The sequence below is a fragment of the Pseudoalteromonas sp. 1181_04 genome (assembly GCF_052850545.1).
The window spans coordinates 1-57,671 of sequence record NZ_VXCS01000008.1; the positions used below are offsets into that span (position 1 = coordinate 1).

Genomic DNA, 57,671 nt, shown 5'->3' on the forward strand with positions numbered 1-57,671 from the left:
GTTTTAAGCGGCAAATTGCTGTTGGCTAAAATAAGTGAGGCACGAACAAATAGCCAACTGTAATTTGTCCGACTTGAAAACCCTTGTTAGGCTTCTTTACTCTCAAATATGCTATCAAAAGCTACATTCATTCTTTGAATATTATCATTTAACGCATCAACAAATGTTTGAGAATTTTGATCATTTTCCAGCTCGCCACGAAGAGCAATTGTCATTGGTGGTAGTAATGATAAAAGGCGACTATGCTCACTCAGGCATTTTTTTGCGAAAGTCATATATAAAGGCTGTAATATAGACTTTTGTTCTTCTAAGCTCACAGTACTTCGATTAATAATACCTTCTTGGATTTCGTAGCTTTTATTTAAATAGTCAAAAGTTGCTTGGTTATTGTGTCCTTGAAGATTTAACTCTTTCATCATTGAAATGATTCTATCTTTTTCTTTTTTAGCTGAATCTATAGTTGCTTGATATATTTCAATAGCTTTTTTGTGATCTAAAGCTACAGCTCTTTCTTGCATTAATTTAATAAAAACTTCGGCCGTTTCAGCTGAATAATTCAAAATAGCCGCAACTGATTCTTCTTTTGCTGCAAGGTAGGATTTGGCAACAATTCCACTATGATCTGACATTTGAATTTCTATTTCTTTTTGTGTGAAATCTAAATTCATTAATTTAGGAATTATTCCTAATACATCAGCAAATGACCTAGCTACGTTTAAAAACACTTCTTTCTTTAAGGCTAACTTTTGCTCTGATTGATACTTTTGCTTTTCGTGCTCAAGTAACGCTGTTTGTCGTTTTTCATTACCTTTATTTGTCCACAAAACACCTATGAACGTAAGTAAGGACGCAATGACTGCACTCCAAATCACATTAGGCACTTTTGAAATTAACTCGATAAAAGATTCCATGCACTGCATCCTTGAGAAGCCTAACAGCTTATTGAACACCACTTTGGGGGTTTATAACACCCCAAAACGGCGTGTATTACATTGCTTAATAATTCCACTAAATAACCTTAATGTAAACAAGTAATTACGTAGGCTGTAAAACACCCCTTGTTAAAATACATCAAAACGACTTTTAATAATATTATTGGACAAAACACCATCACTGTATAAATAAACAGCATCGCTAAATGCGCCATTTTTTGCTTATAAAACACTCAGCTCACTGGCTAGTAATTTAGCTAAGTGGTTTTAATTTTTGCTGCTGTTTATTATGATGAGCGTACTCCCTGCCTTTTTAAATCCATTAAGGTTTTTTCAGTCATTTTATTAAGGATTATCTCATGTCTAGCTATAACGAATCTCCAGAGCAAATTGCACAGGCCACTGAGGGCTTTGTGATGCAGCAAACCATGTTGCGTATTATAGATCCAAAACCGTCGCTGGCATTTTATGAAAACGTATTGGGCATGAAGCTGTTAGGTAAGTACGACTTTCCTGGCATGGAGTTTACCTTGTACTTTTTAGGCTACGAACAAGACATGCCAAAGGGTGATGATAAACAAAAAACACAATGGGTGTTTCGCCGCCCTGCACTGATTGAGCTTACCCATAACTGGGGCACTGAAAACGACGACAGCTTTACCGGTTATCACAGTGGTAATGAAGAACCAAAAGGGTTTGGCCATATTGGTATTAGCGTACCGGATGTATACGCTGCCTGTGAGCGCTTTGCTAAATACGATGTGGAGTTTGTAAAACAGCCAGACGGTGGCTCAATGAAAGGCCTTGCCTTTATTAAAGACCCTGATGGTTACTGGATTGAAATACTCTCGCCAGAGGGCATTACAGATATTATTCAATCGCAATAAAAACCATTAAGCATAAAAAAGCCTGCAAATGCAGGCTTTTTGTTACAAGTACTGTGAAAAACTTGATTTTTTTAACGACGTAGTGCGTCAATACGTGCATCCAGCGGTGGGTGAGATGAAAACAACTCAGCCATGCCTTTACCACTGGCAATACCAAAGGCCATCATTGAGCCTTCTAATTGCGATGGGTGGTTTTGCTTTAATCGCTCAAGGGCTGAACGCATTTTGTCTGCGCCAACCAACTGAGCTGCGCCGTTATCGGCTGCAAATTCACGTTTACGGCTGTAATGGGCAACCACTATGCTCGCCAATACACCAAATAATACTTGGAATAACATATCGAATAAGAAGTAAGTCCAGCTACTGCCGCCCTCTTCTTCATCGCTATTGATAAAGTTGTCAACAATGCCAGCCAGCACTTTCGCGGCAAAAATAACAAAGGTATTAACCACACCTTGAATAAGCGTGAGCGTTACCATGTCGCCATTAGCAACATGCGATACTTCGTGCGCCAATACGGCTTCGGCTTGATCTTGGCTCATGTTATGTAATAAACCCGTACTTACCGCCACCAGCGAATTATTTTTACTCGGGCCCGTTGCAAACGCGTTCATTTCTGGGCTGTCGTAAATAGCCACTTCTGGCATGTTAATACCGGCTTTTTTAGCTTGAGCAGCCACAGTGTTTACCAGCCATTGTTCGGTTTCGGTACGAGGTTGGGTGATCACTTGCGCACCGGTTGATTTTTTGGCGATCCATTTCGACATAAATAACGAAATAAACGATCCACCAAAACCAAATACAGTCGCAATTAGTAAAATTCCGCCAAGGCTACGATGGCTTAAGCCCAGCGCACTCATTATTATTGAAAGCACCACACCTAATACCAACATAACCGCGAGGTTAGTTAATAAAAACAAAAATACACGTTTCATACGAGTTCTCCAAAAATAACATTTATTGCTGAGCGATTTACTATGTTTGTTCGGCTTTGAGCAATCACTGCGTTATGACACACTATGTCATAACGTCAGCGCTATTCTGTGACAAACTATGTCACAACACAAGGGTTATTTATGGATTTATCGATAATTTTTCAAGCAGAGTTTTATAAATTTGTAATTTAGGGGTTTGCTCTGTGTATGGGCTAATGGCAAGCAGTGGAAATGGTAAACGTGTTTTAAGTGAATCTAGGTTTGCTTGGTATTCATCCATAGTGGCATCAACTTGGTTAGCAATCCACCCTACACAATTAATCCCTAAGCTTTGCATGTGTGCAGCAGTGAGTAATGCATGATTTATACAGCCTAGTTTCATCCCTACCACTAATATTACTGGCAGTTGCTCTGCTTTTACCCAGTCGTATAAATACTCGTTATTATTAATTGGTAATGCCCAGCCGCCTGCACCTTCTGTTAACAGATAATCTGCGCCTTGTTGCTTAACATGTTGATAAGCCGAGCTTAGCTTTTCTACTGTTATGTTTAGTCCCGCTTGCTCTGCAGCAATGTGCGGAGCTATTGGCGGCGCAAATGCAAATGGGTTAATTATGTCGTATTTAGCACTGACTGTGGCACTTTCCATTAGCATTAGCGCATCTGCGTTTACGAGCTGCTCAAACGCCATTTCACACCCAGAGGCAATCGGCTTAAAACCTATTGCGCGCTTTTTATGTTGCGCGAGTAACTTTAACAGCAAACTGGTTACATGAGTTTTACCGGCATCGGTATCGGTACCGGTAATAAAAAACTGGTTCATGGCATGGCCTTATTATTTTTACTGGGCTTTTTCTAATGATAACAATACTACATGGTAAGATACATTGGCTTTATTGTTTATAAGCGGATAGGCATCACAGACTTTTTTTAGTGCTGATTTAGTTAATAAACCACGACGACTTGTTGCATGATTTTGTGTGGTGGCACCAATGGCTTTAATCGATTTTATAGCCGCTAATGCACTGCTGTGTTGATCGGTATAAATGACTTTTTTTGAGGTATTGATCTTAAACCCTGCCTTTTCGACCGATTGGTTTATATTATTATGGCTTGCAAACTGATTAATATGATTATGTGAATCAAGCGCTGCAAAGGCGGTTTTTATCTCGTTTAATGACCCTGCAACAACCGTACTAATGTAAGCTTGCCCGCCTGGTTTTAATGCTTGGTAAAGCGAGTGCATTAAGGTTTCAAAATTAGCAGACCACTGCAGCGCAAAATTACTAAATAGCACATCAATACTATTAGCTTGCAGCGGTAAGTTATCCATATCGGCGCACAGTTTAGGGGTGTTTAAGGCACTGCTTTTTAGCATGTTAAAACTTAAATCTATGGCAACAACTTGGCCAAATAATGCCCTTAAAGTCTGAGTATTAACAAGCGGCCCTGCGCCTAGGTCAACACAGAGCTTTTTAGGGTTTGCACTAATGAGTTTAAATAAATCATTCGCCGCTTGTTTTTGCACATTAGCATGCAGGCTGTAACTGTTTGCTGCTTTTGAAAAGTTATGTGCTGTGGTTTTTTTTAAAGCCTGAGTAGCTAAATACACTGTAGTGGGGCTAAGTGGCTTAGTTTTAATTGCCTGCGGGCTTATCATGAAATGACCTTTTGTAAACTACCAACGAGTTGTTTTATATCCTCATGGGTGTGGGCTGCACTTAAGGTAATACGCAAACGCGAGGTATTGTGTAAAACAGTTGGCGGGCGAATAGCCGTTAGCCAAATGCCCTGCTGCTTTAGTTGCTCACTGGCTTTTAACGTTTGCTCAGCGCAGCCTAAAACAATCGGTTGAATCGCGGTGTTTGATTCCATTAACGCAATGTGCTGCTCTTTAGCTAGGCGTTTAAACAGCGCAATATTAGCATTTAATTTGGCTCGCCTGTCGTTGGCGTCTCTTATGCTTTTAATACGTGCCAAAGTATGAGCGGCAATAAACGGTGACATAGCGGTTGAGTAGGTATAATCACGGTTAAACTGAAGCATGTAATCTATAAAATGCTGCGAACCTAATACGCACGCCCCACTACTCGCAACCGCTTTACCAAAGGTGATCACTAAAATATCGGGCATGGTGTCGGCTGCAATTAAGGCTTCACAACTGCCAAGCCCCGATTTTCCTAAAACACCAAAACCATGGGCGTCGTCTATCATTAACCAGGCGTCATGCTGCTTTGCTAAGGTAAATAGCGCTTTAATTGGCGCGGTATCACCATCCATTGAGAACACACCTTCAGACACGATGAGCTTATTGCGCGCTTTTGATTTTTCTAGCCGTGAGCGTAAATGGTTTATATCGTTATGGTTAAAGCGTACTAACGCGGCGTTAGCGTGTAATGCGCCATCAATTAAACTGGCATGATTGAGTTTATCTTGGAAAATCGCACTGTGTTGCGCTGTCGCTTTATCTTGAAACAAGGCTTTAATAACACTGCTATTTGCGCTAAAGCCCGAATTAAACAACATGCCAGCCTCATAACCCAAAGCACTACATAAAGCTTGCTCAAGCGCTTGCTGTGGTTGTTGATAACCCGTTACTAATGCTGAGCTGTGGCTACCTAGTAATGGCGCGCTGGTTAACTCCACCGGCGAATCGCCAAACCCTAAATAATCGTTACTCGCAAAGTTAAGGTAGGTTTTATCATTAACCGTAATAGTACGCGCCGTTGCGCTTTGTACTACATAGCGTTTACGCAAGAGCTGCTGCGCTTTGCGTTCATCTAAATGGGTGTTTATAAATTCAAATGACATAAATGCTTTAACCTTCAACGCGATACTTTAAATCATTACCATAGTACTGAGCACTTTACGCTTCGTAAAACAATTCTGCGGTTGCTTTATCGGCCACTTGCGATGACAAAGACGCAGCAACGGCTTCATCTGAATAATCGTGGCGTGTTTCTGGGTTCATCCCGAGCTTTTTAATTAATTGCATGTCGGCATCGGCTTCTGGGTTTTCGGTAGTAAGAAGTTTATCACCATAAAATATAGAGTTTGCACCGGCAAAAAAGCACATTGACTGCATTTGCTCGTTCATTGCAGTGCGCCCTGCTGATAAACGTACGTAACTATGCGGCATCATAATACGTGCTGTGGCAATGGTACGAATAAACTCAAACTGATCTAAGTCATCAACATTTTCAAGCGGTGTCCCTTTTACCTTTACTAGCATATTAATTGGCACGCTTTCTGGCTGCTGGGGTAAATTAGCTAACTGCATTAATAAGCCATAACGATCGCTTGCTTGCTCCCCCATACCCACAATACCGCCGGAGCAGACTTTCATACCAGCGTCTCGTACATTACCTATAGTATCAAGACGGTCTTGAAAGGTGCGAGTTGATATAATTTGCTCATAGTACTCAGGTGAGGTGTCGAGGTTGTGGTTATAGTAATCAAGCCCTGCACTGCGCAGTTCATGGGCTTTTTCGTTATTTAACATGCCTAAAGTCATACAGGTTTCAAGGCCAAGGGCTTTTACTTCTTTTACCATTTGCGAAATGTATGGCATGTCTCTGTCTTTTGGATCTGACCATGCGGCCCCCATACAAAAACGAGTGGCGCCTTTTTGTTTTGCTAACCGCGCTTGCTCTACCACTTTTTCTACTTCTATTAGGCGCTCGCGTTCTAAATCAGTTTTGTAATGACCCGATTGCGGGCAATATTTACAGTCTTCTGGGCAGGCACCGGTTTTAATAGATAACAACGTAGAAATTTGTACTTCGTTTGGATTAAAATTAGTGCGATGCACAGAGGCGGCTTTAAATAATAAATCGTTAAATGGCATTTCAAATAAGGCTTTCACCTCACTATGGGTCCAATCGTGGCGAACAGTTGCAAGCTCCATAACTCTCTCTTTTTATTTTTCATAACGGTGATATTGGCTTAGTCTACGACTTGACGTAACATTGTCAACGAAGCCCACTTAGTTAAAGTTTACATATGAACACAAAACAAACGATAGACCTTGATTTTGATCGTCAGCACATTTGGCACCCCTACACATCAATGACTCAACCTATTCCGGTTTACCCCGTAACGCATGCAAATCACAACCTTATTCACTTAGAAACGGGCGAACAACTTATTGACGGTATGGCCTCTTGGTGGAGTGCTATTCATGGTTATGGTCATCCAGTATTGAAAAATGCAGTGATTGAGCAAGTAGATAAAATGAGCCATGTAATGTTTGGTGGCATAACCCACCAGCCAGCAGTAGAGCTTTGTAAAAAGCTGGTTGCAATAACCCCGAGTAAGTTGCAAAAAGTATTTTTAGCCGACAGCGGCTCGGTAAGTGTTGAAGTGGCGATAAAAATGGCTTTGCAATATTGGCTTAGTCAAGGAGTAACCAGCAAACAAAAACTGATGACGCCGCTAAAGGGTTACCATGGCGATACCTTTGCAGCAATGAGCGTATGTGATCCTATTAATTCAATGCACTCTTTATACCAAGGCTTTTTACCTGAGCATGTATTTGTGCCTGCACCAAAGACTCAGTTTGGACAACAGTTCGATAAACTAGAAGCACACCACCTTGCACAGTATTTCGAAGAACATCATCAGCATGTTGCAGCTTTTATCATCGAGCCAATTGTACAAAATGCAGGGGGAATGAACTTCTATCATCCTGAGTATTTAAGAACCGTGCGTGAACTATGCGATCGTTACGGCGTATTATTAATTTGTGATGAAATAGCCACAGGGTTTGGCCGCACAGGTAAGTTATTTGCCGTAGAACATGCTGATATTGAGCCAGATATTTTATGCATAGGCAAGGCACTCACAGGTGGCATGATGACGTTATCTGCCACATTAACCACAGATAAAATTGCCATTGGTATCAGCGAAGGTGAAGCTGGGGTGTTAATGCATGGCCCAACATTTATGGGCAATCCATTGGCCTGCGCTGTGGCTTGTGCGAGTATTGATTTATTACTTGAGCAAGACTGGCAACAACGAATAAGCCAAATATACATTCAACTGCAACAACTTAATGAGTGCAGTGAACTAGATGCTGTTGCCAATGTACGTACCTTAGGCGCAATAGGTGTTGTTGAACTAAACGATGCTGCAGGCAATGTCGATGTTGCTAAAATTCAGGCTTATTTTGTAGAGCAAGGCGTATGGATCCGCCCTTTTGGTAAACTAATTTACCTTATGCCACCGTATATAAGTGACGATACCAGTATAAAAAAACTGTGTGATACCATTTATAATGCCATTAAAGGCAAGTATTACGCTTAATAACCGGTCTCAATACAAATTATAATGCTAGGTATAAGTAACTTACCGATACATTTAGTGTTTTTATCTATTAAGCGAGTTTGTGATTATTGTTATCGTTAATCACAAACTATATGACAATAGCAGCGTAGGATCTTTCCGTTAGGGGGGGCTCATTGTCATTCCCTCTATCTCGTATGCTAGCCGCTGATATAGCAAACCCAGTTTGATTTACCAAAGCTTAAAAGCGAGTTAACTGTTTATTTAGGCAACTGCTTTTTAACATAAAGGCACTTTTAAAAACCTCTCTTACCGTTAAACTTCTAATAATCGTTACCAACTGTGTAATGCTGTAGGTTGGAACTGATTGCACTAAAAATGAATATAACCTTTATCCGTCGCAACTGCTAAAATTTGATTTCGTAGCGCTTTTCTATTTCAGCACAAATTTTTGTGATTGCCCTAGCAACTCTCACATCAAGAATCTCTTCTATATTTTGCAGGAAAAACTCAGTGATAAAGTAAAACTGTCACATTGTGGCTTTTGTGTATAAATTCACTCATTACTCAATACTACGCAGCAAGCTGCGGGCAATAATCCAGAGGAAATTTAAACACGTTCCCCGTTAAAGCCTGCCCTATTGCGCTTAAAACGAATACTTTTTTCTTTTAAAGCTCCCACGATGTCCGACGGCTAATAATATATTCGCGTTAAACAATGAACTTCTTGCTATTAATGAATTGTTGCTGTTTACTAAACGTATATTAATATTGAGATAGTCCCACTCTAATATCGCTTATCCAGTTACGCTTTTTATATTAGTTAGTACAACATAGTACAAATTAAAACACATTATTAATGTATTGTTTTAGTGTATTTAGTATAAAAACTATATACACAGCGTTGCAGAACCTAAATTTTAAAGTTTATGAAATAGTTCCGCCCTTAATGGTACAAAGGATCTAGATAGTGAATAAAATAAGTACCAAGAAAGAACTATTAGAATACTCCGAAAGTATTGTAAATACGGTTCGAGAACCACTGATTGTTTTAGACCAGCACTTAAGAGTAGTAACAGCGAGCCGCTCATTTTATGAGTTTTTTCGCGAAAATCACAAAGACACAGTTGGGAAGCTGATATACAACCTTGGTAATAATCAATGGAACATTCCCAAACTACGTGAATTATTAGAAACTATATTACCTCAAAAAACGAGCTTTGATGATTACAAAGTTGAGCATAACTTTAAAACAATTGGCTGGCGCACAATGTTGCTCAACGCAAGGCAAATTAAACGTACTCAATCAGAAGATCGTATAATTTTATTGTCTATCGAAGACATTACCGAACGTAATGCCATTCAAGAAGGGCTAGTAAAAGCGAACAAAGAGCTGGAAGTGCTAACTAATGACTTAGAAAGTGCTGCTCGAGTTAAGTCAGAGTTTCTAGCAAATATGTCGCATGAACTAAGAACCCCACTTAATTCTATTAATGGTTTTTCTGAAGTGCTCTACGATGAAACTTTTGGCACTTTAAACGACAAACAAAAACAGTATGTTAAAAATGTATTGGTGAGCGGCAAACATTTACTGTTACTTATTAACGAAATACTGGATATGGCAAAGATTGAAGCAGGCAAAATGAGTCTAACAATCTCTTATTTGCCGATACGTCAAGTATTGCACGAGATTACAGGGCTTACAGCTGATACAGCTAATCAGAAAAAATTGAATATGTGTCTTGATATTGCTGATGACTTGCCACCAATTGAAGCTGACTCTCTTAAGGTTAAACAGATACTTTATAATTTGCTTTCAAATGCAGTGAAATTCACACCAGATGAGGGGCAAATTGGTGTCAAAACACGACATACTGAGACAGAAATAGAAATAATAATTTGGGATACGGGTATAGGTATTGCTGCTGAAAATATGGAAAAAATATTTGAAGGCTTTTTCCGTATAGAAACCCCCTATTCTAGATTAACCGAAGGTACAGGGCTTGGACTCCCTATTGCAAAAAGTCTAGTTAAGTTGCATGGAGGCGAGTTTGTTATTGAATCTGAAGGTGTTAATAAAGGCACATCAGTTCGTATCACTTTGCCAATTAAACAAAAGTCTGTGGCCAAGCATAATGAAAACCAAAATAGTTGTAGTTGATGATAATGCGAATAATCTATTGCTAGAGGAAGATCTTTTACTCATGGCAAATTTTGAAGTATTTACTGCTATGAACGCAACAGATGCGCTTTTGATTATAAAGCGTGAGACTCCAAAAATTATTATATTAGATGTCCAACTCCCAGATATATCTGGAGCAGAAGTTGCAAAAATTTTGCGTCATGAAAAAGAAACGGCAGATATTCCTATTGTTTTTGTTACGGCTTCTGTTTTACCCGCTGATATAGACCAACTACTGTGCATACCTAATTGTGGGTATATTTCTAAGCCTATTGATACACGTACGTTCGCTCAACAAATAAGTTTACATATAAAATAATGACTATAATTATTTAAACCTTGATACACAGGAAAAGCTAATGAAAGATAGCACTTTAATTTTGGTTGTAGATGACAACCTTCAAAATATTGAACTTATGCAAGCTTATCTTGAACCCAAGGGATATAAAACAGTAACAGCGACTGGTGGGCAAGAAGCATTAAATATTTTAGCACAACAACCCGTCGATCTTATTTTACTTGATATAATGATGCCTGATATGAACGGCTTTGAAGTAACGCGTCGAGTTAGAGAAGACGCTCTATTAAAGCTATTACCTATCATCCTTATTACTGCCTTAAGAGAGACAAAAGAGCGAGTTAAAGGGATTGATGCTGGTTGTGATGATTTTATTACAAAACCTGTAGATAAAAACGAGCTATTATCGCGTGTTAAGTCCCTTCTTAAGATTAAAGACTATAACGATTTAAGAACAAATTATCAGAAACAATTAGAAGCAGAAGTTGCTCAAAGAACTGAATCACTAAAGCTAGCAATGCAAAGTATTAAAGCCGCATCACTAGAAACAATTAATAGACTAACCAAAGCTGCTGAATACAAAGATGAAGAAACGGGTGCACACATTCAACGCATGAGCTTATATTCCGAAGCCGTTGCACGCAGTGTTGGATTAGATGAGGTAACAGTTGAAAATATTTTATTTTCAGCGTCAATGCACGATCTCGGAAAGATTTCTACACCTGACCATATTTTGCTAAAAGCAGGACAACTAGATGCTGCAGAATGGGAAATAATGAAACAGCATACCGTTGTAGGCGCCAGTATACTTTCGGGTTCTGATTCTGAAGTTATTAAGTTAGGCGAAGTTATTGCCCGCTCACACCATGAAAAATGGGACGGCTCTGGTTATCCTGATGGCTTAAAAGGTAATGAAATTCCAATTGCAGCACGCGTAGTTGCTATTGCTGATGTATTTGATGCCCTGTCGTCAAAGCGTCCTTATAAAAAGTCATTCTCTGAAGAAAAAACATTTGCCATTATTGCAGAAGGTAGTGGGAATCACTTTGACCCCAAAGTAGTAGATGCTTTTTTTGCAGTGAAAGAAGAAATTTTAGCTATTAAACAAAAGTATGCTGAAAAGTAACACGTCCATAATCAATTAGATGAAACGCCATTAACGGACCTAGTACCAATAATCCTTCACCAATGGAAGGCTTTCCTCAAGTAGGTTTTTTAAGAGTTTTATCACTTCTGCCAATATTGAATGGTATTGCAGCAATGATAAAATCACGGCTCACTTAGATGTGATTACATAATGCAATATAAAGGCATTAGCTAAACTCTAGTTAATACTTAAATACCTACCACTCAAACATGTAAGCCATTTTGCTGATCATTTTCAGTGGAATGTTATGGCTATTACGTTTGGCGTACAGGTGTTGCATTGATTTGTCTTTTACTTCACCCACAATCACTTCTTTAACTTGGTAGCCTAGTGCAACAGCGGCTTGGCTATAAGCAATAAATTCCCATTTCTTGATGTTAGTATTATCAACAATAATAAGTGGGATTTCTTGCGCTAACGCATTTATAAAACGAGCTAAATTTAAATTGTGGTATTGCGACAGTTTGAACTTATCAAACTGATACTCCCCTTGCTCATTATAAAAATAATCATCGGTCGAACAAATTAAGTATTGGCTTTGATCGCCCGCTACCATTTCATCGGCTAGGTTTTGCGCATAATAAGACTTACCACACCCTGGTAAACCACGTAAAATAAAGACTTGTTTCATAATACCTATATGTTTAGCAAGTTAGTTTAAATATCGTAATTACATATAATGCCACAAAACCCGTTTTTATCGCAGTGAAAATCGCCTTTAAATTTTGATCTAAGTTGTTTCTTATCACAAAAAATTAAAGTTCTAGGTTTTAAACGACAAAAAACCACAAAAATGCAAAAGAATAAGCAAAGAGTTACTTTTGAATGTTTTTTTATTTTACATTCAAAGGTAAGATACACCGTTCAAGTGCAATAGCGCACATATTAATGTAGGCAACTTATATCATTGGAGTGAAGATGAGCCACTTAGCGATTTCAGAGCTATTAAAAGGCAAGGTTGCGGTAGACAGCCAAGTAACAATTAAAGGCTGGATCCGTACACGCCGCGATTCAAAAGCAGGAATTTCATTTTTAGCCGTTCATGACGGTTCGTGTTTTGATCCTATTCAAGCGGTAGTACCTAATTCACTAAATAATTATGATGAAGTTACTAGCCTAACAGCCGGTTGCTCTGTGTCAGTTACTGGTGTTTTAGTACAATCAGCAGGCCAAGGTCAATCTTTCGAAATTCAAGCAAATAGCGTACAGGTACTTGGTTGGGTAGAAAACCCAGACTCATACCCAATGTCGGCAAAACGCCACAGCATTGAGTATTTACGTGAGCACGCTCACCTTCGCCCACGTACCAATATGATTGGTGCGGTAACACGTGTACGTAACTGTTTAGCGCAAGCTATTCACCGTTTCTACCATGAGCAAGGTTATTACTGGATCAGCACCCCTATCATCACCGCAAGTGACTGTGAAGGTGCAGGCGAAATGTTCCGCGTATCAACGCTTGATATGCAAAACTTGCCACGTACAGATAAAGGCGATGTTGATTACAGCGAAGACTTCTTCGGTAAAGAAGCATTCCTTACTGTATCAGGTCAGTTAAATGGTGAAACTTACGCCTCAGCGATGTCAAAAATTTATACTTTTGGCCCGACTTTCCGTGCAGAGAATTCAAATACTTCTCGCCACTTGGCAGAGTTTTGGATGGTCGAGCCAGAAGTTGCGTTTGCTGATTTAGAAGATATCGCCAAACTTGCTGAAAACATGCTTAAGTATGTGTTCAAAGCGGTGCTTGAAGAACGTCGTGATGATATGGAGTTTTTTGCTCAACGTGTTGAGAAAACAGCTATCACGCGCCTAGAAGAATTTGTTGAGAAAGATTTTGCACAAGTTGATTACACTGATGCAGTAGAAATTCTTAAAAGCTGTGGTAAGAAATTTGAATACGCCGTTGAATGGGGTGTTGACTTACAATCTGAGCACGAGCGTTACTTAGCAGAAGAGCACTTTAAAGCACCAGTGGTTATTAAAAACTACCCACGTGATATTAAAGCATTCTACATGCGCCAAAATGAAGACGGCAAAACCGTTGCTGCAATGGACGTTGTAGCACCAGGTATTGGCGAGATCATTGGTGGTTCACAGCGTGAAGAACGTCTTGATGTACTTGATGCACGTTTAGAAGAAATGGGCTTAAACAAAGAAGACTACAGCTGGTATCGCGACCTACGTAAATACGGTTCAGTACCACACTCTGGTTTTGGCTTAGGTTTCGAACGTTTAGTTGCCTATGTAACTGGTATGGGCAACGTACGTGACGTTATTGCCTTCCCACGTACCAAAGGCAGTGCAACTTACTAAAATGAGTTGATGCTCATTACTGCAATAGATTACTGCAAAAGCCAACCTTAGGGTTGGCTTTTTTGTTTGCTAAGTCAATCAGTCGACTTCCCTATTAGACCTTTTATTAATTGATTTTCTGTGCTTTATATTTAAGACTGAAAATTACAACTCAACAAAGGTCAATGGAATGAATTTAAAATCGCTATGCTATACACTCTTCGCTGTCAGTATTGGTTTTCTATATTACTTCGAGCAACTATCGATAGTCGCGGCGCTAATCATTGCAATTTTTACTGCTCTATTCGCTTTTACAGCCAAGTTAACTGACAAAAAACCAAACCCTGCGTCAGACATTAATAAACAGCCCCAACTCAGCAATGTTGCTCAAAACATCACAGTGGCAACCTCTCAAAATGCAATTGGTGCAGCAGAAGTCGGATTCTATGTAGATAGCCTAACTAAAGAGATTGATGGTTGTTACAGTGAAAGCGAATCGGTTAGCGCTGCAACACAGGCGTTATCCCATAACAGTAGTGAACTCACTAATAGTATCACCATCGTAAATGCAGCAATGTTGCAAACATCTCAGGCATCAACATCAGCAGAGCAACGCTTGCAAATAGCCACACAACAAATTGATTCGTTGTCTAACTCAATTACTAACGTCGCAAGTAAGTTAGATTTATTGTTAAAAAGTGCAACTGATATTCAAAGCATTACCCAAGTTATTCAAACCATTGCTGAGCAAACTAATTTACTGGCATTAAATGCCGCCATAGAAGCAGCACGAGCGGGTGAACAAGGCAGAGGCTTTGCTGTAGTTGCCGATGAAGTACGTAATCTTGCCAATAAAACCAATCAAGCCACTAAACAAATTGCACAGATGCTAACTGAGATCAATACTAATAGCGTGCAAACAAATGATGATATGAAACAGGTTTCTTTACAAAGTGATGAAGTGAAAACCGAACTCGAAAATGTTACCCAAGCATTTTTAACAATAAATCATGATATTACAGACTCATCATCAACCTTAGAAAACATGCAGCAAGCAGTATCTGCTTTTCAACAAGCAACCACACAAATAAATACCTCTGTATCAAGTATCAGCCACTTGCTAGCTGAAATAGCAACCAAAGGTAACTCAATTTCATCACAAGCAGCTATGTTATCGATAGGATCTGAAACCATCTTTAGAGAGCTCAGTAAAGTTGAACACAATGCCTTTTTTAAGCCTATACTCAATGCCGCAACAACGGCAAGCAATGCAATCGCGGTAAAATTTAATGAGTTGCTAGAAACGAAGCAATTAACTGAAAAGCAGTTGTTCTCACAAGAATATCAAGCAATTAAAAATACTAACCCCACAAAATATACAACACCATACGATACTTTAACCGATAAAATTTTACCGCCAATTCAAGAGCCTACCCTTGAAAATGACAAAATTCTTTTTGCTGGTGCCGTAGACAAAAAAGGTTACTTCCCTACCCACAATAAGCGCTACAGCCAGCCATTAACTGGCAATTACCAACAAGATTTAGTGAATAACCGCACTAAACGTATTTTCAACGATGCCACCGGCAGCCGCTGTGGTAGCCACACTGAGAGCTTTTTATTGCAAACCTATAAACGTGATACCGGTGAAATTTTACATGACCTATCAGTACCCATTTATGTAAATGGCAAACACTGGGGCGGTTTTAGAATTGGTTTTAAAAGTAGCTAAAAAGAAGCTGTAAGCCGTCAGCTGTAAGCGATAAGTATTAAAAACAGCGTTAAACGTATCATCGTAGGTTGTGGTTGAGAGCAACGAAACCCAACCTTAAAAATATTAAAGCTGAATAACAGCTTTGAGCAATTACCGGTCATTGAGATTGGCTAAATATAATAGTTAATTGATTGGTCAAACTGCTCTTTGTGTATATATTCATGATAATGAGCGACGCGCGCATATTGCTCTATTAAACTTCAGTTTAAAGCTTTAAAAAACTTAGTGGTAGTAATGCTTTAGGTTATTTGTTAAAACTATATTAAGTAGATAAATGAGCGTTCAGTCGGCAAAAGGCAAGGATTCGGGATTTGATGAATGAGAGAAAATTGAGCTACATATACAGTTTCAAGTGTAAAGACGATCTTGAACACTTCGAAAAGTTGCCAGAAACGATGCAGGCTGATATAGAAAAATACATTGTTAAAGTCATCACCGATTCTTTCGTTAAACCCGCCGATGAGGACTACGTAACTGCTCGATTTTTAGCGCAAAAAGGTATGTATCGTGCGTTCTTCTGGGCTGCGTCTCAAGCGCTCGAAAAATACTTAAAGGCTTTTCTCCTTATGAGGGGAATCGCTGTTAATGAAAAGCGGTTCCGTGGCCATCCCATTGTTGCCCTGCACCAAGAAGCCTGCTCAGTAGATAAGCAACTCTCAAGCGTTAAAACGAAACCTAATGAAGCAGTCAAGATTCATTCAGCTGTTTCTGAGTCAGTTGATATTTTCTCAGTATCAGATTTCATCAGTAATATTGAAGCTTATGGACATCCTGATAATCGTTATAACTCTTTCGGCGTCAATTTTAATTCTGGCTACTTGTTTGCGCTAGACAGCTATGTTTTCGGATTAAGGCAGTTGATTGGTGTGCCTTCGATACAAGAAAGCCTCAGAAAGATGGATCAAAGCCTTATTGAGGCATTTTACGAATACAACCCATGGTTTGAATCGACGAACATAGATTTCGTAGAAATCCCCAATGAAAATTTCATTATAAGTACCTCTATGGCAGTTACGACCTTGGATTTCCTCATTGGGACACATGCTCCACATGGGTCAAGATTCGTGCTTCAATGGCTTGGGAAAAAAATGAAATTACCTACGAAGGTGAGTCAGCATTTGAAGAAAGCTTAATAGGCTAGATGCGAGAAACGCCTAATCGGATAGCCGGAGGCCTCCAGCCCCTACACCACCCACCATGCGCTTTTCAATGGGCGGTTCATCTCCCGTAATGAATATTGATCCAAATATCTCTCAATGACACTAAACCTTGTAAAGTTAAGTAGTTATTGCCTAGCGCAATGTTAATTCCTTTTTTTGAGCTTCGACAAGGGCTTTCGCTTCCAAGCGCCTACTTTTGGTACTGGTGATACCACATGCTATGGCGAGTCGCTCACTAACACCCAATTTCATTAAACTGCGTACTTTGGGGCTATTCCTTTGGAAAGAGCGCCATTGCCGCCAGTAGCACATTATTACCCTACAGCGGCCGTTAGATCACATGACTTCGCTATTTTGTATTAGCTCGTCTTCCGCCTATGCCTCATATGATGTTTTTGTTCATCAGCTCGCACTTACTTTTATAAAGAATGCTAGCGGCTTCCTTCAGACTATCTCTCGCGATTTAGCCCTTGCCATTCGCGAGTGTCTATCGTTTAATAACAGTGTGCTATTTAAACGGTGATCTTCCTACAGAGGACTTTCACCTCATAAGTCAATGCCCATGCCGGGCGTACTGGAACTTAAACAGTTGGTTAGGTTCCGCTTGATGCGGCGATACGTAAATATGGAGTACGTGTGAAACATCTACTATTTTTATCTTTATCACTAATCTTAGCTGGTTGCGGAGTTACAGGTACAGCAAGTAAAACTGAGTTTCCATTGTTAACAAACGCTCCAGTATTTAGTGCTAACGTCAATTCAGTTTCAATCATAACAGATGAAAATACAGCTGATAACGAATCATATGGGGCTTTTAATTGGGGAAGTTTTGATACAGCTGACAAAAATACAATTCAGCAATCAATCTTAAATACTCTAAACCAAAATACTTCAAACGTATTAACAAAAGCTAAAGTGCACGCCAAAATTCACCGTTATTCGCAAGTTATTACAAATGCCAGTTATGCAAGCTTTGTTATTGTTGATTGGTGTTTAGAAGTAAACGGTGAAATTATTCGCGACGAAGTATTTTATGCTGGCCACAGCGATGAACTTAATATATTTACTGGAAAAACGTTAGGCTGGGCAAAAGGTCAAACCCACAAAGCAATTTCAAGCCGTATCATCAACCAGTCTATACAATCTTTATCTGATCCGTCTCTTAAAAGCGCTTACCCCGAAAATAATGTATTTTTAAATGCTAAAGATGCAGTGGCTGCTTTACCCACACAGCTTACTTCGGTTGTTGGTGCAGGTTTCTCAGGTGGTATGTATTATTATGTTGGTCCGACTACTGGTAATACTAACTTCAATCAAAAATCAGTTTACCAAAAGGTTAATTGGCAGCAAGAAATTCAGTAAGCGCAGCTTGCGTATAATCGGGTAGCCGGAGGTATATAACCTCCAGACCCCACACCACCCATCATGAGTTTTTCATTAGCAGGAAGTGCAATGGGCGGTTCATCTCCCGTAATGAATATTGATCCAAATACCTCTCAATGACACTAAACCTTGTGAATCTAAGTCATTGCCTAGCGCAATGTTAATTCCTTTTGTTTTTGGGCTTCTACAAGGTCCTTCGCTTCCAAGCGCCTACTTTTGGTTCTGGTGATACCACAGGCTATGGCGAGCCGTTCGCTGACACCCAGTTTCATTAAACTGCGTACTTTAGTGCGTGCTATTTTTTATAAAGAGCGCCACTGCCGCCAGTAGCACATTCTTATCCTACGGCGGATCCAGTGATCTAAATCCACCGTTAGCTAAAATTAAAATAAAGGTCAAAATAGACAGTCCAATGGCGCGACGACAGGTTTTTCTTGAAGGAATGGCAAACAACGTGGTTTTATAGAGTCGCTTTACTGAGGTAAAAAGCGAAATTTTACGGTCAACAAAGGCATGAAAAAACTGATCTTACGGGTTCAAACGAAAGTAAACTCCCAATACAACTGTATTGCTTAGTTCATAATATAGAAAAGCTGCAAACAGGCTGCATTAAAACCACTTAAGCCGTAATATAGCCAGTAAACCAACTGTAATACCTTGCAAAATGCCAATTAAAGCAACAGCAAATCCTTTTTTATATTTTATGTGAAAGTCAGTTGTCGATTGAATCAAAATAGGAACTCGGCTATGGTTAATGCATCAATAAAAATAAATTAAAAACGAGTTATTCTACAAGCTCGTTAGGTGAAAAAGGAAGTTCAGTGTCTGCCAAAAAAGTAATGTTCGCTTTAGATATCGAAAACGGTTGGCCACCAGTAAGTGCTGAAGGTGCTTGGTGCGAGCGAGTTAATGGTAACTATAAGTTAGTTAATGCCCCTTTCTTTGTTCCTGATTTGGCTTATGGCGATATTTTTTCTGCTACTCCTGATGAAGTAAATGAGCATATATTTGAATTTAAAGTTGTAAAAAAGTCAGGTCATTCTGTTATCTGGGTTATGAATAATGATGGTATAGATACCACTTTTTTCATAGATATGCTTAAACGACTAGGTTGTAAAGTTGAGACTCTCAACCAGTTTTCTTTAATGTCAGTCGATGTACCGCCAGGACTAGATCTTGATGCACTAGATCCACTATTAGATTTACATGAAGAACAAGGCTTAGAATATGCTTTTCCAGTCTGGAGGCACGGTGATTAATTTAACCTAATCGGGTAGACGTAGGTCTATAACCTCCAGCCCCCACACCACCCATCATGCACTTTTTATTAAAATGAAGTGCAATGGGCGGGTCATCTCCCGTAATGAATATTGATCCAAATATCTCTCAGTGACACTAAACCTTGTGAATCTAAGTCATTGCCTAGCGCAATGTTAATTCCTTTTGTTTTCGAGCTTCAACGGTAAGCATATGGCTAACAACACCTAGTTTACTCAATGTTCCAGGGGAACAGCGGCTCAAGGTTATTAGGCTGCTCAGTAAGGTGCCCAAGCAAGTAGAAATATAGTGCTAAAAACTGGACTAACATTGGCACTAAACAATGACTGAGGCGAAAGCAAAAAACCTTAATTAACCATAAATAATGCTTAATGTAGTTATGATAAATTGTTTAAAAAATCAATAACGTCCTCTTGTAAGTCACAATACTCATCATCATTCAAATGCAGTACATCTAAGACTTTTGATTCTATAATACCCCATTGTGGTATAGGCAAGCCTCGTCTGACCATAGTCACTAAGTTTTCAGACATTTTCAAAATAGCAAAGCAGATTTGCTCATCTGTATCTGTCACCTCAGCAAGAATAGCTGCATTGTGGTGGTTGAGGATTAACTGACATATCTCTTTTGGTAAATGCCAACTATTAGCAAAATAATAGCCAACAACTGCATGGTTTGTTTTATATAAACGCTCTTCAATCTCAATAATAGTTTCTTTGTCTGTTTGATTAGCGCAGTGCAAAGCGGTTAAATAATTATCATATTTTATTGCCATAGGAGGCACACCACAATCATGAAAAAGCCCAAGCGTATACAAGGGCTCTATGGCTATCTGTTTTTTAAGACGCTGACCTATCATCATGTTTACATTAGCAATCTCTGTTGAAGTATCCCAAAATCTTTCTAAGCTAATACAGCTGTTATCGGTTGCAAACATTTCTTTTAATTTCAAGCCTTGTGCAAGCACATTGACTCCGTCCCAACCAAGAAACATCACGGCTTGTTTTATATCAGACACAGTACGAGATAAGCCATAAGCAGGAGAATTTATTATTTTTAGTATTGCTGATGAAATTGCTAAATCTTTTACCACTACCTTAGCGGCATCAGCAATAGGCGCATCGCCAGTTGCTATTAAATTTTGTAACTCAGTTAATATTTCAGGTTTAGGAGGAATAATAAAATTTCTATTTATATCTTTCAGTATCTGTTCGTTTATCTCAATCATGTATGTTTGATCCCTGAAGGTGCTTATCATTATAAGAACAAATAGATAATTAATAGTAGAAGTTCATCGCAACTATGACAACTAAAATAGGAAGCGCTAAATGAATTACAGCCCAAATAGTTAAGCTATTACTGACAAACAAAAAAGTACTGTACATACATACAGCACCACTTAAAGTGCTACTTTATTAATCAATTAAGCTATAAAACAAAAACGGCAAGCCGAGGCTTGCCGTTTTATTACACTTAAAAAAGGTTTACTTACAAACGAATACCGCCGTCAATCTCAACCACGCGACCGGTGAAGAAGTCGTTTTCGATAATATACTGCGCTGTGTGCGCAATTTCATCCGCTTCACCAAAGCGCCCTACGGGTGTTACTGCTAGCATACGCTGCTTGGCTTCTGGTTTCATAGCATCAGTCATATTAGTACGAATAACGCCTGGTGCAATGGCACCTACACGAATACCAAAACGGCCAAGTTCTTTTGCCCAACCAGTGGTCATTGCTACCACACCCGCTTTCGACGCAGCGTAGTTAGTTTGACCAATGTTACCTGCACGAGCAACACTCGACATATTAACTATCACGCCACCTTTACCCGATTCAATCATATGGCACGCAGCTTCACGCCCCGCTAAAAACACGCCGGTTAAGTTTACATCAATCACTGACTTAAATTGATCAAGGGCCATTTTAGCAACCACTTTGCCTTCTTTGGCTTTGATAAACATACCATCGCGTAAAATACCGGCATTATTTATCAATACACCAATATGACCAAAATCTGTATTGATGGAATTAAATGTATTTACCACCGCATCTTCATCAGTCACATTGGCAACATAGGCTTTTACAGTTACACCATGTTGGCTAAGCTCAGCAACTGCATCATCTAACAACGCTTGTTGCATATCAATTAACGCAATATTAGCACCAAGCGACGCAAGTTTATGCGCCATTGCAAATCCTAAGCCTTGCGCGCCACCGGTGATCACCACGGTATTATTTTTAATTTCCACCTGTTACTCCTTCGAGAATAATTTAAATATGGCGCTAAAGTCTTCGCTGCCCGCACCTTGGTGTTGCAACATGGTATAAAGGTTTTTAGCCATTGACCCCATCGGGGTTACTGAATTACTTTGCTGCGCGGCTTCCATCGCAAGACCTAGGTCTTTAGCCATTAAATCAACCATAAAGCCTGGTTTATAATCATTACTAGCCGGGGCTGTGGCCATCACACCTGGGCAAGGATTGTAAAGCTCAAGGGTCCAGTTACGACCAGAGCTGGCGGTCATAATGTCGCTCAGCACTTTTGCGTCAAGGCCATTATTTATACCCATTTGAATTGCTTCACTGGTTCCCGCCATTAAAATACTCAATAGCATGTTATTACAAATTTTTGCGACTTGTCCTGCGCCAATATCACCTGCATGAAAGATATTTTTACCCATATCAGCAAGCACCGGTTGGGCCTTAGCAAATTGCTCATCGCCACCACCGACGATAAAGGTCAGTGTACCTGCCGTTGCACCGGCAACACCACCGGATACCGGCGCGTCAACAAAGTCGATACCATGCTCACTAAGCTCAGCGCCTACGTCGCGTGCTGATGCTGCATCAATCGTTGAACAATCAATTACTAACGTTGACTTTGCTAAAATATGTACAAGTCCGGTATCACCTAAATAAAGTGACTTAACGTGCTTACTGGCCGGTAGCATGCTGATCAATACATCAACATCCGTTGCACAATGTTTAGCATCATCCGCGGCGATCGCGCCATTTTCAGCAAGTAGATTTACGACCGATCGGTTTAAATCAAACACCTTAACCTGATGACCCGCTTTAACTAAGTTGGCAGCCATTGGGCCACCCATGTTACCTAAACCAATAAAACCAATAGAAAGTGACATAACATTATCCTTGTGTAAGTTGTTTTAGTGGATGTGAGTCGTGATCCCAACGTTGAACAAAAAAACTCTCGACTAATTCATCAGGGATCTGTTCAAGCGTTTTAAACTGCCAATTAGGCGCGCCGTCTTTATCAATCAGTAACGCACGAATACCTTCTTGAAACTCGCCGACTTCACCACAGCGAACCGACATACCCAGTTCCATTTGAAAGCATTCGCCTAAACTTTTTCCTTTTGAACTGGCAAGTTGACGCTCAACTAAGGCGCAACTGAGCGGGCAACCATGCTTTAATGCTTTTTGCGCTCGGGTAAGCCACGTATCGTCAGTTTCTAGATTTAAGATATAATTTACTTTATCGCGTAGATCAGTAAGCTCACCCAATTTTTGAATGGTGGCTAAATGCGCCTTTACATTGCCTTTTGGCATACGCCCAGAAACATTATCAAGTTCGGTAAGTAAACTGGTCAGCTTCTCGTGATTCAATGAAGCCGTTTTACCCCACTTAATGCTGCACAATTGCTCAATCAGAGTGTCGTATTTATCCGCCTTGAGGTAGTGATCAGCTAATGCCACATACATTGCATCGTCACAATTAATAGACGCTGCAGTTAACCCCAAAAATAAGCCGACATGTTCAGGCATTTTATGTAGAAAATAACTGCCGCCTACATCTGGGTATAAACCAATTGTTAGCTCAGGCATAGCTATACGTGAGTTCTCAGTTACCACACGATGACTTGCACCCGCCATTAAGCCTAAACCGCCGCCCATCACAATACCATTACCCCAAACAAGGATCGGTTTATCATAACAATGAATGAGGTGGTCAAGGCGATATTCGTGAGCAAAGTAATCTTCTATTAGATTTGCCGGTTCACCGCTGTTCATAGCATTATGCAGGCTGACTACATCACCACCGGCACAAAATGCTTTATCCCCTGCCCCTTTAAGTATCACCATCGCTACATTACTGTCAGCCGCCCATGCGTTAAGTTGCGGCGCTAATAATTTGATCATCTCAAAATTAAGTGCATTTAACGATTTAGGGGAGTTGAGCGTGGCAAAACCAATGAGTGAACCGTTTGCAGCGCTCGCAGTTTCAAACACCACGGGCGCATCTGGTGAATTTAATTGCGTTAACTCAATCATTAGCCATTCACCCAATTTGCTTTGCGTTTTTCTAGGAAGGCATTCACCCCTTCTTGTTGATCTTGTGTATCAAACAAACCAATAAATAATTCACGTTCAAGCGGTAATACATGCGCCATTGGCTGAGTGCGGCCCTTTTGGATCAGGGTTTTACAGGCACTAACAGCAACAGGACTTTGATCTGCCACTTGAGTAGCTAATTTAAGTGCCACAGCAAGACTTTCGCCTTGTGGTACCACTTCTTCAACTAAGCCGATTTGTAGGGCTTTATCTGCTTTTAGACGCTCACCACATAAGATCATACGTTTAGCCCAGCCTTCACCAACTAACCATGCTAGGTTTTGCGTGCCACCCGCACACGGTAGTAAACCTACTTTGGCTTCTGGTAGTGCCATTTGTGCTTGCTCTTCTGCAATGCGAATATCACATGCTAACGCCACTTCTAGACCACCACCCATGGCATAGCCATTGATCGCGGCAATGGATACACCTCTAAATGCAGTTAATGCTTCAAATGCGTCACCAAATACTTGCGACATAGTCGCTGCTACGCCTTTATCGCCACCAGCAAATACATTTAAATCAGCACCAGCACTGAAGAATTTTTCACCTTCACCGGTGATCACTAAGGAGTAAACATTTTTATTGCCATTGAGCTCATTTACCATATTTTTTAAGGCAATTAACGTGTCTTTAGTCCAGGTATTCGCTGGCGGATTAGACATGGTTAAAATCGCTACGTGACCTTCAATGGTTAATTCAATACTTGGGTTTGACATTTCGCGCTCCTTATAGAATATCGGCTGCTGATTCAGCTAAAATACGGCGTGCAATAATCACCCGCATGATCTCGTTAGTACCTTCAAGAATTTGATGAACGCGCACATCACGAACGTGGCGCTCCAGTGGGTATTCTTTGATATAACCATAACCACCATGAATTTGTAGTGCGTCATTACACACAGTAAAACCGACATCAGTGGCAAAACGCTTTGCCATGGCGCAATAAGTAGTTTTTTCGCTGTCATTATTATCAAGTTTAAAAGCCGCTAAACGCACCATTTGACGCGCCGCAACAAGCTCGGTATTCATATCGGCAATTTTAAATTGCAGCGCTTGAAAAGCAGCCAACGGTTTACCAAATTGTGTGCGTTCTTTTAAGTATTCACGGGCTGTTTCAAGTGCCGCTTGGGCAGTGCCAATTGAACAAGTTGCAATATTAATACGCCCGCCATCAAGGCCTTGCATTGCAAACTTAAAGCCTTCACCTTCTTGACCTAATAAATTATGAGCAGGTATGCGTACATCTTCAAAACTAATTAGTCGTGTTGGCTGCGCATTCCAGCCCATTTTTTCTTCTGCTTTACCGTATTCAACGCCTTTGGCATCAGCCGGTACTACAAACGCAGAAATACCCGCCGCACCTTCACCGCCAGTACGCGCCATAACTACTAACACTTCGGTCTCGCCTGCGCCTGAGATAAACATTTTTGAGCCATTGATCACGTAATCATCGCCATCACGAACCGCTTTTGTTTTCAATGAGGCTGCATCGGAGCCTGAACCAGGCTCTGTTAAACAATAAGAAGCTAGTAGCTCACCCATAACAAGTTGATCACAATATTGAGCTTTTGTTTGCTCAGTACCAAAACTTGCAATCATCCAGGTCGCCATATTGTGAATGGTCAACATTGCGGTTGTAGCTGTACAACCCATCGCCAACTGTTCAAAAATAATACTTGAATCTAAGCGCGACAGGCCTAAACCGCCTGCTTCCTCTGGCGTATACAAACCACAGAAACCCAGTTCACCTGCAGCTTTAATGGTATCTTTTGGAAAAATATGTTCGCGGTCCCATTTTGCTGCATAAGGAGCCAGTGCTGATTCTGCGAATTGACGAGCTGTTTGAGCAAATGCTTGCTGATCTTCAGTTAAATTAAAGTCCATTGGAGACCTCTTGTTTATAATTGCGTTGTCAAATTAGATATTCGTGAAGAGCAACGAAGGCAATATTGTGTGTGAAATAGCCTTCGTGCCCCTCTTTTTTATTATGTGGAGTAAGTTAAATTAGTTATTTAAGATTAATGCTCATGTTTGGACCAGAGGCAATCTCGTCTTCAAACCAACGTGAAGTAATTGTTTTGGTCTCAGTATAAAAACGAATACCTTGCTTACCGTACGTATGCGTATCGCCATAGAATGAACCTTTCCAACCGGTGAACGAAAAGAATGGCAGTGGCACAGGAATTGGTACGTTAATACCCACTTGGCCGACTTCAATCTCATGTTGGAACTTACGCGCAACCGCACCACTTGAGGTGAATAACGACGTGCCATTCCCAAATGGAGAATCATTTATAAGCGCGATTGCTTCATCAAGCGAATCAACAAACATACACGCCAGTACTGGGCCAAAAATTTCTTCTTTGTATAAATCCATCTCAGTGGTGACGTCAGTAAATAAGGTAGGTCCTACCCAGTTACCTTTTTCATAGCCTGCAACAGTAAAATCAGAGCCATCAATTAAACACGTTGCACCTTGCTCTTTACCTTGTGCAATCAGTGACAAAATACGCGCTTTGGCTGCGGTCGATGTTTGCGGACCATAGGCTGCATCTTTGTCATCCCACACACCCGGGCGCACATTGGCAAAACCAGCTTTGATGTCTTCAACCCAGTCTTTCGCTTGGCCAACAAACACCGCCACTGAAATACCCATACAACGCTGACCCGCAGCACCAACAGAGGCACCAACAAGGTTATTAACTACATGTGAGCGACTTGCATCAGGCATGATCACCATGTGGTTTTTAGCACCGACACAGGCTTGTACACGTTTTAAATTAGCAGTGCCTTTAGAGTAAATGTATTCACCTACGCCACACGAGCCAACAAACGAAATTGCGCGTACTGCGGGATCTTCTAATAAGCGGTCAACTTGTACTTTAGTGCCATGAACAACTTGTAGTACACCTGCAGGTGCGCCGGCTTCAATGAACAGTTCAGCGAGTCGCATTGGCGTCAGCGGATCTTGCTCAGAGGGTTTTAAAATAAAGGTGTTACCACAGACAATCGCCAGTGGGAACATCCATAGTGGGATCATCGCTGGGAAGTTAAACGGCGTAATACCCGCGCACACACCCAGTGGTTGCATGTATGAGTAAGTATCGATTTTACGGGCCACGTTTTCCATGGTTTCGCCCATCATTAAAGATGGCGCATTAGCTGCTTGCTCAACCACTTCAATACCACGCCAAACATCGCCTTTGGCATCTTCAAAGGTTTTGCCTAATTCATGGCAAATAATGGTGGCTAGTTCATCGTGGTGCTCTTTTAAAAGTGCTGCATACTTCATCATAATGCGCGCACGTTCAGTAATTGGCACATCTTTCCAGCTTTTAAAGGTGTCTTTGGCTGATGCGATAGCCGCATCCATTTCAGCATCGGTAGCACACGGTACTTGTGCTAACACTTCTTGGTTTGCTGGATTAATAACGTCAATCAGTTGATCTGATGTTGATTGAACAAATTCGCCGTTGATCAGTAATGGTACTTGGTGCATAACGCACTCCTCCCCAGAGGGTAATAAATTAAGCCGCAGTAGTTATTGTTAAAAGAGCCTACGGCTGTAAGAGTTTAAATTTAACTAATTTATAGTGCTTCAACTGCCAGTGCGACCGCCTCGCCACCGCCAATACATAAAGACGCTACGCCTTTTTTCAGGCCACGATTTTTAAGAGCATGGATAAGTGTCACTAAAATACGTGCGCCGCTAGCACCAATTGGGTGGCCAAGTGCACAAGCACCACCATTAACATTCACTTTGCTGGCATCAAGTTTTAATTCATTAATCGCCAACATTGTTACCATGGCGAATGCTTCGTTAATTTCCCATAAGTCAACGTCGTCAGTTGTCCAGCCTGCTTTTGCAAGCAAACTATTCATTGCGCCAACAGGAGCAAGAGTAAACTCACTTGGTTTTTGAGAATGGGTACTGTGCGCAACAATACGACACAGTGGCGTAAGCCCTTGTGCTTTGGCGTGCGATTCACTCATTAAAATAAGGGCTGCGCCACCGTCTGAAATTGACGATGAATTAGCAGCAGTGATGGTGCCGTCTTTTTTAAACGCAGCACGCAAACCGGGAATTTTTTCTGGGCGCGCATTACCTGGTTGCTCGTCAATGCTGATGGTTACATCGCCCTTGCGAGAGCTAATAGTGTGCGGCGCAATTTCATTTACAAAATCGCCATTTGCAATCGCTGCATTGGCTTTGGTCAGTGAATTAAGTGCAAATTCATCCATTTGCTTGCGGCCAATACCGTATTCATCAGCCGTATCTTGAGCAAAACAGCCCATCGCTTTATTATCGTATGCGTCTTCTAGGCCATCACTCATCATGTGATCTTTAATTTCGCCATGGCCCATACGCATACCGCCACGCGCTTTAGGAATAAAATATGGCGAGTTAGTCATGCTTTCCATGCCACCTGCAACCGCGCTGTTAATTGAACCGGCTTTAATTAAATCATGTGCAAGCATGGCGGCCTTTAAACCTGAACCACATACTTTGTTGATGGTCGTAGCGCCAGTACTGCGCGCAAGACCTGCTTTTAACATTGCTTGACGTGCTGGCGCTTGACCTAAACCTGCCGGTAATACACAGCCCATGATCACTTCATCAATAGCTGTATCGCTTAATCCGGTGTCAGCAAGCGCACTGGCAATGGCTGTTGCACCTAACTCAGTGGCGGCTGCATCACTAAGGGCTCCCATAAAACCACCCATTGGGGTGCGTTTTGCTGCTACAATAACAACGGCTTCGGTAGTCATAAAAAAGGCTCCATTTTATAATTGGCTATATTCATATGCAGAGATTAGCCAAACACTGTAATTTATAATCTGCTTATGAGCATACATAATATTTACGTTTACGCCAACGTAAATCTAAAATCAAGGTTTTTGCGCCCAACGAAAGTGTAAACATATCTTTATTTTGCTGTAGCCTAATACAAACAGCGCCCCTGCAAGCTGCATTAATACAGGTTACACCTGCTATTTATGGCTTTAGGTTATTAGTCTAAAGTATAAGTTCTACAATCCACTTTACCTTTACGTAAACTTCACTTATATTGGAGTTATTCGAATGAGGTAAAAACACTATGAATCAAGATAATCAAACAAACTTTGCAAGTTCAGCCGCCGAACCGGCAAGCAATGAACAAACCTTTAGTATCAGTGAACTGGCTAAAGAGTTTGATATAACCACCCGCTCAATTCGCTTTTATGAAGATCAGGGCTTAATTTCACCTGAGCGTAATGGCCAAACCCGTATTTATTCAAAACGCGATAAAGTGCGTTTAAAACTTATTTTACGTGGCAAGCGGTTAGGTTTTACCTTAGCTGAAACAGGCCGTTTGTTTGAACTTTATGATGCCGATAAATCCAGCGCTAAACAGTTAGTGACTATGCTTGACTTAATTTCAGATAAAAAAGCTGATCTAAGCCAACAAATGGATGACATTAAAGTTGTCTTGATGGAATTAGTAACCGCAGAGCGTCGTTGTCGCGACACCTTAAATCAATTAGATGAATAACTAGCTTTAAACAATAACGATTAAATGACTATTCATTAACAGTCTCTCACACAGGAATGAATCATGAGCACTATTTCACTATATAAAGAAATGAACTTTGGCCTTGGCGAAACCGCAGATATGATCCGCGATCATGTAAACAGTTTTGCTAGCCAAGAAATTGCCCCTTTAGCTGAAAAAACCGATCTTGATAATGCGTTTCCTAATCAGCTTTGGCCACAACTTGGCGAAATGGGCTTACTAGGTATGACCGTACCCGAAGAGCTCGGTGGTGCCGGTCTTGGTTACCTTGAACACGTAATCGCAATGGAAGAAATTAGCCGAGCGAGTGCCTCTATCGGCCTAAGTTACGGTGCTCATTCTAACCTGTGTGTTAATCAAATTAATCGCAATGGCACGCAAGCACAAAAAGAAAAATACTTACCTAAATTAATTAGTGGTGAGCACATTGGTGCCCTTGCCATGAGTGAGCCAAACGCAGGCTCTGACGTAGTATCAATGAAACTTAAAGCCGAGAAAAAAGGCGATAAGTACATTTTAAACGGTAATAAAATGTGGATCACCAATGGTCCAGATGCGCATACTTTAGTGATCTATGCTAAAACTGATTTAACCGCTGGCGCTAAAGGCATCACCGCATTTATTGTTGAGAGTAATTTCCCTGGTTTTTCTACCGCCCAAAAACTCGACAAACTCGGGATGCGCGGCTCAAATACCTGTGAATTAGTGTTCGAAAACTGTGAAGTACCAGAAGAGAATATTCTTGGCAATTTAAACGAAGGCGTTAAGGTACTAATGAGTGGCCTTGATTATGAACGTGTTGTGCTAGCGGCAGGCCCGCTGGGGATCATGCAAGCCTGTATGGATATTGTAGTACCGTATATTCATGAACGTAAGCAGTTTGATACACCGATTGGTCAATTTCAGCTGATACAAGGCAAAGTAGCCGACATGTATACACAAATGAATGCAGCCCGCTCTTATGTATACACTGTTGCGCGTTCATGTGATCGCGGTGAAACGACCCGTAAAGATGCCGCAGGCGCAATTTTATATGCGGCAGAGCTGGCAACTAAAATGGCACTTGATGCTATTCAAATTCTCGGTGGTAACGGTTATATCAACGAATACGCCACTGGCCGCCTATTGCGTGACGCTAAGCTTTATGAAATTGGTGCCGGTACCTCGGAAATTCGTCGCATGCTAATTGGTCGCGAATTATTTACTGAAAGCCGTTAAGGATAAGCGCTATGACTATTTTAAAATCAAGCGTCAACCCTCACGACCCGCAGTTTTTGCAAAATCATAAAAATATGGCGGCACTGGTTGATGATTTACGCGATAAAGTAAGCGAGATCAGCCAAGGTGGTGGCGTAGCGTTAATAGAACGCCATGAAAGCCGTGGTAAAATGTTCGTGCGTGAACGCATTAGTACCTTACTTGACGAAGGTTCACCATTTTTAGAGATTTCACAATTTGCAGCCTTTGGTGTTTATGAGCAAGCGATTCCTTGTGCCGGTGTAGTTGCTGGTATTGGCCGTGTTAAAGGCGTTGAATGTATGATCATCGCCAATGATGCGACAGTTAAGGGCGGCACCTATTTTCCACTAACCGTTAAAAAACATTTACGCGCACAAGATATTGCCGAGCGGTGTCACCTACCGTGTATATATTTGGTTGATTCAGGTGGTGCCAACCTACCTGAGCAAGATGATGTATTTCCTGACAAACTGCACTTTGGTCGTATTTTTTATAATCAAGCGCGTATGTCGGGCAAAGGCATTCCACAAATTGCAGTCGTTATGGGTTTATGTACCGCAGGTGGCGCGTACGTGCCTGCAATGGCCGACGAAAGCATCATTGTAAAAGAGCAAGGCACAATATTTTTAGCCGGCCCACCGCTGGTAAAAGCGGCTACAGGTGAAGAGGTAACCGCAGAAGAACTTGGCGGCGCTGATGTCCACTGTAAAACATCAGGGGTTGCCGATCATTACGCTGAAAATGACGCTCATGCGTTATCAATTGCTCGCCAATGTATTGAACGAATTAATTATCAACGCCCTACTTCGCCAATATTAGAGCAAGTAAAAGCACCGCGTTATGATATTAACGAATTATACGGCATTGTTGGCACCGATCTTAAAAAGCCATTTGATGTTCGCGAAGTGATTGCACGTACCGTGGATGACTCTTCGTTTGATGAGTTTAAACGTTACTTTGGCGATACTTTAGTGACTGGGTTTGCGAAAATCTATGGTCATCCGGTTGGGATTGTTGCTAACAATGGCATTTTGTTTAGTGAGTCAGCTCAAAAAGGCGCGCACTTTATACAGCTGTGCGCACAACGAAATATTCCACTGGTGTTTTTACAAAATATTACCGGCTTTATGGTAGGTAAAAAATACGAAGCCGAAGGCATTGCTAAACACGGCGCTAAAATGGTGATGGCTGTTTCGTGTGCTGATGTTCCAAAATTTACCGTATTAATTGGCGGCTCTTATGGCGCAGGTAACTATGGCATGTGTGGTCGTGCGTTTGAACCGACTATGATGTGGATGTGGCCTAATGCGCGTATTTCTGTGATGGGCGGCGAACAAGCAGCAGGCGTTATGGCGCAAGTTAAGCAAGATGGTTTAGCCCGCAAAGGCCAAAGCATGACTGATCAGCAAATCAGCGAGTTTAAACAGCCGATTATCGAGCAATATGAGCAACAAGGTCATCCATACTATGCCAGCGCCCGTTTGTGGGATGACGGTATCATCGATCCAGCAGATACCCGAAGTGTGCTAGGTTTAGCTCTCAGTGCTGCAGCCAATGCACCAAAACGTGATTCGCAATTCGGCGTATTTAGAATGTAAGGACGTGAGTATGTCAGTAACACTACAAATAACTAAATCAAATGTGGCTGTACTCGTTTTAAGTCGCCCTGAAAAGCGCAATGCCTTTAACGAGCAAGTGATCCAAGAACTTATTCAATGTATAGAGCATGCTAATAGCTTAAATGTACGCGCCCTTGTTTTAAAAACTGAGGGAGAGCATTTCTCTGCAGGGGCTGATCTTAATTGGATGAAGTCCATGGCAAACAATGACTTCAGTGAGAATCTTGCGGATTCAAAACAACTTGCCAAATTAATGCATGTATTAGCCAGCAGCCCACTGCCAACGGTATGTGCTGTGCAAGGCGCGGCATTTGGCGGCGCACTGGGCTTAATTGCCTGTTGTGACATAGCCATATGCCAAGACAATGCACAGTTTTGTTTAAGCGAAGTAAAACTTGGCCTTATTCCAGCTGTAATCAGCCCGTATGTGATCAGAGCCATTGGCGAGCGCGCTGCACGTCGTTATTTTTTAACCGCTGAGATTTTTGATGCCCACACAGCCAAGCAATTAGGCTTAATTCATCAAGTAACCGGTAAACTTGAATGCGCGCTTGATCAACTACTCGAAACACTGATCAACAACGGCCCTGTCGCGGTTCGCGCAGCAAAACAATTGATCAACGATGTAGCTGGCCATGATATTAATGAACAAATCATAAATTTAACCGCAGAGCGTATCGCCAAAATTCGCGTATCTGAAGAAGGTCAAGAAGGGTTATCTGCCTTTTTTGAAAAACGCCCACCAAATTGGCAAAAATAGGGATCACCATGAGCACACAATCATTACAAAAAATTCTTATTGCTAATCGCGGCGAAATTGCCTGTCGGGTTATGCGTACCGCAAAGCAAATGGGCTTAACCACTGTGGCGGTTTACTCTGATGCAGATAAAAATTCACAACATGTAAAACTCGCCGATGAAGCCTACCATATTGGCGCAGCGCCGAGTAAAGACTCCTATTTGGTAGCTGATAAAATTATCCAAGTAGCACTGGATGCAGGTGCTGATTGCATTCACCCAGGTTACGGCTTTTTATCTGAGAACAGTGAATTTGCAAAGGCCTGTGAAGCCAATAATATTGCGTTTATAGGCCCACCAGCGAGCAGTATCGAAGCAATGGGCTCAAAAACCCGCGCCAAAGAAATAATGGCAGCCGCGAATGTACCATTAGTACCTGGTTATTATGGTGACAAACAAGATCCTGCGTTTTTACAAGCTGAAGCTGAAAAAATTGGTTACCCAGTGCTTATCAAAGCAGCCTTTGGTGGCGGTGGTAAAGGTATGCGCGTGGTTGAACATGCAAAAGACTTTATCAGTGCTCTACAAGGTGCACAGCGTGAGGCAATCGCCGGTTTTGGTAACGACTTAGTACTACTTGAGCGCTATGTTAATAAACCACGCCATGTTGAAGTGCAAGTGTTTGCTGATAATCACGGTAACTGTGTGTACTTAGGTGATCGTGATTGTTCATTACAACGCCGCCATCAAAAGGTGATTGAAGAAGCCCCTGCGCCTGGTTTATCTGACGAACTACGTAAAGAAATGGGCGAAGCCGCTGTACGCTGCGCACTTGCGATCAATTACCGAGGTGCAGGCACGGTGGAGTTTTTACTGTGTGGCGATGAATTCTTCTTTATGGAAATGAACACCCGGCTGCAAGTTGAGCACCCTGTTACTGAAATGGTGACTGGTGTCGATTTAGTTAATTGGCAAATTAACGTCGCCGCAGGTAACCCATTACCCATGCAACAAAGTGATATCCAATTACAGGGCCACAGCTTTGAAGCGCGTATTTACGCCGAAGATCCAAGCAATGACTTTATTCCTTGCTCTGGTACCATCAATGGCTTGTATATACCAGTTCAATCTGAGTATGTACGCATTGATACTGGGATCATGCAAGGGGATGAGATCAGTCCATTTTACGATCCTATGATCGCTAAATTGATCGTTCATGATGACTCGCGCGAGCAAGCTTTAGCACGATTAAGCACAGCCCTTGAACAATTTCATTTAGCGGGCTTTAGTTGTAATGTGAGCTTTTTACACACCCTTGCTAACCATGCAACCTTTAAGCAAGGCGCTCCTGATACTCACTTTATTGAAGAGCAAGGCGATGCGTTGCTTAAAGTTGATCAACAACACGCTGTTAGTAGCCGCATTATAGCTGCATTTAGCTATTTAACTGGGCTTAATCGTCAAGGAACTCAGAACGCATGGGACAGTCTAGCTGGTTTTAAACTCAATGCAGAAGCAACAATCAAGGTGCCATTCGTTGATAATGCGATCACTGCAACAGCTCATCAAGCGGGGTACACAGTCCGCATCGATGAGGTTGACTATACAACCTCTGGCAGCATAGACAATAACCTGTGTAGTGTATTTATCAATGGCAATAAACATATCGCCCATGTGGTTACTGCAGACAATACCATCACAGTAATGTACAAAGCATTGCAAACTACCTTTGATATTTTTGATAAACACTATATCAGTGATCACGAAAGCGATGCCCTACCGCTTGCAGCACCACTTAACGGTACCGTTGTAAAACACCTTATTGACGTTGGCAGCACCATCACAAAAGGTGATGCTGTGGTGATCATTGAAGCCATGAAAATGGAATATACGCTCACCGCCCCCCATGATGGTGTATTGCAAAGCTATTGTTTTGCAGAAGGTGCTCTGGTGAGTCATGGTGCCCTATTAGCAATTGTCAGCGATGAGAGCGCAGCAGATGAATAGTACACTACCAAGTCATGTTCGCATTGTTGAAGTGGGTGCCCGTGATGGCTTACAAAACGAGCGTGCAGTAACTACTCAAGATAAGGTAACCTTAATTAACGCTCTTGCTGATGCAGGTATTAAAGACATTGAAGCAGGCGCATTTGTATCACCGAAATGGGTACCACAAATGGCCGATTCCAGCAATGTGATCAGTGCGCTTGATTTACCTACGACTAATTTAACGGCACTTACGCCTAACTTAAAAGGTGCAGAAGCAGCCCAGGCTGTAGGTATTAAAGAATTTGCTATTTTTACTGCTGCCAGTGAAGCCTTTTGTCAGAAAAATATTAACTGCTCAATTGACCAAAGCATAGCCCGCTTTACTGATGTAATGGCCTTTGCTAAATCACATAATATTCGTGTTCGTGGTTATGTTAGTTGTGTGCTTGGCTGCCCATACGAAGGCGATATCGATCCGCAGCGCGTACTACAAGTATGTCAAAAGTTATTAGACCTTGGTTGTTACGAAGTAAGCCTAGGTGACACTATTGGCGTAGGTACCGCAAAAAAGGTCGATGAGCTGTTGGACGTGCTACTAGCTGAAATTGATAAGTCATTGTTAGCTGTTCATTTTCACGACACTTATGGTCAAGCGCTCACAAATATTTACACTGCCTTAAAGCGAGGTATAGCAACGGTTGACAGTGCGGTTGCAGGCCTTGGTGGCTGCCCTTATGCAAAGGGTGCGTCAGGAAATGTTGCCACTGAAGATGTAGTTTACTTACTACAAGGACTTGGCATAGAGCATGGAATTGATTTAGAAAGACTGGCTAAAGCTGGTTGGGCAATTTGCACGGCATTAAATAAACAACCTGTGAGCAAGGTATCCTTGGCACTTAAAAATCAAACTACTGATCAATAGTCTATATTTAGCCTTAAATTAGTAGTCATATAATTACAAATAAGGAGTGGGCCCATGGCCGGTTTCGATAAAGTGGTTTCAAGTTATGAAGCTGCAATGGAAGGCTTAAAAGATGGCGATACCATTATCGCTGGTGGTTTTGGTTTATGCGGTATCCCTGAGGGATTGATCAGCGAAATCAAACGTAAACAAACCAAAGAACTTACTGTGGTATCGAATAACTGCGGTGTAGATGATTTTGGTTTAGGTATTTTATTGCACGACAAGCAAATTAAAAAAATTATTGCCTCCTACGTGGGTGAAAATGCCCTATTCGAACAGCAATTGTTGAGCGGCGAAATTGATGTAGAGCTTACTCCGCAAGGTACGCTGGCTGAAAAAATGCGTGCCGGTGGTGCTGGCATTCCTGCTTTTTATACAGCAACAGGTTACGGTACGCCTGTGGCAGAAGGTAAAGATGTAAAAGAATTTAACGGACGCCCTTATATCTTAGAAGAATCAATCACTGGTGAGTTTGCCATTGTAAAAGCATGGAAAGCGGACCGTTATGGTAATTTAGTGTTTCGACACACGGCGATGAACTTCAACCCAATGGCCGCAACAGCAGGTAAAATTACCGTTGCTGAAGTTGAAGAAATTGTTGAACCAGGCGAACTTGAGCCAAGCCAAATTCACACCCCTGGTATTTTTGTTAATCGCGTGATCAAAGCTAACTTTGAAAAACGCATTGAACGTGTAACCACTCGCGATTAAGGAGCAATAATTATGGCATTATCACGTGAACAAGTCGCAATGCGCGTTGCACAAGAACTACAAGACGGTTATTACGTTAACCTCGGTATCGGTATTCCTACGTTAGTGGCAAACTACGTACCTGATAACATTGAGGTGATGTTACAGTCTGAAAATGGCTTACTAGGCATGGGGCAATACCCTACTAAAGCAGAGCTTGATGCAGATATGATCAACGCAGGTAAAGAAACCGTGACAGCAGCTAAAGGCGCAGCCATATTTAATAGTGCAGATAGTTTTGCAATGATCCGTGGAGGTCATGTAGACTTAACTGTTCTAGGTGCATTTGAAGTTGACCAAAACGGTAGTATCGCATCGTGGATGATCCCTAAAAAGTTGATCAAAGGCATGGGCGGCGCGATGGACCTTGTCGCTGGTGCAAAAAATATTATCGTTACTATGACCCATGCAAGTAAACATGGTGACTCGAAACTGCTAGAAAGTTGCTCTTTACCTTTAACTGGTGTTAACTGTGTGAAGAAAATAGTAACAGATTTAGCCGTGTTAGAAGTCAAAGACGGCGCATTTCATCTTTTAGAACGCGCACCGGGCGTGTCAGTTGATGAAATTATTAGTAAAACAGCAGGTAAATTACTTGTTGATGGTGAAATCCCTGAGATGGTTTTTTAATTTAACGCTCAGGTCCACCTTGTACCGACCTCATTCCCAGTGCCAATGGCGCTGAGTTACCCAAAATCCCTCGCAAGAGGGATTTTTTTTACCCATGCTTATCAATCCATCAAATAGACTCTCGTAACATCTATTTTCTTACCTGAAATTATTACAATATTCTCATCTTCTCGATATGACAATTTACCTAGTTCTTCATACCTCCAACGCCCCCAATCATTTAAATCACTTTGCCATCCTGCCCATACAATTTCCTTATCAGTAACATTACAAACATATTGCCAATTAGTCATATCAGAGTTTCTAGTATATTCAACATAGGTATGATTACCATGCTGATTGTATGCAGAAACATGAGTAAATGGTTTATGAAAAACTGTTCCTATATAAGCTCTACAGAGTCTTGATTTATCTTCAGCTGAGTAAAATTCACTTTCTTCTTTATCTGGGGCTAAAACAGCAATAACTAACAAGAATATAAAAACTATAACGGCTTTATTGAAGTGTTTATTTTGCGGAATAGTTACTAATGGAAAATTATTGTGAGTGCTCTTAGGCTCACTAGTACAAGAGGCTTTAAATGTAATTACTTCCTTTAAGCTAAGGCCACAATTAAAGCAAAACTTATTAGAATCTTGGTTTTCCTTTCCACAATTTGTACAAAACATTATCAGTAAATCCTTTTTCATTTTTCTACTATTATTGTGTTTTGTTACATTAATGTCTAATCAAGATTGGTTGTGCTTCATATCTCCACTTTATTTTTGTACACAAATAGGTATTATTACGTCACACAATTACACTAAAATTGCCCCTTCAAAGTTCATTACAAGAGTTGCATCCCTCGCAAGAGGGATTTTTTTTGGCTGCACCAATTTGTCACACAAATAGCGTATAATGCCCCATGATTGTGAAAATCACTGAAATTGCTTAAACATATAATTTAATAAGCAACGGAAATAACTTAATATATTAGCTATTTAAATACTTATAGCAGATTAAACAATCCAATAAAGTCTATTTATTAGGCATTCTGGCAAATATTACCTATTCCCATACTTTAAGCAGAGGTTTTTTGCAAATTGGGATAATAATTGCTTAACTAACGTTATTGAGAATTACTAGCAACGACTATGCAAACACCTATCAGAGGATTGCGTTCATTTTGTTTTGCGGCAAGAACGCTAAGCTTTAAAGAAGCCGCCAATCAGCTTTATTTGACTCCATCTGCTGTTAGTCATCAAATAAAGCAACTAGAAGAACAGTTAGGGATTGAGTTGTTTGAGCGCCAAACACGCTCGATCAGACTTACAGCTGCGGGGAAAAACTTTTATGACTCGGTATCACCACTTATAAAAGCACTCGAAAAAACCATTAACGAATTTAGTCAGCTGCAAGAAAATATAACCATCAGCATTACTTTGCCAGAGTTTTTTGCCAGTGAGTTATTAATGCCGAAACTGAGCGAGTGGACTGTTGAGCACCCTAAAACCAATTTACAACTAAACACCATGAAAACGCGTAAAGAGTTAACTAAACAAAGTGATTTATCTATTGTGCTGTCGTCTTCGAAGCCAATTGAAGGCGTTGTCCACGAGCTGTTTTCATTACAATACACACCGGCTTGTAATAAAGAAAATTGGCAACAGTGGCACAAAAAGCCACTTGAAGCATTACAACAAGTGCCGTTAATTTTGCACAAAGCGCGTCCTTGGGCTTGGCATCAATGGGCTGAACATGCAGGCCTTGATGACTTTTCACCCAAGCAAATTATACAAGTAGATAGTATGTTTGGTGTTGCCCGTGCAGCGCAACAAGGTATGGGTATAGCGCTAATTCCTTTGCCTATTAGTCAAACATGGTTTGACGAAGGCTGGTTGTGCAACTTTACTGATGAACCATTAGTAACCAAGGATAAATACTATTTAGTACAGCACTACCCTGGCGAGGCAAATGCACAGCTTGAGCTATTTATAAAATGGCTGCTAGACACATTTAAACACTTAAAATAAAGCGAATAACAGTGATGATCCGACATTAATTGTACTCTTATAATTTGATATACAACTCATTAAATACGATAAACCCAGCTCAATGGGTTTATCGTAAAAATAGTTTATTTTGAAGCCTTACTCTGCAATTTCCTCAGCCATTATTCTAAACTGTTAGGTGTCTTTGCGAGCGACAAAATCTAACACAGTTGCATTGATACAATAACGATCTTCACCTTTTGGGCCTTCACCTGGGAACAAATGCCCTAAATGAATACCCGTAGATTTAGATTTAATTTCAATACGTTGCATACCGTAACTATTGTCTTCATGCATGGTCACACTGTCTTTGATAGGGTGAGTAAATGACAGCCACCCGGTGCCCGATTTGAACCGATCCCGAGTATCAAACAGTGGTACACCACTGAGTTTGTCTATAAAAATACCATCCGGGGTATTTTTAAAAATATCGTACTGTTTACAAAACGGACTATCTGTACGGGCCTTAAATGCCACTGTATATGCTTCACTATCCCCTAATTTAAATGCGCCAAGTGCTTTATAAAACTCTTCGCTAGACACATAACCTTGGCGACCATAAACCTCTTTACCATCTTCTAAAAATAAGATTGTTGGGGTGGCCCAGGTCGCTGATTTAATCGTTAAACCATCAAGTTGATCGGCTTTACGATAAGTGACGGCAATGGTTCCTTGATAATCATTTAACACATCTTTTTTGAGTTTTTCACAATAAGGGCAGTAATCTCGTGAATCAATGATCACTATCTGCTTTCCTGCGAGTAAAGCCGTATTATCAACTTTATCATCACTGCGTTTTTCAAAAACAACGCCTGTTGAATGATCAGGGCAATAGCCATTAGGATTTTTAACTAAGTAGTCTTGGTGATATTCCTCAGCCGGAAAAAATACCGTTAATGGTTTTATAATGGTTTTTATAGAGCCATAACCAGCTTGGGTTAGTTTATCTTGATACTGCTGTTTTAATTCTTCAGCCAGTGCAGCTTGTTGCTCAGTAGTAGTTAAAATAATTGAACGGTACTGCGTGCCAATATCATTTCCTTGGCGATTTTTTTGCGTTGGATCATGACTTTCAAAGTAACTTTTTAATAACGTTGCAGCACTGATTATATTGCTATTGTAAGTAACCTGAACAACTTCAGCGTAATTATTTTCATCGAACTTGCGCGATGATTGGGTAATATTACGATAAGTTGCTTTAAAACCCTTACCATCTGCATAGCCTGACTTTGCATCAATTACACCAGGAAGCGCTTCATAACGTTTTTCTGCCCCCCAAAAGCAACCAGAACCAAGTACCATGGTTTCTAAATGCATTGTTGCTTGAATATCATTATCTTTTTCATTGTTAAGGGAAACACCATAACTTGCCGCACTGAACAAAATTGTTAAAGTGGTTAATTTAAGCCAATTCTTTGCTGCCAACATACTCTACCTCTTTCTATTTGTTGCTTCATTTTAGTAGACCTTGAAGCAGAACATATTATTTCAGGAATGTGGGTTATTTTATCGCTCATTATTGCGGCTTTACCGAATCCGACTTAACCTATGCGAATAAATGAGGTAAAACGTGTTTATTTAATAAAGGTACAAACATGAAAAACCTTATTGCTTTTTCTGCATTATCAATTGCCCTTGCACTTAGTACGCAAAGCCATGCTGCAGAGTTTAATTTTTCTTCCAAGCTTGATAGTAATGCACAAGCATTAGTGTTGTTTTACAGTGAGGATGGGAGCAATACCGCATTTAACTCAATCAATAAAAAGTTCAATGCTCAATTACAGCACGCTATTGAAAATGAAAGTTTTAGTGGCAAATACGCCAGTACTGTTGAATTAATTGCACCTTATAATAGTGACTATAAACGCGTGCTAATTGTTGGTACCGGTAAGCAAGATAAGCTTGATAGAGCGTTAATGACCAAACTAGGTGGTAATATTCATGCGCGATTAATGAGCAGTAAAACAACAACTGCTGCGGTTGCATTCGATGACGTTGAAGGCGTAAACAATAACAGTGTACTTAGTGCTCACTTTGCACACGGTGCAAATTTACGCGACCATCGTTTTGAAAAATATAAACAAACTCCGAACACTCACACTGTCAGTTATCATTTTGACGTTAGTAATTCCAAGCAAACAAAACGTAACTATTCTGAACTTGAAAGCATTCAAGCAGGAGTGTTTTTAGCACGTGATTTAACCTCAGAAGTGGCCAGCGAAATGACTCCTGTTGACTTTGCTAGTGCGGCAAAAGAGCTTGAGTCTCTAGGTGTAGAAATCACTATTTTAGAGCCTAAGCAATTAATAGAACTAGGTATGGGGGCACTTGAAGCTGTCGGGCGTGGCAGCGAACAAGGCGCTCGCTTAGTCGTTGCACATTACAAAGGCTCAAACGCGACCCCTATTGCTCTGGTTGGTAAAGGGATCACCTTTGACTCTGGTGGTTATAGTATCAAAACAGGCGCATCAATTGCGCGTATGAAATCTGATATGGCTGGCGCCGCCGCTGTACTTGGGACTATCAAAGCAATGGCGCTTGCAAAAGCTGACAAAAACATTGTTGCCGTTATGGGTATGGCTGCCAATATGGTGTCGCAATACGCTGTTGCCCCTGGTGATGTGGTTCGCACCGCAGAAGGTTTAAGCGTTGAGATTGTTAATACTGATGCAGAAGGACGCTTAGTATTAAGTGATGCAATGTGGTATGCACGTGAATATTTCAAGCCGGAGATCATGATAGACGTTGCCACCCTTACCGGCTCTAAAATCAAAGCCGTAGGTAACGATTATGCGGCGGTGTTTTCTGATGACGATACGCTTGTTACGCAACTCACTTTAGCTGGAATGCAAGTAAACGAAAACCTATGGCGCTTACCGCTGGGATATAAAGAAACCTTAAGTTCAGACATTGCCGATCTTAAAAACCTAGGCTCAAGTGGCCCCGGAGCAACAACGGCCGCCAGCTTTTTGCAACATTTTGCTGGTGAAACTCGTTGGGTACACATAGATATTGCAGGTAATGCACTAGCAACTAAAGGAAAAGATGAAATTTCACCAGGCGGCACAGGTTATGGTGTGCGCTTGCTCAGTGAGTGGCTGTTAAGTAATTAGCAGTAAGCTATTATAACTTAATGCATTCTACTAACATCATTAGTTGTTATAACAACTGTGGCATTATCAAACACCTACTCTAAGCAATAGTGAGTGATATGCCACAGTTTTTTATAGTCTGACTCACATATCTAGTTTACGTGTATTAGTCCAGAACATTCCATAACCAAACTAATGTGTTTGCGCTACACTGGGTAATGTTAATATTGCAAGGTTGTTAACTAGTCGCATCGCTATAAACATTTCATACGTTATATGCTAGTTTGAGGTATTCAAGAATAATAAATACATTTGGCTATGGATCAACAAACTATCTCTCCAACTATTAGTGTCCTCAGTAATAACAGCATATTGCTTGATGCCACTGCCCTAAACGATGACAGTCTGAGCATTCAAAAAAAAATCTGGGCACTAGTGCAACAATGCAACACCAGCGACGCCTTTATAGATGTAGTACCCGCAATGAACTCGCTGACAGTTTATTTAATAGACCCTACTTCGCTTGCTCACTGGCAAGCTCAGTTAGCACTTTGGTGGGCAAATATAAATCCGCACTACTATCAGGGTAAGCATCATAAAATTATTACCCAATACGGTGGTGACTATGGCCCAGATCTAGACTATGTAGCTGAGTATCACAATTTATCGCCACAACAAGTAATTGATATACATAGCCAAGGGCATTATCAAGTATTGTTTTTAGGCTTTCAGCCAGGCTTTGCATATTTGCACGGTCTGAATAGTCAATTACATACTCCGCGCAGAGCACAGCCGCGAACTCGAGTGCCCAAAGGTTCGGTTGCCATTGGCGCTAATCAAACCGCGATTTACCCAGCTGATTCGCCCGGTGGTTGGCATATTATCGGCCACAGTGATTTTGCATTATTTGACAGTGAAAATACTCCACCATGCGCAATACAACCAGGCGATACGCTGCAATTTATTACTAAGGAGTCGGTATTATGATCACCGTAATAAAGCCCGGAATGCAAATGACGATTCAAGATCTCGGCCGTCATGGCTATCGTCATTTAGGAATTGCCCAATCTGGTGCGCTTGACCCTTATGCAATGATCATTGCCAATCGTTTAGTGGGCAATGATGATAATCAAAGTATTATTGAGATCACTTTAGGCTTAGCGCAATTACAGTTTCAATGTGCCACTGTTATTGCGCTGCATGGCGCTGATATGCAAGCAAAGCTTGATGGAGTAAGTATTTATCCCGGCTGGAGTTATCCAGTAGAGCAAGGACAAACACTGACATTTGCCACAGCTCGGCAAGGTTTTCGCAGCTACCTCGCAATTAAAGGCGGCATTGATTGTCATGCAGTGATGAATTCAACAGCCACCGATATTGCAGCAGGTTTTGGTGGCCTAACGGGCGCGCCTTTACAAGCCAATGATCAAGTCCCAATCACGCCATTTGATGGCAATTGGCCGCAACGTGGAGCGATTGCCCCCGCTAAGCGCAGTGTGATCCGCGTCCATTCAGGCCCACATCAACAATTACTATCACAACAATTTAGTGATTTTTTTGCCCAGACGAAATGGCAAGTCAGTCCGCAAAGTAATCGTATGGGAGTAAGGCTCAGTACGGAACATAATCAATTAATGCATACACATTCATTGCCTTCTTTAGCTGTTAGTCCGGGCTCTATCCAACTAACACCCAGTGGTGAGCCTATCGTATTGCTAAATGATGGCCAAACAACCGGAGGATACCCGCTACTTGGTACTATAATAAGTGCGGATCAACACCAATTTGCACAACTTAAACCTGGTGACTTTGTAATATTTGAATTCGTCAACCTAGCAGCTGCAAATACTGCGCAGCGAAAACTTGACGCTCACTTACAACAATTGACTATTGCACTAAAAAACTTGAGCATCAGATAACCAATCACTAAATAAAAGCTCAGCTTAATAAATAATAATAAACACAGCACAGTGTAGGAACTATGATGTTTGATCTTAATTATTGGCCATTAATTGGCATTCCAGTGGTTGTGCTAGGATTTGCCTTGCGCTTTAACCCACTGATTGTAGTAACCGTTGCTGGCCTTGCAACTGGTTGGGCGGTAAATTTAGATATCCTCACCCTTTTGCAAACCTTTGGCGAGAAGTTTATGAACTCTCGTCAACTGGCCAGCTTTATTCTTATTTTACCCGTTATCGCACTGCTAGAGCGCTATGGTTTACAACAGCATGCGAAAAACTGGATTGCACAAATTCAAAGTGCCACCAGCGCACGTATATTAGCCCTGTATTTTATCGTTCGAGAATGCTCAGCAGCCCTTGGGTTATTAAGCCTTGGCGGTCAAGCACAAACTGTTCGTCCATTATTAGCCCCCATGGCATTAGGTGCCGCGACCAATAAACACGGTGAGCTGCCAAAACCCATAAAAGACATGATCAGCGCCCATGCAGCTGCCGTTGATAATATTGCGATGTTCTTTGGAGAAGACATTTTCATTGCTTTTGGTGCTGTACTATTGATGGATGCCTTCTTAAAGGAAAACGGCATTGCCGGTATTGAACCGCTGCATATTGGTTTATGGGCTATTCCGACCGCCATTGCCGCACTCATTATTCATTTATTTAGATTATCTCGTTTAGAAGCAAAAATAGCTCTGGCTGTTGCTCACTACAAACAGCAGGAAGTGTGATGAGTAAAGTACTAACAACCGATGTAACTAACTCAAACGCTACAATTATCACCATTGAGAACATTTATTTATTAATTGGTCTCGTTGTGATGTTTTTAGTTGTTCGAACGCTGCAAGACAAAAACCATCCAAAAAGGCTCACTACAGCATTATTTTGGTTGTTATTTGGTAGCAGTTTTTTATTTGGTGATGTATCGATTGCCTTGTTCGGCAAAGCCAACACTTATTTATGGGTTGGTGTGAGCGTAGTATTAATTGCCCTGTTAGCGGGCTTAAACCTAGTAAGCATGGGCAGTTATCAACCACTCACTGAACAGCAACAAACACAATCGGCCTCTCGCCTGGGCAATAAATTATTTGTTCCCGCATTAATGATACCCGTGATCACGGTATTACTGACTGTTTCTTTTGATGGTATCGCAATTGGTGATTATTACTTACTTGATCAACGTCATTTAACTCTCGCATCGCTCACTATAGCGTGTGTGTCTGCGCTACTTATTGGCTGGAAAATTACTGGGGGAAATCCGATTGAAGCTGTCACTGAATCCCGTCGGCTGCTAGATTCTATCGGTTGGGCAGCAATACTGCCACAAATGCTAGCAATGCTTGGTGGCGTGTTTATTGTGGCGCAAACAGGAGACTCAATTAAAGAGTTGGTTACTTTATTTATAGCGCCAGAGAATCGTTTTATGCTGGTGGTGCTGTATTGTGTTGGCATGGCGTTATTTACCATGGTGATGGGAAATGCGTTTGCTGCATTTCCGGTAATGACTGCGGGTATTGCTATGCCTTTTTTAATCGAAGGTCATGGCGCCAGCGCCGCACCACTGGTAGCAATTGGGATGTACAGTGGTTACTGTGGAACGTTAATGACGCCAATGGCAGCAAACTTTAATATCATTCCAGCGGCATTACTCGACCTAAAAGACAAATACCATGTTATAAAGGTGCAAATACCTACTGCGCTGGCCTTATTAACGGTCAATATTATTTTAATGTATATGGTGGTTTTTAATGACTAAACTGACATCAAGCATGCCCTGCGTATTGATAACTGGGTTTGCACCATTTGGCGGCGAATCGCTCAATCCGTCGTGGCAAGCGGTAAGCAAACTCGACGAACATTTAATCGCTAAGCACCGAGTAATAGCCCTTGAGCTACCGTGTGAGTTTAATACCTCATTAGAGGTGCTTTATAAAGCCATAGAGCAGCATCATCCGGTTCTAGTATTATGTATCGGCCAAGCCGGTGGCCGCAGTGAAATAAGCATAGAGCGTATCGCGATTAATATTGATGATGCCCGAATTAAAGACAACGCAGGAAAGCAACCCATTGATCACCCCGTCGTCAATAATGCCCCTGCTGCTTATTTTGCACAATTACCTATCAAACGCATGTTATTAGCACTGCAACAAAGTGAGATCCCAGCCGCCATTTCTAATACAGCGGGTACATATGTGTGTAATCACGTTATGTATGGTCTATTACATCATATCAATGAGCATGAACCACACATCAAAGGGGGCTTTGTACATATCCCTTATTTACCAAGCCAAGCTGTGCACCATAATGGCGCACCGAGTATGAGCGAAGAAACCGTGCTAAGCGCGTTAAAAGTAATGATCAACGAAGCTATTGTTGCAAAACAAGATGTAAAAGTCGCGGCTGGCACCACCCACTGACCAATTTGGTGCATCAGCGGCCATGCTGGTGCATAAATTATTCTGAAAATATTGTAAAAGCTATGTGACTTAGTTAATTATTTCTGTTAAAACAAACGTGAATGGTTAGGTATTATGACCTAACTAACACACATGATAGGAATGAGGAGTTACTATGTGTTCAATTTTTGGTGTATTAGATATAAAGTCTGATCCCGCTCCATTGCGTACGCAAGCAATTGAAATGTCAAAATTATTACGTCACCGCGGACCTGATTGGTCTGGTGTATATTCATCAGATAAAGCGATTTTAGTGCATGAACGTTTAGCCATTGTTGGTGTATCAAGCGGTGCGCAGCCTTTATACAACCCTGAAAAAACTCATATTCTAGCGGTTAATGGCGAAATTTATAATCACAAAGAACTTGCCGCTAACCTTGAAACCGATTTCACTTTTCAAACTCAATCAGATTGTGAAGTTATCTTAGCGTTATACAAACAGAAAGGGCCTGAATTTTTAGATGATCTGAACGGTATTTTTGCTTTTTGTTTATATGACGAAGAACAAGACGCTTATTTAATTGGCCGTGATCATATTGGTATTATTCCACTTTATACTGGCCACGATGAGCACGGTAACTTTTATGTTGCCTCAGAGCTAAAAGCACTTTCACCAATCTGTAAGCATATTGAAGAATTTCCTCCTGGACATTTTTTATGGAGTAAAGATGGTCAATTGCGCCCATATTATGCCCGTGATTGGCAAAGCTTCGATGCAGTTAAAGATAACAGCGCAAAAGCCGAAGACGTCAAAGATGCACTTGAAGCCGCCGTTAAACGTCAGCTAATGTGTGACGTACCTTATGGCGTGTTGTTGTCAGGCGGTTTAGATTCATCCGTTATTTCAGCTATTACCCAACGTTTTGCAGCAAAACGTATTGAAGATAATGATGAAAGCGATGCATGGTGGCCTAAACTGCACTCTTTCTCGGTTGGCCTTGAGGGCTCCCCAGATCTAGCGGCTGCACAAAAAGTAGCTGATATGATAGGAACTGTTCATCACCCGATTATATTTACGATTCAAGAAGGGATTGATGCCCTGCGTGAAGTTATTTATCACATTGAAACCTACGATGTAACGACGATCCGTGCTTCTACTCCGATGTACTTAATGGCTCGCCAAATCAAAGCGATGGGTATTAAAATGGTGCTCTCTGGTGAAGGCGCAGATGAGCTATTTGGTGGTTACTTGTACTTTCATAAAGCACCAAATGCACAAGAGTTTCATGAAGAATTAAACCGTAAAGTATCTAAACTGCACATGTTTGATTGCTTACGCGCAAATAAATCAATGGCGGCATGGGGTGTAGAAGCCCGCGTTCCCTTCCTTGATAAAGAGTTTGTTGATGTTGCTATGCGTATCAACCCTGAAGCTAAAATGTGTAAAGATGGCAAAATTGAAAAGCATATTTTACGTGAAGGCTTTGACGGCTACTTACCTGATGAAGTGTTATGGCGTCAAAAAGAGCAGTTTTCGGATGGTGTAGGCTACAGCTGGATTGATACATTAAAAGAGTTTGTAAACGAGCAAGTAACCGATCAAGAGCTTGAAAACGCAAAATTTAAATACCCTATTAACACACCTGATTCAAAAGAAGCGTATTACTACCGTACTATTTTTGAATCTCACTTCCCAGGTGATGCAGCCGCTAAATGTGTACCACATGGTAAGTCTGTAGCCTGTTCAACGCCTGAAGCGTTATTATGGGATGCATCATTTCAAAATAATGCCGATCCATCAGGTCGTGCCGCAGGTATTCATAACGACGCCTATGCACAAAAGAAATAATAAGCCTAGCCGCTTATTAAATCTGGCATTAACTCACAGACTGCACAAAGCCCCGCGCTTTGTGCAGTCTTTTGCTATTGAGCAAGTTTTTAACGATACAGCGAGACGCTGTAAAGGTTCGTCTGCGTTAATTGTTATTTATAAAACAGGGTTAACAACTCGACTAATGCAGCGCATTGCAAAAAACACCGCTCAGCCCGCCACCGTATTTTTAAATCAAGCCAATATCAAAAAAAATCGATGCCCTATTCGTTGGTTTAATCACAGCCATGAGATCAGCCGCTGTGGTCATGGGACACTCGCCGCTGCACTGTTTTTACAAAAATGGCAAGGGTTTAGCCCAAACACCTTTTATACAAATACAGGGGAAGTATTTGAAACAAGAATACATCAACGCGCACTGCAACTACAATTAACCACCATTGATAGCACCGAGGTACAAACAGAGGTTCTGCTGCAACAAGCCATTCCTACCTCAATAGTGCAAAGCTATAAAACAGCAGAAATTAACGGCTACAGTACTGTGATGATTAACAGTGTTCAGCCTTTAGAAACACTCGCGATAAATACAGCACAATTACAATGCTACCCAAATGCAGTGATTGTATTGCAACAACGCCAAACAGCTAATCAAACCACACAGTGGCATTTTCGATATTTTGCTCCTTATTATGGCGTGGATGAAGATAGCGCTACAGGTTCAGCCATCAGCATTATTGCCCCCATAATCAAACAATACACTGAACAAACACATGGCCAGCTTTTCCAAGATTCTGTTTTCGGAGCAACCATTAATTACCGTTTAAAAGATAACAGCGTCATTATCAGTTAAGCCACTAAATTTGACGGTGTATTTTCCAAGCCCTGCATAGTCAATTTCAGTATCAACATCAGTGTCTAACTCAATAACACCACAATATGAGCCTGTTATGAGAATTTGGCCAGCAGCGAGCGTGATCCCACACTTAGCCAGATAATTTACTGCCCAATAGATTGGTGTTTGTGCCAGACCACATGGATGCTTGCCAAGATAGCTATGACACTGATTATTTTGTGTTATCGCGATAGTAATATGTGCCGCATCATAAGCTGCTTGCTTATTAATTTTAGGACCAAGTAACACCCCTTGGTTACTTAAACCATCCGCTAACTTTGCAAAGTGATTTGCTTGATACGCTGTAGAGAAACGGTTTTGGATCAGCTCAAGTGCCATATGCGTGTCACTCACCGCGTGGTCAATTTCAGCTTCGCTATAGCTGGCCTGCTTTGGCATATTTTGCGCAAACACAAAAGCAATTTCAGGCTCTATCCGTGCCTTGTTTTGTTCAGTATATAATGTGCAGATTTGTGCAAATGATTGCGGCGGCTTTAATATTGGAGCCAAAATAATCGCACCGTTATCAAGTGGTAATAGGCATTTCCAACCAAATACTTGGCCCTTGTTTAATGCAATCATCAATTGTTGAACAGCTAAACTATCTTCAGTGCTTGTTAATGCTAATTGTGGCGGTAAATCTGATTGTGGCGCTGCACTTGTGCGTTGTGCAAATAAATGTGCTGCAATCGTTTTTAATTTAGTAGAACTGTCCACACTAACCTCTTCGTAATAAGGTTTTATAATGGCTACACCAGCAGCCGTAGGTTTAATGTAGTATTTATACTATTAAAAAATCAATTTGCGCAGCATTTTTAGCTAAGTACAGTTAAATAATAAATTATGGACTGTGCATTGTTTAAATTGGCCTTAATAAACACAATGCAAAATACCCCTGCTCGTCTTGCCACGTTTGCTCTAAACGTAATCCAGCTTGGGCGCTAAGTTCAGTAAATGCCTGTAGTGCGTATTTATGGGAGTTTTCTGTATGGATACTCTCACCTTGAGAAAAGCTAAATGATTCGCCATTGACGGTGACTGTTTGATCACAGTTACTGATCAAATGCATTTCAATACGGCTTAGTTTTTCATTAAACCGTGATTGGTGATTAAACTGGCTAAGATCAAAATCAGCATTTAACTCAGCATTAATACGCTGGAGCAAGTTTTTATTAAATGCCGCGGTCACGCCTTGTTTATCGTCATAAGCATCAAGTAATACTTGACGGTCTTTGAGCAAATCAATGCCAATCAATACATAACCGTTAATACCACATAACCGATGGAAATTTTTCATGATCTCAATGGCTTTTAGCGGTGAAAAATTGCCTATTGTTGAGCCTGGAAAATACACGAGGTTCGTTTGGCTATCCAATTGTGTTTCACGGCTTAACTGCTTTACCATTTGGCTATGAGTAAAATCCCCCAACAACGGCGAAATAGCTAACTCAGGAAATAATGGAGATAAATGAGCCAATGAGTAATTAAGCATTTCATTAGAGATCTCAAATGGCACAAAACTTTTCACATTCACTAAGTGCGCTAACAAATAAGCAATTTTTTTACCCGAGCCACAGCCCGGCTCTATGATTGATAAGTTATCAGGAAGCAACTTGGCAATTGCTTGGCTGTGCTTGGTTAAAATGCTCAGCTCTGTGCGTGTCACATAGTACTCATCAAGCTCAGTGATCTGCTCAAACAAAGCGGCCCCGTTATCATCATAAAAATATTTACAGGGTAGATTCTTTTGCTGCTGTGACAGTCCCGCAATAACATCGTTTAAAAAGCGGTTATCAATGTCGGTTGTCATTAATGTTGTTACTTGGCTCATGCTCAATCCTTAGCGAGTCTAATACCACTGCGCATCCACGCTTGGTGTGGGTAATAGAAATTGCGATAAGTTAGTCTTAAATGATTTTGCGGGGTAAGTTTACAGCCACCGCGCAGTACCATTTGATTCGCCATAAATTTACCATTGTATTCCCCTGCCACGCCTGCTATTGGCTTAAAGCCTGGATACGGTAAATAGGCACTGTTTGTCCACTGCCAACAGTTGTCGGTCAGCTGGATGATAGTTTGCGCCGCATTACTGTTAGCCACGCTTTCCCATTCAAATTCGGTTGGGAGGCGTGCTTGTGAGTAATGTGCAAAAGCGTTTGCTTCGTAAAAGGTAACATGGCTTAGCGGCTCATTTAGCGCCAAAGGCTGTAAGCCAGCTAATGTAAATTCAAACCACTCATTATTTACTTTATGCCAATAGAGTGGCGCAGTTTGCCGAGCATTATTTATCTGCGCCCAACCGTCACTGAGCCAATGCTCTGGATTTTGATAACCACCGTCTTGTATAAACGCTAAATACTCACCATTGGTAGTTAACCGGTTAGCAAATTTAAATGGCTGAATAAGCACTTGATGAGTTGGCCGTTCATTGTCGTAGCTGAACGTTTGCTCAGTTGCACCAATATGTGCAGTATGCTTTGAGAATGCCACAAAGCTAAGAGGACTGGCTTGCGTAACAGGATTTTCTATACGGATATTGTTAGTGTCACAATAAGCAGGAAACAACGGATTAACTGAAAAGTTATATTGAATGTCCATCAGCATTAGTTCTTGGTGCTGTTGTTCATGGTTAAGTCCTAATTCAATAACTTGCTTTATTGACTCGCTACACGGTGCACTCAGTAATTCAATCACCGCCCGGTCAACATATTCTCTATAGGTAATCACGTCATCTAAACTAGGCCGCGATAAACTCCCTCTGCAGGCACGCTTAAATTGTTCACCTATACCGTTATAATATGAGTTAAATAAAGTTTTAAATTTAGGATTAAATACTGTGTAGTGAGAGCTATGTGCAATTAGCAAAAAAGTTTCAAAGAACCACGTTGTGTGCGCAAGGTGCCATTTACTAGGGCTTACATCTGCCATAGCTTGTAATTGGCAGTCTTCTGCTGATAACGAGTTTATTAACGTCACGCTGTGGTGTCGAACGCGATGATAATGCTGAGCTAATTGATGCTCATCAGCCGTGTTTTTAGTGTTCTCTTTGCCATGGTTACTCATAGTAATGACTAAATTCCTTATCGCTACTGATCAATGATATAGCTCATCTAATGTTAAATCATATTCATATTACGCTTTCATTACTGCGACTATAAAACGTCAATCTCGTGCAACTGCCTTTTACAACTACAAAAAATAATAGCTCAATTAACCACAAAAAACAGCCGCGATTACTTTAACAATCAAACTAATTTTTGACCTTTTTCGAATTATGTACTTTTATATAAAAACATAAAAATGGTTACAATGGCCATATAAGCCGCTATTTAACAACAAAATCATTTACATTTGGTATTTAACTCATACACTAGTAGCTGTATGATCATCTTTTAAATTAGTTAGTCTTCAAATAAATTAAAGTATCAATTATTACCTAACCTGAACTTTGCTTTAAAAATTTACTAACGTAGTGATTTATTATCCGAAGCTTCAAGTTACTTAGACTAATTAAATTAGGTATGTTGCTGGTAACAAGCAGCTTGTTAGGACAACAAAAGAGGTATTGCATGAGCGAAAATCATGACAAATATAGTATCGACAATACGGATTACACCGTAGGTCAGGATAACGTGCAAAAATGGGGATTTGATATACACAACCCTGTTTTTGGCATCAGTGCGGGCCTGATTGTCATCTTTTTAATCGCCATTCTCGCTACCGATCCACAAACTGCAAAAGCAGCACTTGATGGTGTGAAACTCGATATAATTAATAATTTTGATGCCTTGTTTATGTGGGCTGCAAACTTCTTCGTTATTTTTTGTTTAGCACTGATTGTTTCTCCTTACGGAAAGATCCGTTTAGGAGGCAGTGATGCTAAGCCTTCATATACTCGTGTTTCATGGCTCGCTATGTTATTCGCCGCAGGCATGGGTATTGGCTTAATGTTTTGGGGGGTAGCTGAACCGGTTGCATATTTTACTGGTTGGTATGAAACACCACTGAATGTAACCCCCAACACCCCTGAAGCTGCAAAACTGGCAATGGGGGCAACTATGTTCCATTGGGGCCTGCACCCTTGGGCTATTTATGCTGTAGTTGGCTTATCACTATCATTCTTTACATATAACAAAGGTTTACCACTGTCTATCCGGTCAATTTTTTACCCTATATTGGGCGATAAAGCATGGGGCTGGCCTGGTCATATCATTGATATTTTAGCAGTACTGGCAACTTTATTTGGCTTGGCAACATCATTGGGGTTAGGCGCTCAGCAAGCGTCTGCGGGGATAAACCACGTGTTTGGTCTCGAAGGTGGCATTGGCTCACAAATACTCGTTATTGTTGGCGTTACCCTACTGGCTATTATTTCCGTTGTGCGCGGCATTGATGGCGGTGTAAAACTCCTTAGTAATATCAACATGCTAATTGCTTTTGCCCTTTTGGTATTTGTTTGCTTAGTTGGCTTTGCTGTTGCGATGGGTAATATTCCTACCACCTTTATGGGTTATGTAGAAAATATCATTCCATTAAGTAATCCACATGGCCGTGAAGACGAAACATGGATGCATGGCTGGACTGTATTTTACTGGGCTTGGTGGATTTCGTGGTCACCGTTTGTAGGCATGTTTATCGCTCGCGTATCGCGTGGTCGTACTATTCGTGAATTTTTGATTGCGGTATTACTTATTCCAACATTGGTAACAGTATTATGGATGTCAATTTACGGCGGTATTGCAATTGATCAAGTAGTCAATGGTGTTGGTGCACTTGGCCTAAATGGTTTAACCGATGTCCCTATGGCTATGTTTCAAATGCTAGATGAATTACCTATGTCTAATATTTTGTCTGTAATTGCTGTGCTATTAGTTTTAGTGTTTTTTATCACTTCATCTGATTCAGGGTCATTAGTAATAGACTCCATCACTGCTGGCGGGAAAATTGATGCGCCAGTACCACAACGCATATTTTGGGCATCTATTGAAGGTGCTATCGCAGCCGCGCTACTGTGGATTGGTGGTACACAAGCAATCGAAGCACTGCAAGCAGGTGCGGTCTCTACCGGCTTACCATTTACAATCGTCTTGCTGTTTATGTGTTTAAGCCTTATTTTAGGTCTGAGAACTGAGCCGTTACCGGCTAAATAAACGCTATATAAAACCACAAACGCCGCAAATTTGCGGCGTTTTTTTATTTAAGCTTATTAGCCAAAGTTCAGGTTAAGAAATTTTTAACTCCATAACTGCGAGATCGGTGTATCTTCTCGGTAATGGTGACTCAATTGTGCTTGTAACAGTTCAGCTGTTGCTAAAGCGTCTGTTAAAGCATTATGGTTTTTATACACAGGTAATGAATAGCGCTGGCGACAATCACCTAATCTAAGCGATCCTAACCTAGAATTAAATAACCAACCTAGCAAACCCTGCCTGGCTTTTAAGGCTTTTCGTTCAATTTCCATGGTATCAACCAAAGCAAAGTTGATCCCCTCGTTAAGCCTAAGTAACAGTGCAGTATTTAAGAAGTGCCGCTCAATCGCGCCATAGTGTACAACAACCACTTTACCACTGAGTGCTTGCAATAATGGCTCAATAATCTGGTTAAAATCCGGGGCATCGTCAATTTCTGAATGCGTTATGCCATGTATTACAATGGATCCCTCGTTGAAATTACGCCTAGGGCGCACCACCCAATGGCGACTATCTTTGCAATATATACGCTGTAAATTAAAAGGAATTAAACCAACGCTGACAATATCATCACTGGTGCTATCTAAACCGGTTGTTTCAAAGTCCATTGCAACAAATGGCACATCTTTAATTGCTGCGAATTTATCGCTAAAAGCAGCTCCATAAAAACATTTGATAGTGTCATTTTGAGCGCCGCTTAATAAATTTTTATAGCGTGTTGCCCAGTCAATCATTGCTTGCTTTTTGAAAGCCATAAATTACTTTACCCCAGAGTTTGCTGAGTAACTAAATTTCAAATAGCTTTGTGCTTTTTCTAAAATTGCAAAAGCTTCTTTTAAGTTACGCTGCTCAAAAGGCGATAATAAATGAGGGTCTAAATCGTTGTCGGGTTCTTCCCCTTGTTCAATTTGCCATGCTTGGTGACGGATCCGCATCATGGCAATATATTCTAGCGCATCTCGCAAATCTTGTGCTTTGCCTTGCGGTAGGAGCTTGGCTTCAATAATATCTTCTAAGCGTTCGAACGAGTTTTGCTTACGTGATCCAACCGCCAATGCGTGAACACGAATAACATCTGAAAGCGGCGCTGTGCCTCTGCGCTTTAAATTCATAGAACGTTTATGCTGACCGTTGTGCTCCATAACAAAGCCTTTAAAAAACCCCAATGGTGGGGTTCTGTTGCGAGCATTTGCAGCCATATTAGCTAAAAATACGCGATTAACTTTACTTTGTTTGGCAATAAATATTTTAAGCTCATCGGCCCATTTGGTTTTACCCCACACCCCGTCTAAATCAAAAAATATGGAGCTATTTAGTAAGGCTTGCGGTTTAGGCAGCTCTATCCACTGAGCAAATTGCTCAAACCATTGTGCACGTGTTTTTCGCCATTTTTTAAATGACGCCATTATTTCGCCATCACAATAGGTATAACCGCATTGAGCTAAACCATCACAAACAAAATCGGCAATATTTTGAAAATACGTATCATGAAGTTCATCATCATAATCATCATCTAGAATGAGCGCGTTATCTTGATCAGTAACAATGAGTTGCTCATCCCGCGCCATTGAACCTAATGCGATAAAACAGTATGCAACCGGCGGCGGCCCATACTTTTCTTCGGCTAATACCAGTAACCTTTGTTTAAAAGTGCGGCCAATCACAGCCATTGCCGTGCCAATCATATGCGAGTTTGCATCTTCATTTACCATCCGTACAAACACATTCGGCAGCTGGCGTGCATAGTGGGTTAAATCTTCAATCGATTGCTGCGCAAGTATTCCACGTACCAATAGCAAGCTGCTTTGTGATTCATAGCGTAAAATATCAGAAAGAGAAATAACCCCAATTGGACGGCGTTTTTGCACCACCGGTAAGTGATGTAAGTTATCACGTAGCATCGCAAGTACAGCTTCGAAAACATAGGCATTGGCATCTAATAAAACCAAGTTTGTAGACATTATTGTATGCGCGGGTGTGTCAAATGCCAGCCCATGAGCAATGACTTTGGTACGTAAATCTTTGTCTGTGATAATACCAACAACTTGACCATCATCTTCCTCTGGGTCGTCGTTAATAGGTTTAGTACTATCAGTCACTAAAACCGATGACACCGATTCATCAGTCATAAGCTGGGCAACTTGTTGCACCGTCGAATCAGTATTAACTGTTACCACATCACGGTGGATCAGCGATTTTACTTTTGCCGTGGTTAAATCATTACCATCGGCTTGTTCAACAATTGCCTGATGTAAACGAACATTACCATCCGTTTCAAAATAGTCAGCAAATGAATCAAATTCGTCGCAATAGCGGTTAAATAGTTCAACATTAATGCAATACACTAGCGTATCTTCAAGTGCTTTAGCTGGAAAGCGAACCTTGCGATTCATCAGTAAACCCATCTGCCCAAATATACCGGCAGTGGTTAAACGATTATCCAGTTCCCCATTACGTCGATACATTTCAACAGAGCCGCTTCTGATCACATAAAGATCGGCGATATCTTGACCAAATAATAAAATATCGGTGTGCGCTCTAAAGTAGGCGACTTCAACCTGTTGCGCGAGCTCATTGATTGCTTTACTCGGTAGGCTGTCAAAAGGCGGGTGTTGTGCTAAAAACTGCGCGATTTCTACTTGTTCGGCTTGCATAAAAAAAACCTGTTGGGGATAGCTTTCCCAAGTGTGAGCCTAATTAACTTATTTTTCAAAGATAAATAGTTAATTAGGCTATTTTAATTGTGATTTACTCTACCTTATCAAGCTCCTGCGCAAGTTGCTTACTTTCATCACCACGGGGGGTAGTAAAGCGCGCTAAGCCCAAGTAAATTACCGGTGTTAAATACAACGTAAATAGCACCGCTAAAGACAAGCCACCAAACACG

General features: G+C 41.0%; 51 protein-coding genes and 2 pseudogenes (1 of these 53 running past the window's edge). 28 read left to right on the forward strand and 25 right to left on the reverse strand.

Annotated elements, in window-relative coordinates; all coding sequences use genetic code 11:
• Positions 1–86: 86 nt before the first annotated feature.
• Positions 87–911, reverse strand: a complete 825-nt coding sequence (locus FW757_RS07955; RefSeq protein ID WP_446441077.1) for a chromosome partitioning protein ParA — start codon at positions 909–911, stop codon at positions 87–89.
• A 380-nt stretch (positions 912–1,291) separates the two neighbouring features.
• Between FW757_RS07955 and gloA the strand changes: the two genes are divergently transcribed.
• Positions 1,292–1,819: a lactoylglutathione lyase gene (gene gloA, locus FW757_RS07960; RefSeq protein ID WP_446441078.1), complete on the forward strand. Its 528-nt coding sequence runs from the start codon at positions 1,292–1,294 to the stop codon at positions 1,817–1,819.
• A gap of 71 nt (positions 1,820–1,890) precedes the next feature.
• Here the strand turns inward: gloA and htpX are convergent, their stop codons facing one another.
• The 5 genes from htpX to bioB all read right to left on the reverse strand — a co-directional run bounded on the left by htpX (position 1,891) and on the right by bioB (position 6,661).
• Complete coding sequence (gene htpX, locus FW757_RS07965) at positions 1,891–2,754, reverse strand: protease HtpX (RefSeq protein ID WP_064666216.1); 864 nt, start codon at positions 2,752–2,754, stop codon at positions 1,891–1,893.
• Between the two features lie 139 nt (positions 2,755–2,893).
• Entirely contained in the window at positions 2,894–3,577 is a 684-nt protein-coding gene (gene bioD / locus FW757_RS07970) for a dethiobiotin synthase (RefSeq protein ID WP_446441079.1), read from the reverse strand.
• 18 nt (positions 3,578–3,595) lie between these two features.
• Positions 3,596–4,414, reverse strand: a complete 819-nt coding sequence (locus FW757_RS07975; RefSeq protein ID WP_446441080.1) for a methyltransferase domain-containing protein — start codon at positions 4,412–4,414, stop codon at positions 3,596–3,598.
• On the reverse strand, positions 4,411–5,565 hold the full coding sequence (locus FW757_RS07980) for an aminotransferase class I/II-fold pyridoxal phosphate-dependent enzyme (RefSeq protein WP_404699293.1): 1,155 nt from the start codon (positions 5,563–5,565) through the stop codon (positions 4,411–4,413). Before FW757_RS07980 ends, FW757_RS07975 begins: the two co-directional genes overlap by 4 nt.
• A 55-nt stretch (positions 5,566–5,620) precedes the next feature.
• A complete protein-coding gene (gene bioB / locus FW757_RS07985) occupies positions 5,621–6,661 on the reverse strand; it encodes a biotin synthase BioB (protein WP_404699294.1) in 1,041 nt (346 codons plus the stop codon).
• A gap of 95 nt (positions 6,662–6,756) precedes the next feature.
• Between bioB and bioA the strand changes: the two genes are divergently transcribed.
• Complete coding sequence (gene bioA, locus FW757_RS07990) at positions 6,757–8,058, forward strand: adenosylmethionine--8-amino-7-oxononanoate transaminase (protein WP_446441081.1); 1,302 nt, start codon at positions 6,757–6,759, stop codon at positions 8,056–8,058.
• 248 nt (positions 8,059–8,306) lie between these two features.
• On the opposite strand, the pseudogene tnpA reads toward bioA, so the two are convergent.
• Positions 8,307–8,601, reverse strand: a pseudogene (tnpA, locus tag FW757_RS07995) (IS200/IS605 family transposase); the annotation flags it as partial.
• A 406-nt stretch (positions 8,602–9,007) separates the two neighbouring features.
• On the opposite strand from tnpA, the gene FW757_RS08000 reads away from it, so the two are divergent.
• From FW757_RS08000 to FW757_RS08010, 3 genes are read left to right on the forward strand one after another with little or no spacing between them, the layout of a single operon-like run.
• Positions 9,008–10,198 (forward strand): sensor histidine kinase, encoded by a 1,191-nt coding sequence (locus FW757_RS08000; protein WP_446441082.1) that lies wholly within the window; start codon positions 9,008–9,010, stop codon positions 10,196–10,198.
• On the forward strand, positions 10,173–10,538 hold the full coding sequence (locus FW757_RS08005; RefSeq protein ID WP_182794783.1) for a response regulator: 366 nt from the start codon (positions 10,173–10,175) through the stop codon (positions 10,536–10,538). Before FW757_RS08000 ends, FW757_RS08005 begins: the two co-directional genes overlap by 26 nt.
• 40 nt (positions 10,539–10,578) lie before the next feature.
• Complete coding sequence (locus FW757_RS08010; RefSeq protein ID WP_182794782.1) at positions 10,579–11,643, forward strand: HD domain-containing phosphohydrolase; 1,065 nt, start codon at positions 10,579–10,581, stop codon at positions 11,641–11,643.
• A 217-nt stretch (positions 11,644–11,860) separates the two neighbouring features.
• Here the strand turns inward: FW757_RS08010 and FW757_RS08015 are convergent, their stop codons facing one another.
• Positions 11,861–12,295, reverse strand: a complete 435-nt coding sequence (locus FW757_RS08015; RefSeq protein ID WP_145233300.1) for an AAA family ATPase — start codon at positions 12,293–12,295, stop codon at positions 11,861–11,863.
• 287 nt (positions 12,296–12,582) lie between these two features.
• On the opposite strand from FW757_RS08015, the gene asnS reads away from it, so the two are divergent.
• From asnS to FW757_RS08035, 4 genes are all read left to right on the forward strand, one after another.
• Complete coding sequence (gene asnS / locus FW757_RS08020; protein WP_182718872.1) at positions 12,583–13,980, forward strand: asparagine--tRNA ligase; 1,398 nt, start codon at positions 12,583–12,585, stop codon at positions 13,978–13,980.
• A gap of 169 nt (positions 13,981–14,149) precedes the next feature.
• Entirely contained in the window at positions 14,150–15,691 is a 1,542-nt protein-coding gene (locus FW757_RS08025; protein ID WP_182718873.1) for a methyl-accepting chemotaxis protein, read from the forward strand.
• A 356-nt stretch (positions 15,692–16,047) separates the two neighbouring features.
• A complete protein-coding gene (locus tag FW757_RS08030) occupies positions 16,048–16,866 on the forward strand; it encodes a HEPN domain-containing protein (protein ID WP_182718874.1) in 819 nt (272 codons plus the stop codon).
• 663 nt (positions 16,867–17,529) lie between these two features.
• Positions 17,530–18,255, forward strand: coding sequence for a hypothetical protein (locus tag FW757_RS08035; protein ID WP_182740119.1), 726 nt, complete (start codon positions 17,530–17,532; stop codon positions 18,253–18,255).
• Between the two features lie 99 nt (positions 18,256–18,354).
• On the opposite strand, the pseudogene FW757_RS08040 reads toward FW757_RS08035, so the two are convergent.
• Positions 18,355–18,647, reverse strand: a pseudogene (locus FW757_RS08040) (hypothetical protein); the annotation flags it as partial.
• Positions 18,648–19,097: 450 nt separating this feature from the next.
• Here FW757_RS08040 and FW757_RS08045 point away from each other — a divergent pair.
• On the forward strand, positions 19,098–19,535 hold the full coding sequence (locus tag FW757_RS08045) for a DUF4265 domain-containing protein (RefSeq protein ID WP_182718992.1): 438 nt from the start codon (positions 19,098–19,100) through the stop codon (positions 19,533–19,535).
• A gap of 396 nt (positions 19,536–19,931) precedes the next feature.
• Here FW757_RS08045 and FW757_RS08050 read toward each other — a convergent pair whose 3' ends face one another.
• The 8 genes from FW757_RS08050 to FW757_RS08085 all read right to left on the reverse strand — a co-directional run bounded on the left by FW757_RS08050 (position 19,932) and on the right by FW757_RS08085 (position 28,682).
• Positions 19,932–20,783, reverse strand: coding sequence for an HDOD domain-containing protein (locus FW757_RS08050; RefSeq protein WP_182718993.1), 852 nt, complete (start codon positions 20,781–20,783; stop codon positions 19,932–19,934).
• 260 nt (positions 20,784–21,043) lie between these two features.
• Positions 21,044–21,805, reverse strand: coding sequence for an SDR family oxidoreductase (locus FW757_RS08055; protein WP_182718994.1), 762 nt, complete (start codon positions 21,803–21,805; stop codon positions 21,044–21,046).
• A 3-nt stretch (positions 21,806–21,808) separates the two neighbouring features.
• Positions 21,809–22,699: a 3-hydroxyisobutyrate dehydrogenase gene (mmsB, locus tag FW757_RS08060; RefSeq protein ID WP_145233289.1), complete on the reverse strand. Its 891-nt coding sequence runs from the start codon at positions 22,697–22,699 to the stop codon at positions 21,809–21,811.
• A 4-nt stretch (positions 22,700–22,703) separates the two neighbouring features.
• Positions 22,704–23,849, reverse strand: a complete 1,146-nt coding sequence (locus tag FW757_RS08065; protein ID WP_446441083.1) for an enoyl-CoA hydratase/isomerase family protein — start codon at positions 23,847–23,849, stop codon at positions 22,704–22,706.
• On the reverse strand, positions 23,849–24,628 hold the full coding sequence (locus FW757_RS08070) for an enoyl-CoA hydratase (protein WP_182831479.1): 780 nt from the start codon (positions 24,626–24,628) through the stop codon (positions 23,849–23,851). Before FW757_RS08070 ends, FW757_RS08065 begins: the two co-directional genes overlap by 1 nt.
• Positions 24,629–24,638: 10 nt before the next feature.
• Positions 24,639–25,796: an acyl-CoA dehydrogenase family protein gene (locus tag FW757_RS08075; RefSeq protein WP_145233281.1), complete on the reverse strand. Its 1,158-nt coding sequence runs from the start codon at positions 25,794–25,796 to the stop codon at positions 24,639–24,641.
• Positions 25,797–25,920: 124 nt separating this feature from the next.
• The gene (locus tag FW757_RS08080; RefSeq protein WP_145233279.1) at positions 25,921–27,411 is read right to left on the reverse strand and encodes a CoA-acylating methylmalonate-semialdehyde dehydrogenase; all 1,491 of its coding nucleotides are present in this window, start codon (positions 27,409–27,411) and stop codon (positions 25,921–25,923) included.
• 89 nt (positions 27,412–27,500) lie between these two features.
• Entirely contained in the window at positions 27,501–28,682 is a 1,182-nt protein-coding gene (locus FW757_RS08085) for a thiolase family protein (protein WP_182740123.1), read from the reverse strand.
• A gap of 329 nt (positions 28,683–29,011) precedes the next feature.
• Between FW757_RS08085 and FW757_RS08090 the strand changes: the two genes are divergently transcribed.
• The 8 genes from FW757_RS08090 (at position 29,012) to FW757_RS08125 (ending at position 37,396) form a co-directional block, all read left to right on the forward strand.
• Positions 29,012–29,446 (forward strand): MerR family transcriptional regulator, encoded by a 435-nt coding sequence (locus FW757_RS08090; protein ID WP_145233276.1) that lies wholly within the window; start codon positions 29,012–29,014, stop codon positions 29,444–29,446.
• Between the two features lie 63 nt (positions 29,447–29,509).
• The gene (locus tag FW757_RS08095; RefSeq protein ID WP_145233275.1) at positions 29,510–30,685 is read left to right on the forward strand and encodes an isovaleryl-CoA dehydrogenase; all 1,176 of its coding nucleotides are present in this window, start codon (positions 29,510–29,512) and stop codon (positions 30,683–30,685) included.
• A gap of 11 nt (positions 30,686–30,696) precedes the next feature.
• Positions 30,697–32,304: a carboxyl transferase domain-containing protein gene (locus FW757_RS08100; RefSeq protein ID WP_145233274.1), complete on the forward strand. Its 1,608-nt coding sequence runs from the start codon at positions 30,697–30,699 to the stop codon at positions 32,302–32,304.
• Between the two features lie 10 nt (positions 32,305–32,314).
• Complete coding sequence (locus FW757_RS08105) at positions 32,315–33,085, forward strand: enoyl-CoA hydratase/isomerase family protein (RefSeq protein WP_145233273.1); 771 nt, start codon at positions 32,315–32,317, stop codon at positions 33,083–33,085.
• Between the two features lie 8 nt (positions 33,086–33,093).
• Positions 33,094–35,070: an acetyl/propionyl/methylcrotonyl-CoA carboxylase subunit alpha gene (locus FW757_RS08110; protein ID WP_182794775.1), complete on the forward strand. Its 1,977-nt coding sequence runs from the start codon at positions 33,094–33,096 to the stop codon at positions 35,068–35,070.
• Positions 35,063–35,974: a hydroxymethylglutaryl-CoA lyase gene (locus FW757_RS08115; RefSeq protein ID WP_182783603.1), complete on the forward strand. Its 912-nt coding sequence runs from the start codon at positions 35,063–35,065 to the stop codon at positions 35,972–35,974. Before FW757_RS08110 ends, FW757_RS08115 begins: the two co-directional genes overlap by 8 nt.
• A gap of 54 nt (positions 35,975–36,028) precedes the next feature.
• Positions 36,029–36,727 (forward strand): CoA transferase subunit A, encoded by a 699-nt coding sequence (locus FW757_RS08120; protein ID WP_446441084.1) that lies wholly within the window; start codon positions 36,029–36,031, stop codon positions 36,725–36,727.
• A 12-nt stretch (positions 36,728–36,739) separates the two neighbouring features.
• Positions 36,740–37,396, forward strand: a complete 657-nt coding sequence (locus tag FW757_RS08125; RefSeq protein WP_145233269.1) for a 3-oxoacid CoA-transferase subunit B — start codon at positions 36,740–36,742, stop codon at positions 37,394–37,396.
• 101 nt (positions 37,397–37,497) lie between these two features.
• Here FW757_RS08125 and FW757_RS08130 read toward each other — a convergent pair whose 3' ends face one another.
• Positions 37,498–38,085 carry a zinc-ribbon domain-containing protein gene (locus FW757_RS08130; protein ID WP_145233268.1) on the reverse strand — a complete coding sequence of 196 codons (588 nt, stop codon included), beginning with the start codon at positions 38,083–38,085 and terminating at the stop codon, positions 37,498–37,500.
• A gap of 444 nt (positions 38,086–38,529) precedes the next feature.
• Between FW757_RS08130 and FW757_RS08135 the strand changes: the two genes are divergently transcribed.
• Complete coding sequence (locus FW757_RS08135) at positions 38,530–39,408, forward strand: LysR family transcriptional regulator (RefSeq protein ID WP_145233266.1); 879 nt, start codon at positions 38,530–38,532, stop codon at positions 39,406–39,408.
• 153 nt (positions 39,409–39,561) lie between these two features.
• Here FW757_RS08135 and msrA read toward each other — a convergent pair whose 3' ends face one another.
• Positions 39,562–40,854: a peptide-methionine (S)-S-oxide reductase MsrA gene (gene msrA, locus FW757_RS08140; RefSeq protein ID WP_182719001.1), complete on the reverse strand. Its 1,293-nt coding sequence runs from the start codon at positions 40,852–40,854 to the stop codon at positions 39,562–39,564.
• Positions 40,855–41,021: 167 nt separating this feature from the next.
• Between msrA and FW757_RS08145 the strand changes: the two genes are divergently transcribed.
• The 8 genes from FW757_RS08145 to FW757_RS08180 all read left to right on the forward strand — a co-directional run bounded on the left by FW757_RS08145 (position 41,022) and on the right by FW757_RS08180 (position 49,553).
• Positions 41,022–42,539 (forward strand): leucyl aminopeptidase, encoded by a 1,518-nt coding sequence (locus FW757_RS08145; RefSeq protein ID WP_182719002.1) that lies wholly within the window; start codon positions 41,022–41,024, stop codon positions 42,537–42,539.
• A 297-nt stretch (positions 42,540–42,836) separates the two neighbouring features.
• Positions 42,837–43,505, forward strand: coding sequence for a 5-oxoprolinase subunit PxpB (pxpB, locus tag FW757_RS08150; RefSeq protein WP_182719003.1), 669 nt, complete (start codon positions 42,837–42,839; stop codon positions 43,503–43,505).
• Positions 43,502–44,437, forward strand: a complete 936-nt coding sequence (locus FW757_RS08155; RefSeq protein ID WP_446441085.1) for a 5-oxoprolinase subunit C family protein — start codon at positions 43,502–43,504, stop codon at positions 44,435–44,437. The genes pxpB and FW757_RS08155 overlap by 4 nt, the downstream gene beginning before the upstream one ends.
• Positions 44,438–44,502: 65 nt before the next feature.
• The gene (locus FW757_RS08160; RefSeq protein WP_145233413.1) at positions 44,503–45,207 is read left to right on the forward strand and encodes a DUF969 domain-containing protein; all 705 of its coding nucleotides are present in this window, start codon (positions 44,503–44,505) and stop codon (positions 45,205–45,207) included.
• Positions 45,207–46,232, forward strand: a complete 1,026-nt coding sequence (locus FW757_RS08165) for a DUF979 domain-containing protein (RefSeq protein ID WP_182767437.1) — start codon at positions 45,207–45,209, stop codon at positions 46,230–46,232. Before FW757_RS08160 ends, FW757_RS08165 begins: the two co-directional genes overlap by 1 nt.
• Positions 46,225–46,893 (forward strand): pyroglutamyl-peptidase I, encoded by a 669-nt coding sequence (gene pcp / locus FW757_RS08170; protein WP_220491294.1) that lies wholly within the window; start codon positions 46,225–46,227, stop codon positions 46,891–46,893. The genes FW757_RS08165 and pcp overlap by 8 nt, the downstream gene beginning before the upstream one ends.
• Before the next feature lie 154 nt (positions 46,894–47,047).
• The gene (gene asnB, locus FW757_RS08175) at positions 47,048–48,721 is read left to right on the forward strand and encodes an asparagine synthase B (protein ID WP_182719005.1); all 1,674 of its coding nucleotides are present in this window, start codon (positions 47,048–47,050) and stop codon (positions 48,719–48,721) included.
• Positions 48,705–49,553 (forward strand): PhzF family phenazine biosynthesis protein, encoded by an 849-nt coding sequence (locus FW757_RS08180; RefSeq protein ID WP_446441086.1) that lies wholly within the window; start codon positions 48,705–48,707, stop codon positions 49,551–49,553. The genes asnB and FW757_RS08180 overlap by 17 nt, the downstream gene beginning before the upstream one ends.
• Here FW757_RS08180 and FW757_RS08185 read toward each other — a convergent pair.
• From FW757_RS08185 to egtB, 3 genes are all read right to left on the reverse strand, one after another.
• The gene (locus FW757_RS08185; protein ID WP_220491295.1) at positions 49,524–50,312 is read right to left on the reverse strand and encodes a 2-keto-4-pentenoate hydratase; all 789 of its coding nucleotides are present in this window, start codon (positions 50,310–50,312) and stop codon (positions 49,524–49,526) included. The two genes, FW757_RS08180 and FW757_RS08185, sit on opposite strands and share 30 nt — an antisense overlap.
• A gap of 142 nt (positions 50,313–50,454) precedes the next feature.
• Positions 50,455–51,426 (reverse strand): L-histidine N(alpha)-methyltransferase, encoded by a 972-nt coding sequence (gene egtD, locus FW757_RS08190; RefSeq protein ID WP_145233249.1) that lies wholly within the window; start codon positions 51,424–51,426, stop codon positions 50,455–50,457.
• 2 nt (positions 51,427–51,428) lie between these two features.
• The gene (gene egtB / locus FW757_RS08195) at positions 51,429–52,658 is read right to left on the reverse strand and encodes an ergothioneine biosynthesis protein EgtB (protein WP_446441087.1); all 1,230 of its coding nucleotides are present in this window, start codon (positions 52,656–52,658) and stop codon (positions 51,429–51,431) included.
• A gap of 506 nt (positions 52,659–53,164) precedes the next feature.
• On the opposite strand from egtB, the gene FW757_RS08200 reads away from it, so the two are divergent.
• Positions 53,165–54,745, forward strand: coding sequence for a BCCT family transporter (locus tag FW757_RS08200; RefSeq protein WP_446441088.1), 1,581 nt, complete (start codon positions 53,165–53,167; stop codon positions 54,743–54,745).
• 83 nt (positions 54,746–54,828) lie between these two features.
• Here FW757_RS08200 and FW757_RS08205 read toward each other — a convergent pair whose 3' ends face one another.
• From FW757_RS08205 to FW757_RS08215, 3 genes are all read right to left on the reverse strand, one after another.
• Complete coding sequence (locus tag FW757_RS08205) at positions 54,829–55,539, reverse strand: 3'-5' exonuclease (RefSeq protein WP_446441089.1); 711 nt, start codon at positions 55,537–55,539, stop codon at positions 54,829–54,831.
• Between the two features lie 3 nt (positions 55,540–55,542).
• Positions 55,543–57,438, reverse strand: coding sequence for a DUF294 nucleotidyltransferase-like domain-containing protein (locus FW757_RS08210; RefSeq protein ID WP_145233241.1), 1,896 nt, complete (start codon positions 57,436–57,438; stop codon positions 55,543–55,545).
• A 94-nt stretch (positions 57,439–57,532) separates the two neighbouring features.
• Positions 57,533–57,671, reverse strand: the final stretch of a protein-coding gene (locus FW757_RS08215) for an efflux RND transporter permease subunit (RefSeq protein ID WP_182719009.1). The gene runs 2,942 nt beyond the window's last position; the window shows 139 of its 3,081 coding nt (coding positions 2,943–3,081); its start codon lies off the right edge, out of view; it ends in the stop codon at positions 57,533–57,535.

What these genes read in the sequence shown, in the direction of transcription:
- FW757_RS07955 (WP_446441077.1), bottom strand. Translation starts at nt 911, where the DNA reads ATGGAATCTTTTATCGAGTTAATTTCAAAAGTGCCTAATGTGATTTGG.
- gloA (WP_446441078.1), top strand. Translation starts at nt 1,292, where the DNA reads ATGTCTAGCTATAACGAATCTCCAGAGCAAATTGCACAGGCCACTGAG.
- htpX (WP_064666216.1), bottom strand. Translation starts at nt 2,754, where the DNA reads ATGAAACGTGTATTTTTGTTTTTATTAACTAACCTCGCGGTTATGTTG.
- bioD (WP_446441079.1), bottom strand. Translation starts at nt 3,577, where the DNA reads ATGAACCAGTTTTTTATTACCGGTACCGATACCGATGCCGGTAAAACT.
- FW757_RS07975 (WP_446441080.1), bottom strand. Translation starts at nt 4,414, where the DNA reads ATGATAAGCCCGCAGGCAATTAAAACTAAGCCACTTAGCCCCACTACA.
- FW757_RS07980 (WP_404699293.1), bottom strand. Translation starts at nt 5,565, where the DNA reads ATGTCATTTGAATTTATAAACACCCATTTAGATGAACGCAAAGCGCAG.
- bioB (WP_404699294.1), bottom strand. Translation starts at nt 6,661, where the DNA reads ATGGAGCTTGCAACTGTTCGCCACGATTGGACCCATAGTGAGGTGAAA.
- bioA (WP_446441081.1), top strand. Translation starts at nt 6,757, where the DNA reads ATGAACACAAAACAAACGATAGACCTTGATTTTGATCGTCAGCACATT.
- FW757_RS08005 (WP_182794783.1), top strand. Translation starts at nt 10,173, where the DNA reads ATGAAAACCAAAATAGTTGTAGTTGATGATAATGCGAATAATCTATTG.
- FW757_RS08010 (WP_182794782.1), top strand. Translation starts at nt 10,579, where the DNA reads ATGAAAGATAGCACTTTAATTTTGGTTGTAGATGACAACCTTCAAAAT.
- FW757_RS08015 (WP_145233300.1), bottom strand. Translation starts at nt 12,295, where the DNA reads ATGAAACAAGTCTTTATTTTACGTGGTTTACCAGGGTGTGGTAAGTCT.
- asnS (WP_182718872.1), top strand. Translation starts at nt 12,583, where the DNA reads ATGAGCCACTTAGCGATTTCAGAGCTATTAAAAGGCAAGGTTGCGGTA.
- FW757_RS08025 (WP_182718873.1), top strand. Translation starts at nt 14,150, where the DNA reads ATGAATTTAAAATCGCTATGCTATACACTCTTCGCTGTCAGTATTGGT.
- FW757_RS08030 (WP_182718874.1), top strand. Translation starts at nt 16,048, where the DNA reads ATGAATGAGAGAAAATTGAGCTACATATACAGTTTCAAGTGTAAAGAC.
- FW757_RS08050 (WP_182718993.1), bottom strand. Translation starts at nt 20,783, where the DNA reads ATGATTGAGATAAACGAACAGATACTGAAAGATATAAATAGAAATTTT.
- mmsB (WP_145233289.1), bottom strand. Translation starts at nt 22,699, where the DNA reads ATGTCACTTTCTATTGGTTTTATTGGTTTAGGTAACATGGGTGGCCCA.
- FW757_RS08065 (WP_446441083.1), bottom strand. Translation starts at nt 23,849, where the DNA reads ATGATTGAGTTAACGCAATTAAATTCACCAGATGCGCCCGTGGTGTTT.
- FW757_RS08070 (WP_182831479.1), bottom strand. Translation starts at nt 24,628, where the DNA reads ATGTCAAACCCAAGTATTGAATTAACCATTGAAGGTCACGTAGCGATT.
- FW757_RS08075 (WP_145233281.1), bottom strand. Translation starts at nt 25,796, where the DNA reads ATGGACTTTAATTTAACTGAAGATCAGCAAGCATTTGCTCAAACAGCT.
- FW757_RS08080 (WP_145233279.1), bottom strand. Translation starts at nt 27,411, where the DNA reads ATGCACCAAGTACCATTACTGATCAACGGCGAATTTGTTCAATCAACA.
- FW757_RS08085 (WP_182740123.1), bottom strand. Translation starts at nt 28,682, where the DNA reads ATGACTACCGAAGCCGTTGTTATTGTAGCAGCAAAACGCACCCCAATG.
- FW757_RS08090 (WP_145233276.1), top strand. Translation starts at nt 29,012, where the DNA reads ATGAATCAAGATAATCAAACAAACTTTGCAAGTTCAGCCGCCGAACCG.
- FW757_RS08095 (WP_145233275.1), top strand. Translation starts at nt 29,510, where the DNA reads ATGAGCACTATTTCACTATATAAAGAAATGAACTTTGGCCTTGGCGAA.
- FW757_RS08100 (WP_145233274.1), top strand. Translation starts at nt 30,697, where the DNA reads ATGACTATTTTAAAATCAAGCGTCAACCCTCACGACCCGCAGTTTTTG.
- FW757_RS08105 (WP_145233273.1), top strand. Translation starts at nt 32,315, where the DNA reads ATGTCAGTAACACTACAAATAACTAAATCAAATGTGGCTGTACTCGTT.
- FW757_RS08110 (WP_182794775.1), top strand. Translation starts at nt 33,094, where the DNA reads ATGAGCACACAATCATTACAAAAAATTCTTATTGCTAATCGCGGCGAA.
- FW757_RS08115 (WP_182783603.1), top strand. Translation starts at nt 35,063, where the DNA reads ATGAATAGTACACTACCAAGTCATGTTCGCATTGTTGAAGTGGGTGCC.
- FW757_RS08120 (WP_446441084.1), top strand. Translation starts at nt 36,029, where the DNA reads ATGGCCGGTTTCGATAAAGTGGTTTCAAGTTATGAAGCTGCAATGGAA.
- FW757_RS08125 (WP_145233269.1), top strand. Translation starts at nt 36,740, where the DNA reads ATGGCATTATCACGTGAACAAGTCGCAATGCGCGTTGCACAAGAACTA.
- FW757_RS08130 (WP_145233268.1), bottom strand. Translation starts at nt 38,085, where the DNA reads ATGAAAAAGGATTTACTGATAATGTTTTGTACAAATTGTGGAAAGGAA.
- FW757_RS08135 (WP_145233266.1), top strand. Translation starts at nt 38,530, where the DNA reads ATGCAAACACCTATCAGAGGATTGCGTTCATTTTGTTTTGCGGCAAGA.
- msrA (WP_182719001.1), bottom strand. Translation starts at nt 40,854, where the DNA reads ATGTTGGCAGCAAAGAATTGGCTTAAATTAACCACTTTAACAATTTTG.
- FW757_RS08145 (WP_182719002.1), top strand. Translation starts at nt 41,022, where the DNA reads ATGAAAAACCTTATTGCTTTTTCTGCATTATCAATTGCCCTTGCACTT.
- pxpB (WP_182719003.1), top strand. Translation starts at nt 42,837, where the DNA reads ATGGATCAACAAACTATCTCTCCAACTATTAGTGTCCTCAGTAATAAC.
- FW757_RS08155 (WP_446441085.1), top strand. Translation starts at nt 43,502, where the DNA reads ATGATCACCGTAATAAAGCCCGGAATGCAAATGACGATTCAAGATCTC.
- FW757_RS08160 (WP_145233413.1), top strand. Translation starts at nt 44,503, where the DNA reads ATGTTTGATCTTAATTATTGGCCATTAATTGGCATTCCAGTGGTTGTG.
- FW757_RS08165 (WP_182767437.1), top strand. Translation starts at nt 45,207, where the DNA reads ATGAGTAAAGTACTAACAACCGATGTAACTAACTCAAACGCTACAATT.
- pcp (WP_220491294.1), top strand. Translation starts at nt 46,225, where the DNA reads ATGACTAAACTGACATCAAGCATGCCCTGCGTATTGATAACTGGGTTT.
- asnB (WP_182719005.1), top strand. Translation starts at nt 47,048, where the DNA reads ATGTGTTCAATTTTTGGTGTATTAGATATAAAGTCTGATCCCGCTCCA.
- FW757_RS08180 (WP_446441086.1), top strand. Translation starts at nt 48,705, where the DNA reads ATGCACAAAAGAAATAATAAGCCTAGCCGCTTATTAAATCTGGCATTA.
- egtD (WP_145233249.1), bottom strand. Translation starts at nt 51,426, where the DNA reads ATGAGCCAAGTAACAACATTAATGACAACCGACATTGATAACCGCTTT.
- egtB (WP_446441087.1), bottom strand. Translation starts at nt 52,658, where the DNA reads ATGAGTAACCATGGCAAAGAGAACACTAAAAACACGGCTGATGAGCAT.
- FW757_RS08200 (WP_446441088.1), top strand. Translation starts at nt 53,165, where the DNA reads ATGAGCGAAAATCATGACAAATATAGTATCGACAATACGGATTACACC.
- FW757_RS08205 (WP_446441089.1), bottom strand. Translation starts at nt 55,539, where the DNA reads ATGGCTTTCAAAAAGCAAGCAATGATTGACTGGGCAACACGCTATAAA.
- FW757_RS08210 (WP_145233241.1), bottom strand. Translation starts at nt 57,438, where the DNA reads ATGCAAGCCGAACAAGTAGAAATCGCGCAGTTTTTAGCACAACACCCG.